Annotated in this window: 50 protein-coding genes (2 of these 50 running past the window's edge); 28 read left to right on the top strand and 22 right to left on the bottom strand. The window is 66.6% G+C overall.

Translation table 11 applies throughout. The annotated features are described in order from the left end of the window. The 4 genes from LRR16_RS18620 to purN all read right to left on the bottom strand — a co-directional run. A protein-coding gene (locus LRR16_RS18620; protein ID WP_006575665.1) for an acyl-CoA desaturase crosses the window boundary here: on the bottom strand, positions 1-149 show its start. The gene continues 1042 nt to the left of window position 1, outside the view; 149 of the gene's 1191 nt are visible here — the first part of the coding sequence; its start codon is at positions 147-149; the stop codon falls past the left edge of the window. Between the two features lie 353 nt (positions 150-502). After that, positions 503-1876: a mechanosensitive ion channel family protein gene (locus LRR16_RS18615; protein ID WP_064576503.1), complete on the bottom strand. Its 1374-nt coding sequence runs from the start codon at positions 1874-1876 to the stop codon at positions 503-505. 136 nt (positions 1877-2012) lie between these two features. Then, positions 2013-3416: an RsmB/NOP family class I SAM-dependent RNA methyltransferase gene (locus tag LRR16_RS18610; protein ID WP_232206787.1), complete on the bottom strand. Its 1404-nt coding sequence runs from the start codon at positions 3414-3416 to the stop codon at positions 2013-2015. Next, the gene (purN, locus tag LRR16_RS18605) at positions 3413-4117 is read right to left on the bottom strand and encodes a phosphoribosylglycinamide formyltransferase (protein WP_006575668.1); all 705 of its coding nucleotides are present in this window, start codon (positions 4115-4117) and stop codon (positions 3413-3415) included. Before purN ends, LRR16_RS18610 begins: the two co-directional genes overlap by 4 nt. A gap of 197 nt (positions 4118-4314) precedes the next feature. Between purN and LRR16_RS18600 the strand changes: the two genes are divergently transcribed. Then, positions 4315-4974: a response regulator transcription factor gene (locus tag LRR16_RS18600; RefSeq protein ID WP_006575669.1), complete on the top strand. Its 660-nt coding sequence runs from the start codon at positions 4315-4317 to the stop codon at positions 4972-4974. A 78-nt stretch (positions 4975-5052) separates the two neighbouring features. Here the strand turns inward: LRR16_RS18600 and LRR16_RS18595 are convergent, their stop codons facing one another. Beyond that, positions 5053-6900 (bottom strand): hybrid sensor histidine kinase/response regulator, encoded by a 1848-nt coding sequence (locus LRR16_RS18595; RefSeq protein ID WP_232206786.1) that lies wholly within the window; start codon positions 6898-6900, stop codon positions 5053-5055. Between the two features lie 168 nt (positions 6901-7068). On the opposite strand from LRR16_RS18595, the gene LRR16_RS18590 reads away from it, so the two are divergent. The 5 genes from LRR16_RS18590 (at position 7069) to dut (ending at position 13665) form a co-directional block, all read left to right on the top strand. Then, positions 7069-8085, top strand: a complete 1017-nt coding sequence (locus LRR16_RS18590; protein ID WP_023263376.1) for a bifunctional riboflavin kinase/FAD synthetase — start codon at positions 7069-7071, stop codon at positions 8083-8085. Positions 8086-8202: 117 nt separating this feature from the next. Next, on the top strand, positions 8203-11121 hold the full coding sequence (ileS, locus tag LRR16_RS18585; protein ID WP_023263377.1) for an isoleucine--tRNA ligase: 2919 nt from the start codon (positions 8203-8205) through the stop codon (positions 11119-11121). Further along, complete coding sequence (gene lspA / locus LRR16_RS18580; protein ID WP_006578057.1) at positions 11121-11645, top strand: signal peptidase II; 525 nt, start codon at positions 11121-11123, stop codon at positions 11643-11645. Before ileS ends, lspA begins: the two co-directional genes overlap by 1 nt. A gap of 94 nt (positions 11646-11739) precedes the next feature. Beyond that, on the top strand, positions 11740-12939 hold the full coding sequence (gene coaBC / locus LRR16_RS18575; RefSeq protein WP_064576506.1) for a bifunctional phosphopantothenoylcysteine decarboxylase/phosphopantothenate--cysteine ligase CoaBC: 1200 nt from the start codon (positions 11740-11742) through the stop codon (positions 12937-12939). A gap of 225 nt (positions 12940-13164) precedes the next feature. Then, entirely contained in the window at positions 13165-13665 is a 501-nt protein-coding gene (dut, locus tag LRR16_RS18570) for a dUTP diphosphatase (RefSeq protein ID WP_232206785.1), read from the top strand. A 25-nt stretch (positions 13666-13690) separates the two neighbouring features. On the opposite strand, the gene LRR16_RS18565 is transcribed toward dut, so the two are convergent. The 4 genes from LRR16_RS18565 to clpS form a co-directional block, all read right to left on the bottom strand. Continuing rightward, positions 13691-14545 carry a VOC family protein gene (locus LRR16_RS18565; protein ID WP_006578054.1) on the bottom strand — a complete coding sequence of 285 codons (855 nt, stop codon included), beginning with the start codon at positions 14543-14545 and terminating at the stop codon, positions 13691-13693. A 64-nt stretch (positions 14546-14609) separates the two neighbouring features. Beyond that, entirely contained in the window at positions 14610-15602 is a 993-nt protein-coding gene (locus LRR16_RS18560; protein WP_232206784.1) for a tripartite tricarboxylate transporter substrate binding protein, read from the bottom strand. Positions 15603-15755: 153 nt separating this feature from the next. Continuing rightward, a complete protein-coding gene (gene clpA, locus LRR16_RS18555; protein WP_006578052.1) occupies positions 15756-18053 on the bottom strand; it encodes an ATP-dependent Clp protease ATP-binding subunit ClpA in 2298 nt (765 codons plus the stop codon). Beyond that, entirely contained in the window at positions 18050-18376 is a 327-nt protein-coding gene (gene clpS / locus LRR16_RS18550; protein ID WP_006578051.1) for an ATP-dependent Clp protease adapter ClpS, read from the bottom strand. Before clpS ends, clpA begins: the two co-directional genes overlap by 4 nt. Before the next feature lie 469 nt (positions 18377-18845). On the opposite strand from clpS, the gene LRR16_RS18545 reads away from it, so the two are divergent. Further along, the gene (locus tag LRR16_RS18545; protein WP_006578050.1) at positions 18846-19052 is read left to right on the top strand and encodes a cold-shock protein; all 207 of its coding nucleotides are present in this window, start codon (positions 18846-18848) and stop codon (positions 19050-19052) included. Positions 19053-19348: 296 nt separating this feature from the next. On the opposite strand, the gene icd is transcribed toward LRR16_RS18545, so the two are convergent. Further along, positions 19349-20599, bottom strand: a complete 1251-nt coding sequence (gene icd / locus LRR16_RS18540; protein ID WP_232206783.1) for an NADP-dependent isocitrate dehydrogenase — start codon at positions 20597-20599, stop codon at positions 19349-19351. 265 nt (positions 20600-20864) lie between these two features. Here icd and LRR16_RS18535 point away from each other — a divergent pair, with 265 nt between their 5' ends. Both LRR16_RS18535 and LRR16_RS18530 read left to right on the top strand, forming a co-directional pair. Beyond that, a complete protein-coding gene (locus LRR16_RS18535) occupies positions 20865-21557 on the top strand; it encodes a pseudouridine synthase (protein WP_232206782.1) in 693 nt (230 codons plus the stop codon). 111 nt (positions 21558-21668) lie between these two features. Continuing rightward, a complete protein-coding gene (locus LRR16_RS18530; protein ID WP_370646851.1) occupies positions 21669-22166 on the top strand; it encodes a DUF192 domain-containing protein in 498 nt (165 codons plus the stop codon). Between the two features lie 81 nt (positions 22167-22247). Here the strand turns inward: LRR16_RS18530 and LRR16_RS18525 are convergent, their stop codons facing one another. Further along, positions 22248-22733 (bottom strand): YajQ family cyclic di-GMP-binding protein, encoded by a 486-nt coding sequence (locus LRR16_RS18525; RefSeq protein WP_006579066.1) that lies wholly within the window; start codon positions 22731-22733, stop codon positions 22248-22250. 168 nt (positions 22734-22901) lie between these two features. On the opposite strand from LRR16_RS18525, the gene murB reads away from it, so the two are divergent. Then, positions 22902-23912, top strand: coding sequence for a UDP-N-acetylmuramate dehydrogenase (murB, locus tag LRR16_RS18520; protein WP_232206780.1), 1011 nt, complete (start codon positions 22902-22904; stop codon positions 23910-23912). A 106-nt stretch (positions 23913-24018) separates the two neighbouring features. On the opposite strand, the gene LRR16_RS18515 is transcribed toward murB, so the two are convergent. From LRR16_RS18515 to argF, 4 genes are all read right to left on the bottom strand, one after another. After that, positions 24019-25059, bottom strand: a complete 1041-nt coding sequence (locus tag LRR16_RS18515; protein ID WP_232206779.1) for a patatin-like phospholipase family protein — start codon at positions 25057-25059, stop codon at positions 24019-24021. Positions 25060-25135: 76 nt separating this feature from the next. Then, entirely contained in the window at positions 25136-25447 is a 312-nt protein-coding gene (locus LRR16_RS18510) for a pyrimidine/purine nucleoside phosphorylase (RefSeq protein ID WP_006579063.1), read from the bottom strand. A gap of 148 nt (positions 25448-25595) precedes the next feature. Beyond that, complete coding sequence (locus LRR16_RS18505; protein WP_144829900.1) at positions 25596-26825, bottom strand: argininosuccinate synthase; 1230 nt, start codon at positions 26823-26825, stop codon at positions 25596-25598. Between the two features lie 170 nt (positions 26826-26995). After that, the gene (gene argF / locus LRR16_RS18500; protein WP_053822457.1) at positions 26996-27919 is read right to left on the bottom strand and encodes an ornithine carbamoyltransferase; all 924 of its coding nucleotides are present in this window, start codon (positions 27917-27919) and stop codon (positions 26996-26998) included. A 404-nt stretch (positions 27920-28323) separates the two neighbouring features. On the opposite strand from argF, the gene LRR16_RS18495 reads away from it, so the two are divergent. Then, a complete protein-coding gene (locus tag LRR16_RS18495) occupies positions 28324-28623 on the top strand; it encodes a DUF3579 domain-containing protein (RefSeq protein WP_006579060.1) in 300 nt (99 codons plus the stop codon). Between the two features lie 106 nt (positions 28624-28729). On the opposite strand, the gene rpsT is transcribed toward LRR16_RS18495, so the two are convergent. Further along, positions 28730-28996 carry a 30S ribosomal protein S20 gene (gene rpsT, locus LRR16_RS18490; RefSeq protein ID WP_006579059.1) on the bottom strand — a complete coding sequence of 89 codons (267 nt, stop codon included), beginning with the start codon at positions 28994-28996 and terminating at the stop codon, positions 28730-28732. A 329-nt stretch (positions 28997-29325) separates the two neighbouring features. Between rpsT and murJ the strand changes: the two genes are divergently transcribed. Further along, positions 29326-30876 carry a murein biosynthesis integral membrane protein MurJ gene (gene murJ / locus LRR16_RS18485; protein ID WP_006579058.1) on the top strand — a complete coding sequence of 517 codons (1551 nt, stop codon included), beginning with the start codon at positions 29326-29328 and terminating at the stop codon, positions 30874-30876. 33 nt (positions 30877-30909) lie between these two features. Then, positions 30910-31758 (top strand): SirB1 family protein, encoded by an 849-nt coding sequence (locus tag LRR16_RS18480; RefSeq protein ID WP_023263957.1) that lies wholly within the window; start codon positions 30910-30912, stop codon positions 31756-31758. Positions 31759-31827: 69 nt separating this feature from the next. Here the strand turns inward: LRR16_RS18480 and LRR16_RS18475 are convergent, their stop codons facing one another. Then, the gene (locus LRR16_RS18475) at positions 31828-32475 is read right to left on the bottom strand and encodes a VTT domain-containing protein (RefSeq protein ID WP_157071949.1); all 648 of its coding nucleotides are present in this window, start codon (positions 32473-32475) and stop codon (positions 31828-31830) included. A gap of 173 nt (positions 32476-32648) precedes the next feature. On the opposite strand from LRR16_RS18475, the gene mutL reads away from it, so the two are divergent. From mutL to LRR16_RS18460, 3 genes are all read left to right on the top strand, one after another. Then, the gene (gene mutL, locus LRR16_RS18470) at positions 32649-34646 is read left to right on the top strand and encodes a DNA mismatch repair endonuclease MutL (protein ID WP_232206778.1); all 1998 of its coding nucleotides are present in this window, start codon (positions 32649-32651) and stop codon (positions 34644-34646) included. Positions 34647-34680: 34 nt separating this feature from the next. Beyond that, positions 34681-35634 (top strand): tRNA (adenosine(37)-N6)-dimethylallyltransferase MiaA, encoded by a 954-nt coding sequence (miaA, locus tag LRR16_RS18465; protein WP_232206777.1) that lies wholly within the window; start codon positions 34681-34683, stop codon positions 35632-35634. A gap of 71 nt (positions 35635-35705) precedes the next feature. Further along, positions 35706-36212, top strand: a complete 507-nt coding sequence (locus LRR16_RS18460) for a GNAT family N-acetyltransferase (RefSeq protein ID WP_232206776.1) — start codon at positions 35706-35708, stop codon at positions 36210-36212. Between the two features lie 85 nt (positions 36213-36297). Here LRR16_RS18460 and purM read toward each other — a convergent pair whose 3' ends face one another. Beyond that, the gene (gene purM / locus LRR16_RS18455) at positions 36298-37350 is read right to left on the bottom strand and encodes a phosphoribosylformylglycinamidine cyclo-ligase (protein WP_232206775.1); all 1053 of its coding nucleotides are present in this window, start codon (positions 37348-37350) and stop codon (positions 36298-36300) included. A gap of 280 nt (positions 37351-37630) precedes the next feature. Here purM and LRR16_RS18450 point away from each other — a divergent pair, with 280 nt between their 5' ends. From LRR16_RS18450 to LRR16_RS18410, 9 genes are all read left to right on the top strand, one after another. Next, positions 37631-38701 (top strand): AI-2E family transporter, encoded by a 1071-nt coding sequence (locus tag LRR16_RS18450; RefSeq protein WP_006578917.1) that lies wholly within the window; start codon positions 37631-37633, stop codon positions 38699-38701. A gap of 10 nt (positions 38702-38711) precedes the next feature. Beyond that, positions 38712-39419 carry a DnaA regulatory inactivator Hda gene (gene hda / locus LRR16_RS18445; protein ID WP_064576515.1) on the top strand — a complete coding sequence of 236 codons (708 nt, stop codon included), beginning with the start codon at positions 38712-38714 and terminating at the stop codon, positions 39417-39419. 113 nt (positions 39420-39532) lie between these two features. Beyond that, positions 39533-40207 (top strand): HAD family phosphatase, encoded by a 675-nt coding sequence (locus LRR16_RS18440; protein ID WP_006578919.1) that lies wholly within the window; start codon positions 39533-39535, stop codon positions 40205-40207. 1 nt (position 40208) lies between these two features. Then, entirely contained in the window at positions 40209-41714 is a 1506-nt protein-coding gene (gene pcnB / locus LRR16_RS18435; RefSeq protein WP_064576516.1) for a polynucleotide adenylyltransferase PcnB, read from the top strand. Next, a complete protein-coding gene (folK, locus tag LRR16_RS18430) occupies positions 41711-42229 on the top strand; it encodes a 2-amino-4-hydroxy-6-hydroxymethyldihydropteridine diphosphokinase (RefSeq protein ID WP_006578921.1) in 519 nt (172 codons plus the stop codon). The genes pcnB and folK overlap by 4 nt, the downstream gene beginning before the upstream one ends. Then, complete coding sequence (locus tag LRR16_RS18425; RefSeq protein WP_006578922.1) at positions 42193-42555, top strand: DMT family protein; 363 nt, start codon at positions 42193-42195, stop codon at positions 42553-42555. Before folK ends, LRR16_RS18425 begins: the two co-directional genes overlap by 37 nt. Before the next feature lie 49 nt (positions 42556-42604). Further along, positions 42605-43426 (top strand): 3-methyl-2-oxobutanoate hydroxymethyltransferase, encoded by an 822-nt coding sequence (gene panB, locus LRR16_RS18420; RefSeq protein WP_232206774.1) that lies wholly within the window; start codon positions 42605-42607, stop codon positions 43424-43426. A gap of 9 nt (positions 43427-43435) precedes the next feature. Beyond that, positions 43436-44134, top strand: coding sequence for an ABC transporter permease (locus LRR16_RS18415; RefSeq protein WP_023263954.1), 699 nt, complete (start codon positions 43436-43438; stop codon positions 44132-44134). Then, positions 44131-44853, top strand: coding sequence for an energy-coupling factor ABC transporter ATP-binding protein (locus LRR16_RS18410; protein WP_232206773.1), 723 nt, complete (start codon positions 44131-44133; stop codon positions 44851-44853). Before LRR16_RS18415 ends, LRR16_RS18410 begins: the two co-directional genes overlap by 4 nt. A gap of 7 nt (positions 44854-44860) precedes the next feature. On the opposite strand, the gene pabB is transcribed toward LRR16_RS18410, so the two are convergent. Further along, the gene (pabB, locus tag LRR16_RS18405) at positions 44861-46762 is read right to left on the bottom strand and encodes an aminodeoxychorismate synthase component I (protein WP_370646850.1); all 1902 of its coding nucleotides are present in this window, start codon (positions 46760-46762) and stop codon (positions 44861-44863) included. A 313-nt stretch (positions 46763-47075) separates the two neighbouring features. On the opposite strand from pabB, the gene LRR16_RS18400 reads away from it, so the two are divergent. Both LRR16_RS18400 and LRR16_RS18395 read left to right on the top strand, forming a co-directional pair. Next, complete coding sequence (locus tag LRR16_RS18400; RefSeq protein WP_232206772.1) at positions 47076-51032, top strand: hypothetical protein; 3957 nt, start codon at positions 47076-47078, stop codon at positions 51030-51032. Positions 51033-51141: 109 nt separating this feature from the next. Then, the gene (locus tag LRR16_RS18395) at positions 51142-52215 is read left to right on the top strand and encodes a hypothetical protein (protein WP_232206771.1); all 1074 of its coding nucleotides are present in this window, start codon (positions 51142-51144) and stop codon (positions 52213-52215) included. 115 nt (positions 52216-52330) lie between these two features. Here the strand turns inward: LRR16_RS18395 and dnaJ are convergent, their stop codons facing one another. From dnaJ to LRR16_RS18380, 3 genes are all read right to left on the bottom strand, one after another. After that, on the bottom strand, positions 52331-53464 hold the full coding sequence (gene dnaJ, locus LRR16_RS18390; RefSeq protein WP_006575623.1) for a molecular chaperone DnaJ: 1134 nt from the start codon (positions 53462-53464) through the stop codon (positions 52331-52333). Positions 53465-53649: 185 nt separating this feature from the next. After that, entirely contained in the window at positions 53650-55605 is a 1956-nt protein-coding gene (dnaK, locus tag LRR16_RS18385) for a molecular chaperone DnaK (RefSeq protein WP_006575624.1), read from the bottom strand. Between the two features lie 185 nt (positions 55606-55790). Beyond that, positions 55791-56342, bottom strand: a complete 552-nt coding sequence (locus LRR16_RS18380; RefSeq protein ID WP_232206770.1) for a cob(I)yrinic acid a,c-diamide adenosyltransferase — start codon at positions 56340-56342, stop codon at positions 55791-55793. Positions 56343-56543: 201 nt separating this feature from the next. Here LRR16_RS18380 and LRR16_RS18375 point away from each other — a divergent pair, with 201 nt between their 5' ends. Beyond that, positions 56544-56574, top strand: partial view of an FAD-binding oxidoreductase gene (locus LRR16_RS18375; RefSeq protein ID WP_232206769.1) — the 5' end (the start) only. 1388 nt of this gene lie beyond the right edge of the window; the window shows 31 of its 1419 coding nt (coding positions 1-31); it begins with the start codon at positions 56544-56546; its stop codon lies beyond the right edge, outside the window.

Here is a 56574-nt window from a genome sequence, read left to right as displayed (position 1 = left end):
TCGAGCGAGCGGTGGGCCATGCACCGGTGCAGGAAAATCGTGACGCCGGCGATGGTGATGTGGGTCATGACTAGGGTGAAGATCACGATCTTCCACCAGGACCAGTCGAGAAGGCCGTTGGCGGCCCACTGAAGAATTGTGTCGAACAAACTGTTCTCCGTGCTAGATAGAGGCTGGCCGCGACCGGTCAGGGTGTCGCAGCAACGCGCAGAAAAATGACTGCAAATCCAGTGATTGCGTCTTGTGGCGTCAGCCAAGGCGCCTTGCGCCTTCGCGGGACCCCGGCACGCGCCGCTGCAATCTGGCGGCTGGCCCTCGGGCACGGATCGGTAGTCCGGCCGGGGGAATCCCCGGGACGACCCGCGATTTTACCGGAACGCCAGCGTCCCGGCATCCGCTTTTACCCGTGCGTTTGCTTTTCGTTTGCGGTGTTGGACGCCGAAAACGATACTTCGTTCCTTCAATGGCAAAGGCGTCACATACACGCCGGATCGCGAGGTACTTATGCCGATTCCGCCGCATTGGCTGCCACCCGCGACACCGGCGTCGACGCCAGCGCCCCGTCTGCGGGCAGCACACGCAACTCGCGCTGCGGGTAGGGAATCGAAATGCCGCTGGCCCGGAACGCCTTCCAGATCGCGCGGTTCATTTCCGATTGCACCCCGAGCTTGCCGTTCTGCGGATCGGCGATAAAGCCGGCCACCTCGTATTCGACACCGCTGTCCGCGAATGCCACCAGGAAGGCCGACGGCGCCGGGTCTGCCAGCAGCCGCGGCACGCCGCGCACCGCCTCGGCCAGCAGCGTCAGCACCATTTCGGGGTCGGCGTCGTAGTCCGCCTGCACCCGCGTCGCCACCCGCACATTGGTGTTCGAAAAGGAATGGTTCTGCACCGATTGGGCGACCAGCTGCTCGTTCGGCACCAGGGTCTCGCCGTCGCCGTTGCGCACCACGGTGTAGCGGGTGCGGATCTGCGCGACGATGCCGGTGTACTTGTCGACGGTGATCTGGTCGCCGAGCTTGACCGAGCGGTCCAGAAGAATGATGAAGCCGGACACGTAGTTGCTCGCGATCTTCTGCAGCCCCAGACCCAGGCCGACGCCCAGCGCGCCGCCGAACACCGACAGCACGGTCAGGTCGATGCCGACCAGCGACAGGCTGAACAGCAGCGACACCAGCAGCAGCAGCGCCTTGGACAGCCGCGTCAGCACCACCCGCAGGCTGGTGTCGATCGTCGCCGAGCGCATCAGCCGCTCCTCCAGCCACGACCCGAACCACAGCGCGGCCAGCACCGTCAGCAGGATCCACACGCAGGCCATCAGCAGGTCGGCCACGCTGATGCGCTGCTGCCCGAGCGCGAACTGGATCGAGTCGAGCCACTGCACCGCCTCGGACAGCATGCCCAGCACGTATAGCGCCATGCCGGCCCAGACCAGCGTGGTCAGCACCTTCTCCACCAGCGTCAGCATGCCGTGCAGCTGGCCGTTGCCGGACAGCACCCGGCGCAGCACGTAGAACGCGAAATAGAGGAAGGTGATGCCGAACAGCGGCACCAGCGCCAGCCGCAGCATGCTGATTGGAATCAGCGGCGCCAGCGCGAAGCGAGACGCCAGCACCAGCAGCCAGCCGAACAGCGGGAACATCGCCCGCTCCAGGCTCGCGGCGGCAAAGCGCAGCGCGAAGCTCGAACCCGCGTAGCGGGCCTCGAGCCGCGCCGCGACATGGCGCGCCAGCGGCCAGGCCAGCAGCACACAGCCCGCGAGCACGGCCAGTTGCCAAAGGAAGCCCGGGTCGCCGGCGTCTTGCATCAGGTCGCCGAGCATCTTGCCGAACACGGCGTGGGATTGCGACAGATCGGTCAGGGAATTGGAGGCCATCGATCGACGAGTTCAACCAGTGGAGATAGTGGAGACAGTGGAGACGGTGGAGACAGTAGAAGCAGCGAAGAACAAAAAAATACCGGGCCATTGGTGCCCGGTATCCGTGAAACGACAGGGGCCGAAGCCCCCATGCTCAAGGACGAGTCCGCTCCAGCACCGCCGCGAAGAAGCCATCGGTCTGGTGCAGATGGGGATAGAGCGCCAGCGTCTGCGCGTCCTCCGGCAGGTCGGCGATCGCGATCTTCTGCTCGGCCAGCACCTGCGCGACCGGCACCAGCTGGAAGTCCGCATGGCGGCTCAGGAAATCGCGGACGATCGCCTCGTTCTCGGCCTCCAGCACACTGCAGGTGGCATAGACCACGCGACCGCCCGGCTTGACCAGCCGCGCCGCCGATTCGAGGATCGCGGTCTGCTTGGCGGTCAGTTCCAGCACCGTCTGCGGGGTCTGGCGCCATTTGAGGTCCGGATTGCGCCGCAGCGTACCGAGGCCGCTGCACGGCGCGTCGACCAGCACGCGATCGATCTTGCCGGCCAGGCGCTTGACCTTGGCGTCCTGCTCGGAGTCAATCAGCACCGGATGGACGTTCGACAGGCCGCTGCGCGCCAGCCGCGGCTTCAGGTTCGCCAGGCGCTTGTCGGACACGTCGAAGGCATAGAGCCGTCCGGTCGAGCGCATCAGCGCGCCGAGCGCCAGCGTCTTGCCGCCGGCGCCGGCGCAGAAATCGACCACCATCTCGCCGCGCCGCGGCGCCACCAGATGGCACAGCAGCTGGCTGCCCTCGTCCTGCACCTCGACCAGTCCGTTGACGAAGATCGGCAGCTGATTCAGCGCCGGCTTGCCGGCCAGCCGGATGCCGGTGGGCGCGATCGGCGTCGGCTCGGCCGCCAGTTCGGCCTCTTCCAGCTCCGCCAGCACGGCTTCCCGGGAGGTCTTGATCAGATTGGCGCGCAGATCCAGGGGCGCGGGCCGCAGCCAGGCATCGCCGAGCGCCGCGGTGAAGGCTTCGCCGTGCCGGGCGACCAACTGCTCGTACAGCCATTCGGGCAGGTTGGCGCGCACGCACGGTGCCAGGCTGGCGCGCTCGATCGTCATCAGCCGGTCCAGCCACTGCGCCTCGTCGGGATACAGGAACGGCGTCAGCGCGTCGCGGCCCAGCGTCGCCGCCAGGCCCAGCAGCGCCAGCCGGCGCGGGGCGGCGCCCGAGCCGGACTCGGCGAACTGGGCAAATTCCACGCGCCGGCGCAGCACGGCAAACACCGCCTCGGCGATGATGCCGCGCTCGCGATGACCCAGCTTCGGGTTCTCGCGGAAGTAGTAGCTGACGACCGCGTCGGCGGGCCGGGCGAACAGCATCACCTTGCCGAGCAGCCGGTCGATATGCTGGATATGCGTGGCATGCAGGGCGCCGTGCGGACGAACCTGGCCGTCGTTGGCGGGCTCGCGCGGCGCGCCTGCCTTGCGCCGCGGGGTGGGCTTGCGCTTGGTGCGCGTGGACGGACGCGCGCCGCCGCGCGGTGCCTGGGCGGGACGGGTCATTGATGGGCTCCGGTGGTATCGACAGGGGTGGCGGAGTCCGAGGGGGAGTCCGTGGGGGCATCCGAGGCTGCCAGCGCGATCAGCAATTGCGGCTCAGGCGGATCGACATGGACCACGCCGTCCTTGACGCGCAGCCGTCCTTCGACGAACCAGCGCACCGCGCGCGGATAGATCTGGTGCTCGCAGGGCAGCAGCCGTGCCGCCAGCGTTTCGGGGGTGTCCTCGGGCCCGATCTCGATGGCCGCCTGCAGAACGATGGGACCGTGGTCCAGCGCCGCGGTGACGAAATGCACGCTGGCGCCGTGCACCTTGACGCCGGCCTCCAGCGCCTGCTGGTGGGTATGCAGGCCGGGGAAGCTGGGCAACAGCGACGGATGGATGTTCATCATCCGGCCGGCATAGTGCTCGACGAACTCGGGCGTCAGGATCCGCATGAAGCCGGCCAGCACCACCAGGTCGGGCACGTGGGCGTCGATCGCGTTGGCCAGCGCCTTGTCGAAGCTGGCCCGGTCGGGATAGTGGCGATGATCGACCACGCCGACCGGAATGCCTTGCGCTGCGGCGAACTTGAGGCCGGGCGCGTCGGGACGGCTGGACAGCACGGCGGCGATCCGTGCCGGCCAGGCCTGCTCGCTGCAGGCCCGGACGATCGCTTCCATGTTGGAACCGCGTCCCGAGATAAGGATGACGATATTTTTCATCGCGCAATTCTACCAAGGCGGCGCCCCGCCACAGCGCGCTGGAGACCCCGGCGGCGCAAAGTCGCCGGCCGTTGCTTCCCCCGATTGCGGATTGTGACGCCCCGCTCGCTCTGCTAGAGTCGCCCTATCGCCAATCCGCCCGCTCGACGGGACGGGACCATACAACAAGGGCGAAGCTGTTTTAGACGGGAAATCGCATGTCGAATGTTGCACCGACCTTGCTGGTGGTCGACGACCACCCCATGGCGCTGTCCGGCACTACCCTGTTTCTGGCGCAGGTAATGCCCGATGTTGCAGTCCATGCCGCCGGGAGCGCCTCCGAGGCGCTGAACACCCTCCAACGCGGGCTGCGGCCCGATATCGTGCTGCTCGACATCTGGCTGAACGACGGCACCGGCTTCGACGCCATGCAGACGCTCAAGTCGATCGTGCCGGCCGCGCGCTTCATCTTCATGTCGGCCGAGGCCACGCCCGAGATCGTCGAGCGCGCCCGCGCGCTGTCAGCCTTCGGCTTCGTCGGCAAGCATCTCGATGCGCCCGCCTTCGCCGCGGTGGTGCGCCGCGTGCTGGCCGGCGACACCGCCTTTCCGTCCGACGAGGCCTTGAACGGCCAGCCGCGCGCGTTCGGCCCGACGCACAGCATTCCGGTCACGCCGGCCGAGCTCGGCCTGACGCCGCGCCAGGGCTCGGTGCTGGCGCTGGTGCTCGAGGGCCTGCCGAACAAGGTGATCGCGCGCGAGCTCGGGCTGACGGAGAACACCGTCAAGGAGCATGTGTCGGCGATCCTGCAGCGGCTGGGCGTGCGCACGCGGATGCAGGTAATGTCCCGGATGGAGCGGTTCCGGCTGCGGCAGTAGGGACCGCAGTAGGGACCGCAGTAGGCGCCGCAGTAGGGGTCCGGGCGCTTGTGGCGCGCGGCCGCTGGCCGCGCAGGTTCAGACCGTCCGCAGCCAGCGCCGCAGCAGCATCCGGAGCGCGCCCGGGTCGACCGGCTTGGGCAGCACGAAATAGCCGGCCTCCTCGGCCTCGGCCAGCCCGGCCGACTTCAGGTCGCCGGTCAGCAGCGCGCTGCGCGCCTGCGGCTGGGTCTGCTGCCACCGTTCCAGCAATGCCAGGCCGTTCTCCTTTCCGGGCAGGCGAAGGTCGCAGAAGATGATGTCGGGCCGCAGGCCGCCGGCAAACATCCGCTCGGCCTCGGCGCCATCGGCGGCGCACGACACCCGCACGCCCCAGGCCTCCATCAGCGCGATCCAGGCGTTGCGCACGTGGCTGTCGTCGTCGACCACCAGCACCTCGCCGTGCAGCCGATCCGGCATCGCGTGCTGCGCCACCGCGTCGCTGCGCATCGCGCGGATCGTCGCCACCGACTCGGCCGGGGCCGGATTCAGCGTGAACCAGAACATCGAGCCCTTGCCCGGCACCGAGCGCACGCCGTAGGTCCCGCGCATCAGCCGCACACATTCCTTGAAGATCGCCAGGCCCAGGCCGAGGCCGTGGGAGCGGTCGCGCTGCGGGTTGTGGACCTGGAAGTACGGGCCAAAGATCTCCGGCAGGTGCTCGGCCGGAATGCCGGCCCCGGTGTCCCAGACCTCGATGCGAACCTGCGCGCCGCGCATGCGCGCGGCGACCAGCACCCTGCCCTGGCGCGTGTAGCGCAGCGCGTTTTGCACCAGGTTGAACAGCGCGCGGCGCAGCAGCACCGGCTCGGCCATCGCGTGCAGCTCGCCGGCCACGCGTGGCGACAGCCGCAGTCCGGCCGCCCGCGCGTCGCCGGCGAACTGGTCGCAGACCTCGCGCACCAGCTGGCCGGCGTCGCAGGGCTCCAGTGTCGGCAGCACCTTGCGCCCCTCGAGCTTGGACAGGTCCAGCAGCGAGCGGAACAGCAGATCGATCGTCTGCGTGCCGGCCGCGACCTGCTCGACCAGCGGCCGCAGCGCCGGCGAATCGTTGCGCGCGCGCAGCGCCTCGACCAGCATCACCAGCGCATGCACCGGCTGGCGCAGATCGTGGCTGGCGGCGGCCAGGAAGCGGGATTTCTCCTCGCTGGCATGTAGCGCGCGCTCCTTCTCCTGCTGGAACTGCCGGGCCAGCCGCCGGCTTTCTCCCTCCAGCCGGATCGCCCGCACCAGCGAGCCGTGCAGGTTCAGCGCGTGGCGCGCCAGCATCAGCGCGTAGATCAGCAGCAGCAGCCGGATATAGCCGCCGTGGCCGGGGAACGCGTAGCCGGCCAGCAACAGATTGGGCACCAGGATCGGAATGCCGACATAGAGCAGGTTGACCGGCGCCGGCGCCTGCGAGCTCGCGCCGCCGGCCAGCGCGCCGAGCGTCAGCACCAGCAGCACGCCGGAAAACACGGCGGACGACGACACCAGGTGCAGCAGCGCGGCGCTGCCCCAGCTCAGGCCGGCCAGCACCGCCACGGCGCGCATCGGGTCGCGCCACTTGCGGGTATGGGCCGAGCGGCTCAGGTGCGGGATATCGCGCAGGTATCCGAGGTAGAACCAGGCGCAGCCGGCCGCCTGCAGCAGCATCGCCGCGCACCAGGCCAGCAGCGCGCCGCGGCTGGCCTCGTGCCAGAACGCGGCGGTGGTCAGCCCGGGCAGCAGCAGCGCCGCCACGATGCCGCTGGGGACCACCCGATGCACCGCGGCCAGCAGCTTGGCCTCGGTATCGGCGTCCAGCGGCGGCGCGGGCGGCGGAAGGATGCGCTTGAGCAGCGCGATCAGGTTGGCTGGCGGCACCGGAGGTCGGCGTGCGTGACGGCGAGAATGTGGACGCGGCATATCATGCCGACTTTCGCCGCGGCGCGCCACCGGGCGGCGCGGGCCGTCGGGCGGGGCCACGCCGCGCCCGTCCCGCGCGCGCCGCACGGTCTTGTGCCGCAACGCGGGGCAAAGCGCCCGTTCCCTTTATAATCCAGCCTTTATTCCTAACCGTTTGTCGCCGTCCTCGTGAAAGTCTTCCGCGGCCTGCCCAATGCCGAGAGCCGGGCACCCTGCGCACTCACCATCGGCAATTTCGACGGGGTGCACCGGGGCCATCAGTCCCTGCTCGCGCGCGCGCGCGCGGCGGCCGACGCGCGCGGGCTGCCGCTGTGCGTGATGACCTTCGAGCCGCACCCGCGCGAATTCTTCACGCCGGACCGCGCCCCGACCCGCATCGCGCTGCTGCGCGACAAGCTCGAAAGCCTGCGCCGCAACGGCGTCGACCGCGTGGTGGTCGAGCACTTCAACGCCCATTTCGCCGCCCAGTCCCCCGAGGCCTTCGTCGAAAACGTGCTGTGGCACGGGCTGCATGCGCGCTGGGTGCTGGTCGGCGACGACTTCCGCTTCGGCGCCAGGCGCGCCGGCGACTTTGCCTATCTGCAGCAGGCCGGCAAGCGCTACGGCTTCGATGTCGAGCAGATGGGCTCGGTCTCGGAGGGCGGGGTACGGATTTCGAGCTCGGCGGTCCGCGAGGCGCTGGCCGCCGGCGACCTCGAGCATGCCCGCCGGCTGCTGGGCCACGGCTATGCGATCAGCGGGCATGTGGTCCACGGCCGCAAGCTGGGCCGCGATCTCGGCTTTCCGACGCTGAACCTGCGCATTCCGCACAAGCGCCCGGCCGTCAACGGGATCTTCGTGGTACAGGTGCACGGCCTCGCCGACGGCCCGCTGCCGGGCGTCGCCAGCATCGGCGTGCGCCCGACCGTCGAGGACGCCGGACGGGTACTGCTGGAAGTGCATCTGTTCGATTTCGACCGCAGCGTCTACGGCAAGCTGGTGCGGGTCGAATTCATCAAGAAGCTGCGCGACGAAGCGCGTTTCGACTCGCTGGAAGCGCTGACCGCGGCGATCGCCAAGGATTGCGCCGACGCCCGCGCCTTCTTCGGCCTGACCGAGCCCGACGCGCAAGGCGCGGCGGGCGCCGCGGGTACTGCCGGCACGCCCGCGGTGCGCACCACCTCGGCCACGGACCGAATTAGCTAGCGGCCGGCTTTCGCCGCGCATGCGCGCGCAGCCGGGTCACCGCCGACCCTGCCTCATTTATTGCGCCAGCCCGCACCGTCCGGCCTGCGCGCTCACCGAATCGCCCTGAGAATCGTCATGTCCGACACCAAGCAAGCCAAGGCCGGCGCCAAGCCGGAGAACAAGAACGCCGAGAAGAACAAATACCCGGTCAACCTGCTCGACACCCCGTTCCCGATGCGGGGCGACCTGCCCAAGCGCGAGCCGCTGTGGGTCAAGCAGTGGCAGGAAAAGAAGATCTACCAGGCAATCCGCGCGGCGCGCCGCGGCGCGAAGAAATTCGTGCTGCACGACGGCCCCCCGTACGCCAACGGCGACATCCACATCGGCCACGCCGTCAACAAGGTCCTGAAGGACATGATCATCAAGGCCCGCGGCCTGAGCGGGCTCGACGCCGTCTACGTGCCGGGCTGGGACTGCCACGGCATGCCGATCGAGATCCAGATCGAGAAGCAGTACGGCAAGGGCCTGCCGGTGCAGGAGGTCCAGGCCAAGGCGCGCGCCTACGCGACCGAGCAGATCGCCCGCCAGCGCAAGGACTTCGAACGGCTGGGCGTGCTGGGCGACTGGGACGACCCCTACCTGACGATGAACTTCAGCAACGAGGCCGACGAGATCCGGGCGCTGGGCAAGATCCTGGAGAAAGGCTACGTCTTCCGGGGCCTGAAGCCGGTCAACTGGTGCTTCGACTGCGGTTCGGCGCTGGCCGAGGCCGAGGTCGAGTACAAGGACAAGACCGACCTGTCGATCGATGTCGGCTTCCCGTTCGCGGAGACCGACAAGGTCGCGCGCGCCTTCCACGTGCCACTGGAAACGCTGTCGTCCAGGCCCGGCTGGATCGTCATCTGGACCACCACGCCGTGGACGATCCCGTCGAACCAGGCGCTGAACCTGCATCCGGAGGTCGAATACGCGCTGGTCGACACACCGCGCGGCTTCCTGATCCTGGCCACCGAGCGCGTCGAGGAACAGCTCAAGACCTATGAGCTCGAAGGCAAGGTCGTCGCGACCTGCTCCGGCGCGGCGCTGACCGAGGTCCGCTTCCACCATCCGCTGGCCAAGATGGACCCGGGCTACGAGCGCACCTCGCCGGTCTACCTCGGCGACTATGTGACCACCGATACCGGCACCGGCATCGTCCATTCGGCGCCGGCCTACGGCATCGAGGACTTCCAGTCCTGCAAGGCGCACGGCATGCGCGACGAGGACATCCTGAGCCCGGTGATGGGCGACGGCGTCTATGCCAGCTGGCTGCCGCTGTTCGGCGGCCTGTCGATCTGGGACGCGAATCCGCGCATCGTCGAGACGCTGAAGGCCTCGGGCAACCTGTTCAACTCGCACCGCTACGAGCACAGCTACATGCACTGCTGGCGGCACAAGACGCCGATCATCTACCGCGCGACCTCGCAATGGTTCGCCGGCATGGATGTGGTGCCCGCCGACAACGGTCCGACGCTGCGCGAGACCGCGCTGGCCGGCATCGAGGCGACCGCGTTCTACCCGTCCTGGGGCAAGCAGCGGCTGCACAACATGATCGCCAACCGGCCGGACTGGACGCTGTCGCGCCAGCGCCAGTGGGGCGTGCCGATGGCCTTCTTCGTCCACAAGGAAACCGGCGCGCTCCACCCGCGCACGCCGCAGCTGCTCGAGGCCGTGGCCCGGAAGGTCGAGCAGCACGGCATCGAGGCCTGGCAGACGCTGGACGCCACCGCCTTCCTGACCGAGCTGGGCGAAGCCGACGCCGCGATGTACGAAAAGAACCGCGACACGCTGGACGTCTGGTTCGACTCGGGCACCACGCACTGGACGGTGATCCGCGGCTCGCACCGCGAGGACCTGTACGATGCGGCCGCCGATACGCCGGACGGGCGCCTGGCCGACCTCTATCTGGAAGGCTCGGACCAGCACCGCGGCTGGTTCCACTCGTCGCTGCTGACCGCTTCGATGCTGTACGGCAAGCCGCCCTACAAGGCGCTGCTGACGCACGGCTTCACCGTCGACGGCGAAGGCCGCAAGATGTCGAAGTCGGTCGGCAACACGGTGTCGCCGCAGGACGTCGCCAACAAGATGGGCGCCGAGATCATCCGGCTGTGGGTGGCGTCGACCGATTATTCCGGCGAGCTGTCGATCTCCGACGAGATCCTGAAGCGCGTGGTCGAGGGCTACCGCCGCATCCGCAATACGCTGCGCTTCCTGCTGGCCAACCTGACCGACTACGACCACGCGCGCGACGCGCTGCCGCCGTCGGAATGGCTGGAGATCGACCGCTACGCCGTCGCGCTGACCGCGCAGCTGCAGAAGGAAGTGCTGTCGCACTACGACGTCTACGAGTTCCACCCGGTGGTGGCCAAGCTGCAGACCTTCTGCTCGGAGGACCTGGGCGGCTTCTACCTGGACGTGCTGAAGGACCGGCTCTATACCACCGCGCCGGACTCGAAGGCGCGCCGCGCCGCGCAGAACGCGCTGTTCCACATCACGCAGGCGATGCTGCACTGGATGGCGCCGTTCCTGTCGTTCACCGCCGAGGAAGCGTGGCAAGTGTTCGCCCACGGTACCGAACACGCCGACACGATCTTCACCAGCACCTACTACACGGTGCCGGAGATCGACCAGGCCGACGACCTGCTGCAGAAATGGCACACGGTGCGCGCGGTGCGGGCCGAGGTCACCCGGCAGCTGGAGGCGGTGCGGACCGAGGGAAGCATCGGCTCGTCGCTGCAGGCGGAGGTCTCGATCCAGGCCGGCGGTCCGGCGCTGGAGGCGCTGGCCAGCCTCGGCGACGACCTGCGCTTCGTGCTGCTGACCTCGGCCGCGACGGTGTCGCCGGCGCCCGAGGCCGGCGACCTGCTGGTGACCGTGCATCCGTCCGGCCACGCCAAGTGCGAGCGCTGCTGGCACTATCGCGAGGACGTCGGCCACGACGCCGCGCATCCGACCCTGTGCGGCCGCTGCACCAGCAATCTGTTCGGTGCCGGCGAACCGAGGAGCCACGCCTGATGGCCGCGACCACCCGTACCGCCCGCGGCCGCGCCGCCAGCAACAAGAGCCGCAGCGGCACGCCGCTGCTGTGGCTGGCCTTCGCCGCGCTGGTCGTGGTGCTGGACCAGTTCTTCAAGATCGTGATCGTGCGCAGCTTCGACTATGGAGAATCGCGCCCGGTCACCGGCTTCTTCAACCTGGTGCTGGTCTACAACAAGGGCGCCGCGTTCAGCTTCCTGGCCGACGCCGGCGGCTGGCAGCGCTGGTTCTTCACCGGATTGGGGCTCGCGGTCGGCGCCTTCATCGTCTGGCTGCTGTTCCGCCATGCCGGCCAGCGGTTGTTCAGCCTGGCGGTGTCGCTGGTGCTCGGCGGCGCGATCGGCAACGTGATCGACCGCATCGTCTACGGCCATGTGGTCGACTTCCTCGACTTCCATCTGCGCGGCTACCACTGGCCGGCGTTCAATGTCGCCGACTGCGCGATCACGGTCGGCGCGGTGCTGCTGATCGTCGACGAATTCCGGCGGGTGCGCCGGCACTGAGCCGGATCCGGAGGACGCGCCGACAGGCAAGCCGGCGCGTCCTCCGGCACGCCGGTATCATCGACTCCCCTCCCCTCGCATCGAAGGCCCTTCCATGGATCTGCGCGGCAAACATCTCGTACTCGGGCTGACCGGCGGCATCGCCTGCTACAAGTCGGCCGAGCTGGTCCGGCTGCTGACCAAGGCCGGCGCCACCGTCCAGGTGGTGATGACGGACGCGGCAACGCAGTTCATCACGCCGGTCACGATGCAGGCGCTGTCGGGGCGGCCGGTGTTCACCTCGCAGTGGGACGGCCGGATCGCCAACAACATGGCGCATATCGACCTGTCGCGTGAGGCCGATGCGATCGTGATCGCGCCGGCGTCGACCGATTTTCTCGCGCGGCTGGCCAATGGCCTGTGCGACGACCTGCTGTCGACGCTGTGCATCGCGCGCGATTGCCCGCTGCTGGTGGCGCCGGCGATGAACCGGCAGATGTGGATGGCGCCCGCGACCCAGCGCAATATCGCGCAGCTGCGCGCCGACGGCGTCGCGGTGCTCGGCCCGGGCAGCGGCGACCAGGCCTGCGGCGAGGTCGGCGATGGCCGCATGCTCGAGCCCGAGGAGCTGCTGGACGATATCGTCGCCCACTTCCAGCCCAAGGTGCTGGCCGGCCGCCGGATGCTGATCACCGCCGGGCCGACCTTCGAGGCGATCGACCCCGTGCGCGGCATCACCAATCGCTCGTCCGGCAAGATGGGCTTCGCGCTGGCGCGCGCGGCGCGCGAGGCCGGCGCCGACGTGCTGCTGGTGGCCGGCCCGACCGGCCTGCCCACGCCGCGCGGCGTCGCCCGCATCGACGTGCAGAGCGCGCAGCAGATGCATGACGCGGTGCTGTCGCAGCTGCGCGGCACCGACGTGTTCGTCGCGGTGGCCGCGGTGGCCGACTGGCGCCCGGCCGAGGTGTCCGAGCAGAAGCTGAAGAAGGCCAACGACACCGACACGCCGACGCTGCGCTTCGTGCAGAACCCCGACATCCTGGCCACCGTGGCCGCGCGGGCCGATGCGCCCTATTGCGTGGGGTTCGCCGCCGAGAGCGAGAACCTGGAGCAGTACGGCGAGCAGAAGCGCCGCCGCAAGGGCGTGCCCCTGCTGGTCGGCAATATCGGCCACCATACCTTCGGCCTGGACGAGAACGAGATCGTGCTGTTCGACGAGCGCGGCGCGACGCGCCTGCCGCGCGCGGACAAGCTGTCGCTGGCGCGGCAGCTGGTGACGGCGATCGCCGAGCGGCTGCCCGCCGAGCGGCCTTGATCAGGCCTGACCGGCTTGGAGCTTCGATCTGGCTTGATTGCCTTCGTCAGCCTCGCGAACCTCGCCGAATCCCCCCGTTTTCTCCCCTCTCCCGCTTGCGGGAGAGGGGCTTGGGGGAGAGGGAAACCGCGGTGACATTGCCGCTGTGGTTTGGAACCCCCTCTCCCCAACCCTCTCCCCCTGAGGGGAGAGGGAGAACACAATCTCCTTTCCGACCCGACTCCGATGACCCCTTCCCCGAACCCGACCGTCGAAATCAAGATCCTTGACTCGCGCCTGCACCAGTGGGGCCTGCCCAGCTATCAGAGCGACATGGCCGCCGCGATCGATCTGCACGCCTGCCTGGACGCCCCGCTGACGATCGAGCCCGGCACGCCGGCGCAACTGGTGCCGGCCGGCATCGCGGTGCATATGGGCAACCCGTATATGGCCGCGACGATCGCGCCGCGCTCGGGGCTGGGACACAAGAAGGGCCTGGTGCTGGGCAATTCGATCGGCGTGATCGACGCCGACTACCAGGGCCCGATCATGGTCAGCGTCTGGAACCGCAACGCGCCGGGCACCGAGCCGATCGTGATCCAGCCGGGCGAGCGCATCGCGCAGATGATGTTCGTGCCGGTGCTGCGCCCGGTCTTCACCACGGTGGAAGCGTTCTCGAGCGAATCGGCGCGCGGCGCCGGCGGTTTCGGCTCGACCGGCGTCCATCACGGCGGCGCGGCGGCCTGACGGCCGCCTACGCAGCCCTGCCGCCTCAGCGCTGCTCGAACAGCAGCGCGACGCCCGCGGCGGCGTGGGCCGGAATCAGCGTCTCGGTCGCGCTCAGGTCGAGGCTGGGAACGCCCGCCTCCCGCCACAGCGCGCGCGCCTGCTCCAGCGAGGTGGTACGCAGCCGGATCGCGGCATAGCCAGGCACCGCCTGGCGGATATGGCCGGTGCCGGTCGCCGCGGCAAGGGCCTGCGGGGTGGACAGCACCAGCGTCGCATCGCCGACGGCCAGGCTGCAGACGTGCTCGCTCAGCTGGGTCAGCTCGGCACCCATCAGTTCCGCATAGGCCCGCGCGGCGGCGTCGACCAGCGATGGCGCCACCACCAGGAACATCGTCCCGATTGCCTGCGCGCCATTGGCGTGCGTCATCCATTCCGGCCGCCACAGCAGCTCCGGCGTGCGGTGCTCGCACAGGAAGAAGCGCGCGCCCGGCGCATCGTCCATCGCCGTGACACGGAAGATCGCCGGGTGTTCGGAGCCATCGTCCAGCCGCACCGGACGCGAGAATTCCACCGGCTCGGCGGTATGCCAGCCGCCACCGCGCAGCGCCGCGGCATCGGCCACCGCATCGTCGCTGCGGCACGACAGCGCCGCGCAGCCGCCGCCGTGCTGCTGGCTGTGCCAGTAGTACTGCAGCGCCTCGCCGGGGCCGTCGACATGCATCAGCTCGAGATAGTCGCGAGCCAGCATCACGCAATGGTTCTGCGAGCCCAGCGTATGAAAGCCGCGCGGCGTCAGCGTGAAGCCGAGCCGCTGCCAGGTCTGCGCGGCGGCGTCGAGGTCGGGGCAGATCACGACGGCATGGTCGAACTGGCGCTGGGCTGCGAGGGTCGCTGTCATTGCCACTGTCCTTGCGTCACGTTGGGTCGATTGTCGGATCGAACTCGGATCGATCGCGGATCGATCATTCGAACTGGAGATTGGCATGGCGGGCCACCGCCTGCCACCTGTCGTGCTCGCGCCGGACCAACTGGCCCAGCGCTTCCGGTGTGCCGGCCACGGGCTCGAGTCCATGCGCGGCCAACGCCGAGGCGACCCGCGGCGCGCGGATCGCGTTCGACAAGGCACCATGCAGGCGGCCGACCACGGCCGGCGGCAGTCCGGCCGGACCGAACACGCCGATCCAGCCATAGGCCTCGAAGCCCGCCAGGCCCTGTTCCGCGACCGTGGGCACCTGCGGCAACTGCGCCAGCCGGCGCTCGCCGGTCACGGCCAGCGCCTTCAGCGTGCGCGTCTGCAGATGGGCCTGCACGGCCGCGTAGCTCGCCAGCACCAGGTCCGCCTGGTCCGACAGCACGGCCTGCACCGCCGGTCCGGTGCCCTTGAACGCGACGTGCCGCCACGACGCCCCGCCCTCGCTCGCCAGCGCCTGCGCGGCCAGCTGATTGAGGCTGCCGGGGCCGGGCGACGCCACCCGGATCGCTTCGTCGCGCTGCCGCCCGAGGCCGATCAGCGCACGAATATTGTCGACGGGCAACGAGGGATGGACCGCCACCACCAGCGGATGGCGCGCCAGCTGGGAAATCGGCGTGAAGTCGCGGAAGGTGTCGTACGGCAGCTGCTTGTAGGCGATCGGCTGCAACGCGAGGCTGTCGAACGCCATCAGCAGCGTCTGCCCATCGGGCCTGGCTCGGGCCACCGTCGCCGCGGCCTGCAGGCCGGCCGCGCCGGGACGGTGATCGACCACCACCGGCTGGCCGAGCGCCTGCTTCAGCCCCGGCTGCAATTGGCGCGCGACCACGTCGCCGCTGCCGCCCGGCGGGATCGGCAGCACCATCGCCACGTGACCGCCGTAGGTGCTCGCGGACTCGCCCGGCAAAGCGTGGGCGATCAACGGGATCGGGGACGTCGCGGCCAGCGGCAGCGACTTCAGCATCAGACGACGCAGGCGAAACATCGGTGGCTCGTTCAGCTTGCCGGCCGGCATCGGCGCCGTGCGCGGCCAAATGAATAGGGGCGGCATCGCTGCCGCCCCGTACTATTTTGCCGAAGGATAGCATGGAACTCGCGTGGCGGGCCCGTCCGGCCCGCCACCCGCCCCGTGCCTGGATCAGGCCTCCGCGCGTTGCTCGCTTTCCGGCGCCTCTGGCGGCTCGGTATCGATCTCGGCGAACTCCAGCTTGATCTGGTCCTTGTCGTCCAGATCGACCACGACCTTGCCGCCCGACGCCAGCTGGCCGAACAGCAGTTCGTCGGCCAGCGCCTTGCGGATCATGTCCTGGATCAGCCGTTGCATCGGACGCGCGCCCATCAGCGGATCGAAGCCCTTGCGCGCCAGGAACTTGCGCAGCTTCTCGGTGAAGCTGGCCTCGACCTTCTTCTCGTGCAGTTGCTCTTCCAGCTGCATCAGGAACTTGTCGACCACGCGCAGGATGATTTCCTCGTCCAGCGAGCGGAAGCTGATGATCGCGTCGAGCCGGTTGCGGAATTCGGGCGTGAACATCCGCTTGATGTCGGCCATCTCGTCGCCTTGCTCGCGCGACGACGTGAAGCCGATCGTCGCCCGGTTCATCGTCTCGGCACCGGCGTTGGTCGTCATGATGATGATCACGTTGCGGAAGTCCGCGCGCCGGCCGTTGTTGTCCGTCAGCGAGCCGTGGTCCATCACCTGCAGCAAGATGTTGAAGATGTCCGGATGCGCCTTCTCGATCTCATCGAGCAGCAGCACACAATGCGGCTTCTTCGTCACCGCCTCGGTCAGCAGCCCGCCCTGGTCGAAGCCGACATAGCCCGGGGGCGCCCCGATCAGACGGCTGACCGCGTGGCGCTCCATGTACTCGGACATGTCGAAGCGGATCAACTCGATGCCCATGATGAAGGCCAGCTGCTTCGCCACCTCGGTCTTGCCGACACCGGTCGGGCCGGAGAACAGGAACGAGCCGATCGGCTTGTCGGTCTTGCCCAGGCCGGCGCGCGACATCTTGATCGCGGAAGCCAGCGCCTCGATCGCCGGGTCCTGGCCGAACACCACCGACTTCAGGTCGCGGTCCAGCGTCTGCAGCTTGCTGCGGTCGTCCTGGTTGACGCTCTGCGGCGGGATCCGCGCGATGCGCGAGACGATGTCCTCGATCTCGCCCTTGCCGATGGTCTTCTTCTGCTTGGACTTCGGCAGGATCCGCTGCGCGGCGCCAGCCTCATCGATCACATCGATCGCCTTGTCGGGCAGATGCCGGTCGGTAATGAAGCGCGCCGACAGCTCGGCCGCCGCGGTCAGCGCCGCCGACGCGTACTTGACGCCGTGGTGCTCCTCGAAGCGCGACTTCAGGCCGCGCAGGATCTGCACGGTCTGGTCGACCGACGGCTCGACCACGTCGATCTTCTGGAAGCGCCGCGAAAGCGCTGCATCTTTCTCGAAGATGCCGCGATATTCGGTGAACGTCGTCGCGCCGATGCACTTGAGCTGGCCCGACGACAGCGCCGGCTTCAGCAGGTTGCTGGCGTCGAGCGTGCCGCCCGACGCGGCGCCCGCGCCGATCAGCGTGTGGATCTCGTCGATGAACAGGATCGCGTTCGGGTTGTCCTTCAGCGATTTGAGCACGCCCTTGAGCCGCTGCTCGAAGTCGCCGCGATACTTGGTGCCGGCCAGCAGCGCACCCATGTCCAGCGAGTAGACGACCGCCTTCTCGAGGATGTCGGGCACCTCGTTCTTGGTGATGCGCCACGCCAGGCCTTCGGCGATCGCGGTCTTGCCGACGCCGGCCTCGCCAACCAGCAGCGGATTGTTCTTGCGCCGGCGGCACAGGACCTGCACCACGCGCTCGACTTCGCTCTCGCGGCCGATCAGCGGATCGATCTTGCCGGCCTTGGCCAGCGCGTTCATGTTCTGGGTGTACTGCTCCAGCGGGCTTTCCTTGCCGTCGCCGCCTTCGCCCTCGGCCGTACCGTCGCCATGCTTGGCCGGCTCGGACTGATCCTTGCGGATGCCGTGGCTGATGAAGTTGACGACGTCGAGCCGCGTCACGCCCTGCTGCTGCAGGTAATAGACCGCGTGCGAATCCTTCTCGCCGAAGATGGCCACCAGCACGTTGGCGCCTGTGACTTCCTTCTTGCCGTTGGAGGTCGACTGGACATGCATGATCGCGCGCTGAATCACGCGCTGGAAGCCGAGGGTCGGCTGCGTGTCCACCTCGTCGGTACCAGGCACGACGGGGGTGTTGTCGACGATGAAATTCTTCAGGCTGGTGCGCAGGTCCTCGATATTGGCCGCGCAGGCGCGCAGAACTTCCGCTGCGGTCGGGTTGTCCAGCAACGCCAACAGCAGGTGCTCCACGGTGATGAATTCGTGGCGTGCCTGCCTGGCCTCGACGAAGGCCATATGCAGGCTGACTTCCAGTTCTTGCGCAATCATGCTTCCTCCATCACGCACTGCAGTGGATGACCTGCCTGCCGCGCGTGCGTTGACACCAGCTCGACCTTCGTCGCGGCGATATCCCTGGTATAGATACCGCAGACTCCCTTGCCTTCCCGATGCACGGTCAGCATGATTTGCGTCGCCGTTTCTCGGTCCCTGCTGAAATACTGTTGCAGGATCATGACGACAAACTCCATCGGAGTGTAGTCGTCGTTCAGCAGGACGACCTTGTACATGGCCGGCGGTTTGAGCGCCTGCTCTTTCCGCTCCAGTACGGTGCCTGCATCGCGTTGTGGGACATTCGCCAGCCGTGTAGCCATGGCTTTATTCTAACCCCTCCGCTCAAGTCTGCAATTTGGGCAAAAGCTGTCGGTTTCAAGGGCAAGCTTCCAATTCCGGACCATTCCTCGACCCTCGAACCACGCCGCCCGGCGCAGCGGCCAACGGCGTGCCCGAGGGCGTGCCCTGGAGCGTTCCGGGACGCTGCGCGAGCCGTCACAGTAGCACGGTTGCGAGCCGTCCCATTCCTGCCACATTGGCGTCAGGGTGGGGAATGTGCCGTCTTGACAGTCTGATTGTTTGCCAGAAGAATCGTTCGGACATTCAGGTCCGGTCCCGCGAGCCAAAGCAACAGACCGGACCTCGAGTGCTCCGTGAGCAGGGAGGCCTACGGAGCCAGCAGCGGCGCCTCGACAGAGGCGCTGCAGTGTTTGGTGCAACCCCTCGTTGCAGCTGCCGCTGGCCTGAGCGCCCCCCTGTTTGAAATCTGTTTTTTCGTTGGGGGAGTTTATGGCAAGCGGTACGGTCAAATGGTTCAATGATGCCAAGGGCTTCGGGTTTATCACCCCGGACGACGGTAACGAAGAACTGTTTGCGCACTTTTCGGCTATCCAGATGAATGGCTTCAAGACCCTGAAAGAGGGCCAGCGCGTTTCGTTCGAAATCGTGCAAGGTCCGAAGGGCAAGCAAGCCACGAACATCCAGAGCGCCGCCTGAGCGCGACATCGCGACCGCACCCGCCGGCAGAGCGCGCGGCGGTCGCTACAGGCTTCGACGACAGGCGTCCGGCGGGGGCAATCGAATCATCGATTGCCGAGGCGCAAGTCATTGAATCCTGGGGAAAGGGCCCGGCAACGCCGGGCCTTTTCCATTCCATTGCCGTCCATTCCATTCCCGCGGCTTTAAAGCCGGCTTGAAAAAACAAACCCCCGCTACCTGACGGCAACGGGGGTTTTTCGTCAACGCGGTGCGTCGCGCAAACAGGGGCAGCGCGACGCCAGCGAAGCCGGCGATTACATATTGTCGATCATCACCTGACCGAAGTCCGAGCACGAGACCTGCGTCGCGCCTTCGAGCAGGCGGGCGAAGTCGTACGTGACCTTCTTCGACAGGATCGACTTCTCCATCGACGAAATGATCAGGTCCGCGGCCTCGGTCCAGCCCATATGGCGCAGCATCATTTCGGCCGACAGGATTTCCGAACCCGGGTTCACGTAGTCCTTGCCGGCGTACTTCGGCGCGGTACCGTGGGTGGCTTCGAACATCGCCACCGAGTCCGACAGGTTGGCGCCCGGCGCGATGCCGATGCCGCCGACCTGCGCGGCCAGCGCGTCGGAAACGTAGTCGCCGTTCAGGTTCAGCGTCGCGATTACCGAGTACTCGGCCGGACGCAGCAGGATCTGCTGCAGGAACGCGTCAGCGATCGCGTCCTTGACGATGATGTCCTTGCCGGTCTTCGGGTTCTTGAACTTGCACCACGGGCCGCCGTCGATCAGTTCGGCACCGAATTCCTTCTGCGCGAGCTCGTAGCCCCAGTCGCGGAAGCCGCCTTCGGTGAACTTCATGATGTTGCCCTTGTGGACCAGGGTCACCGAGGGCTTGTCGTTGTCGATCGCGTACTGGATCGCCTTGCGGACCAGGCGCTGGGTGCCCTGCTTCGACACGGGCTTGACGCCGATACCCGAGGTTTCCGGGAAGCGGATCTTCTTGACGCCCATTTCGTTCTGCAGGAAGGCGATGACCTTCTTGGCCTGCTCGCTTTCGGCTTCCCATTCGATACCGGCGTAGATGTCTTCCGAGTTCTCACGGAAGATCACCATGTCGGTCTTCTCGGGCTCGCGCACCGGCGAAGGCACGCCCTTGAAATAGCGCACCGGGCGCAGGCAGACGTACAGGTCCAGCTGCTGGCGCAGCGCGACGTTCAGCGAGCGGATGCCGCCGCCGACCGGCGTGGTCAGTGGGCCCTTGATCGAGACCACGTATTCGCGGAGCACGTCCAGGGTTTCGTCGGGCAGCCACACATCCGGGCCATAGACCTTGGTCGACTTCTCGCCGGCGTAGATCTCCATCCACGAGATCTTGCGCTTGCCGGCGTAGGCCTTGGCCACGGCCGCGTCCACCACCTTGATCATCACCGGCGTGATATCGAAGCCGGTACCGTCGCCTTCGATATAAGGGATGATCGGATTGTCCGGAACATTCAGCGAGAGATCCTGGTTGACCGTGATCTTCTCACCGGCCGGGACCTTGATGTGTTGGTACATGACGTCTCCAGTACGGAACGGGGGTTTTGGAACGGCCGGCGGGTTCGTGACCAGACGGCGAAATGCGGGCCTAGCGGGAGGCATTGTAACGGCCCTCGCGACACCGGCACTGCTGCATCGCGAGACTGCGTCCTATTTGAGTCTTATATAAGACACAAGACCGGTTTCGTATTATGCAGCAATTTTTCATCATCCGCCATCCCGGACTGGCGCTTGCGCCGTGCGCGCTGCGGCATACTGGCGCCTTTCCCGCACCGGTTGCCCCATGACCCTGATCGCCCTGAACAAGCCGTTCGGCACCATGAGCCAGTTCTCGCCCCATCCGAGCCGGCAGACGCTCGCCGACTGGATTGCGATGCCGGACGTCTACCCGGCTGGCCGGCTCGACGCCGACAGCGAAGGGCTGCTGCTGCTGACCGACGACGGCGTGCTGCAGGCGCGCATCGCCGATCCGCGCCAGAAGCTGGCCAAGACCTATCTGGCGCAGGTCGAAGGCGTGCCGGACGAGGCCGCGCTGGCCCGGCTGCGCGCCGGCCTGGATCTGGGCGACTTCCACACGCTGCCGGCACAGGCCACGTTGATCGACGAGCCCGCTTTCCTGTGGCCGCGCACGCCGCCGATCCGCTATCGCGCGGCGATCCCGACCCAGTGGATCGAGATCGAGATCCACGAGGGCAAGAACCGGCAGGTGCGGCGGATGACCGCGGCGGTCGGCCACCCGACGCTGCGGCTGGTCCGGGTCGGCATCGGTGCGCTGGATCTGCGCCAGCTCGGTCTGGCGCCGGGGCAATGGCAGGAAGTCGCGCCGCAAAGCCTCGGCATGACCGGGCCCGCCCGCGGTGCGGCGGCCGTGCGGCCCCGGCCCAATCCGGGCCGCTCCGGTGGACGCCGCGCGAACACGGACCGCACGGAGACGGCCCGCACTGCCGGCAACGCCAACCGTCGCCGGCCGGCCTAGCCGTGCTGCGCTATGCTAGCGGCTGGCGTTCCGCCGCGTATTCCTGACCTCGCCGTCATGACTGCCGCCATTCGCGCAATTCGCGCCTTTCGCTCGTTTCCCGCCATGCCTCTGCACCGTCCGTCGCCTGCCGCCCCACTCGATCGCGCTTCGCTTCGTTGGCCCCGCCGCCCGCTGGCGCGCCGGCTCGCCGCCCTCGCCTGCGGCGCGGCGCTGCTGGCCCCGCTCGCGCACGCGCAGCAGCGGCTGCCGGTCGTCTCGCTGAGCGCCGGCATGTACGTGATCCGCGCCGAGGTCGCCGCCGACCAGCAGTCCCGCCAGCAAGGCCTGATGTATCGCAAGTCGATGCCCGCCAACGCCGGCATGCTGTTCGTGTTCGAGCAGAAGGCCGGCCACTGCTTCTGGATGAAGAACACCGAGCTGCCGCTGTCGATCGCCTTCCTGGCCGACGACGGCACCATCGTCAATATCGAGGACATGCGGCCGCACAGCGAGGAAAACCATTGCCCGAAGGCGGCGATCCGCTATGCGCTGGAGATGAACCAGGGGTGGTTCGCGCAGAAGGGCATCAAGGCCGGCGCGAAGATTGGCGGCCTTCCGGCGCAATAGCGGGCCGTAGAACAACGGGCAGCAAAAAGAACGCGGCCCTGTGCAGGGCCGCGTCGTCATCGCCAATGCCTGGGTCCGGACTCAATCACGGAAGTTGTTGAAGTCCAGCGGCGCCTCAGGCACGTCCTTGCGCAGCATCGCGATCACGCTCTGCAGATCGTCGCGCTTGGCCCCCGACACGCGCACCGCATCGCCCTGGATGCTGGCCTGCACCTTGATCTTGCTGTCCTTGATCATGCGGACGATCTTCTTGGCCAGATCGCCGGTCACGCCCTTCTTGATCGTGATGACCTGCTTGACCTTGTCGCCGCTGATCTTCTCGGTCTTGCCGTAGTCGAGGAAGCGCACGTCGACATTGCGCTTGGCCATCTTGCTGAGCAGCACATCCTTGACCTGGCCGAGCTTGAAGTCGTCATCGGCGAACGCGGTCAGTTCGCCTTCCTTCTGCTCGACACGGGAATCGGAACCCTTGAAGTCGAAGCGGGTCGAGATTTCCTTGTTGGCCTGCTCGACCGCATTCTTGACCTCGACCATATTCGCTTCGCACACCACGTCAAACGACGGCATCGCCTACTCCTTCTGAATGTCCGGCACCTTCGTCCTCGGTACCGCTGTTCGATTGCTGAACCGGCCGGCCCGCGCCGGTGGTTCCGTATAATCCAGCCAACCCTGCAGTCCAGGCCGTTCCGCTTCCATCCCGCTGTTCGGGCATCCTCGTCCGGCAACTCTTTCCGCATGGCAGATTTCCACGAATTTTATCCGCTGCGCCAGCACAACACATTGGGTTTCGACGTACGCGCGCGCTTCGCGGTAGCGGTGCGCAGCGAAAGCGACCTCGTCGAGGCGCTGGCCGACCCTCGCGCCGCGCAGCGGCCGGTGGTCGTGCTGGGCGGCGGCAGCAACGTGGTGCTGACCGGCGATCTCGATGCGGTGGTGCTGCTGATGCAGATTCCGGGCTACACGGTCGCCGGCGACGACGACGCCTGGCTGGTGACGGTTGGCGCCGGGGAAAACTGGCACGCGACTGTCAATCGGACCATCGCCGACGGCATGCCCGGCCTCGAAAACCTGGCGCTGATCCCCGGCAGCGTGGGTGCCGCGCCGATCCAGAACATCGGCGCCTACGGCGTCGAACTGCGCGAGCGCTTCCACAGCCTGCGCGCATGGGACCGGCAAACCCGCCGCTTCGTCACGCTGAGCCTTGGTGATTGCGCGTTCGGCTATCGGGACAGCCTGTTCAAGCAGGCCGGCCGCGATCGCTACGTGATCACCGCGGTCACGCTGCGGCTGCCGCGCCGCTGGCAGCCGGCGCTCGGCTATGCCGAACTCGCCCGTGAGCTGCATGACCATCCGGCACCCGATGCGGCAGCGATCCGCGATGCGGTCATCGCGATCCGCCAGCGCAAGCTGCCCGACCCCGCGGTGCTGGGCAATGCCGGCAGCTTCTTCAAGAATCCGGTGGTCGGCGCCGCGCAGCGCGACGCGCTGGTGGCAGAACACCCGGACCTGGTCAGCCATCGGCAGCCCGATGGCAGCTACAAGCTGGCCGCTGGCTGGCTGATCGATCGCTGCGGGTTCAAGGGCCTGCGCGATGGCCCGGTCGGCGTGCACGAGCGGCAGGCGCTGGTGCTGGTACACCATGGCGGCGGCGATGGCCGCGCGCTGCTGGCGCTGGCGGGGCGCATCGCGGATACGGTGCGGCAGCGCTTTGGCGTGGAGATCGAACCCGAGCCGGTGGTGCTGTAGCGCCAGCGGTATTGCGAAGGCCCCTCCCTCTCCCCTGCCGTGCCTGCCCTCTCCCGCGAGCGGCAGAGGGCAAACACATCCGCGTCGATGGCCGTTCGTCGATCCCTTACAACGGCATGTCCTGCAGGAACTCCTTGCGGATATCGACGGTGCCGCGCTTGCCGACGGCGTCGTAGTGCTGATCCAACCAGCCCTGCGCGGCAGCGCGTCCGCGCTCGCGCAGCATCAGCAGGAAATTCCAGTCGGTCACCAGCTTGGTCGACGATGACAGGTCCGCCAGCGCCTCGTCGGCGCGGATCGAATGCAGCAGGATGTAGGCGAGCTTGTCGCGATATTCGGGCTTGAGCCACTCCTCGTCGAGCAGCTTCTGCACGAAGGCGATCGCGCGCATCTCGCGCAGCAGCGACGCGTTGAAGGTGATCTCGTTGAGCCGCTCCATCACTTCCTGCGGCTGCGTGGGGACGTCAGGGCGCGAGATCGGATTGATATGGACGACCAGAATGTCGCGCGATGCGGTCTGGTAGAAGAACGGGAACAGCACCGGATTGCCCATATAGCCGCCGTCCCAGTAGTACCGCTCGCCGATCTCGATCGCCGGGTACAGATAGGGCAGGCAGGCCGACCCGAGCACCGCGTCGACGGTCAGATCGGCGGTCTGAAACACGCGCACGTTGCCGCTGTTGACGTCGGTGGCGGCGATGAACAGCTTCGTTTCCGGACAGGCCCGCACGCGCTCGAAGTCGACCTGATCCTCGAGCAGCGAGCGCAGCGGGTTGAACGTGCTGCCCTGCGCGGTCGCGCTCCACCAGCCGGACCACATCCGCATCCAGTCCTGCAGCGGCCAGCTGTTGCCCGGTTGCCCGGACAGCCAGTCGACCGTCTGCTGCCCGATCGTCGAGAACGGCGAGCCGGCGCGCGACACGCCGAACCAGAAGTCGTGCAGCTTCTCTCTTGCACGCTCGGGGCCGCCTTCGAGCAGCCCATCGATCATCACCACCGCGTTCATCGAACCGGCGCTGGTGCCGCTGATGCCGTCGAAATGCAGGCGGCCATCCTCGAGCAGCGCGTCGAGCACGCCCCAGCCGAAGGCGCCGTGCGCGCCGCCGCCTTGCAGCGCCAGATTGATCGGCTTGTGTCGATTTGCCATGCCGGAACTCCGTGAAGCGTGACGATCGAGGGAGACGGCCGCGGCTTGCGCGCGGCCGCGGACAAGCGAGATGCGATCAGCCGAAATGGCAGACGTAGTCGAGCGTCTGCTGCACCTCGATATCGAAGCTGCTGTCGCCCGGAATGCTGAACTGCTGGCCGGCGCCGTAGGTCTTCCACTCGTCCGAGCCCGCCAGCCGCACGCGGCAGGTGCCGGCATTGATTTCCATGATCTCCGGCGCGCCGGTCTTGAAGGTCAGCGAGGCCGGGAAGATCACGCCCAGCGTCTTGCGGGTGCCGTCCGGAAACAGCACGGTGTGGCTGACGCATTTGCCGTCGAAATACAGATTGGCTTGCTTGACCACGGAAACATTGTCGAACTGGCTCATGGTGAGTCTCCTGATGAACGATGGAAGTTGGGTGCGGACCTGTGCGGACCTGTGCGGACTTGCGCCGACATCGACGGACATGAAAAGAGGGGCCGCCTGGGCCCCTCTTCTTCCTTGCCGATGCGCGTGACAGCCGCTCGCTGGCGACTTACTTGCCGCGCTGGCGGCGGGCGTTCTCGGCGATGCGCATGCGCAGCGCGTTCAGCTTGATGAAGCCGCCGGCGTCGGCCTGGTTGTACGCGCCGAAGTCGTCGTCGAAGGTCGCGATGGTCTTGTCGAACAGCGTGTCCTTCGAATCGCGGGCCAGCACGATGACGTTGCCCTTGTACAGCTTGACGCGGACCCAGCCGTTGACGTTCTGCTGCGTATGGTCGATCAGCACCTGCAGCGCGCGGCGCTCCGGGCTCCACCAGTAGCCGTTGTAGATCAGGCTCGCGTAACGCGGCATCAGGTCGTCCTTCAGGTGCGCGACTTCGCGGTCCAGCGTGATCGATTCGATCGCGCGGTGGGCGCGCAGCAGGATCGTGCCTCCCGGGGTTTCATAGCAGCCGCGGCTCTTCATGCCGACGTAGCGGTTCTCGACCAGGTCCAGACGGCCGATGCCATGCTTGCCGCCCAGGCGGTTCAGTTCGGTCAGCACTTCGGCCGGCGACATGCGCTTGCCGTTCAGCGCAACGATGTCGCCCTGCTCGAACTCGATGTCGAGGAACTCGGGCGCGTCCGGCGCCTGCTCCGGCGACACGGTCCAGCGCCACATGTCTTCCTCGGCCTCCGCCTTCGGGTCTTCCAGATGGCGGCCTTCGAACGAGATGTGCAGCAGGTTGGCGTCCATCGAGTACGGGGCGCCGCCCTTCTTGTGCTTCATGTCGATTTCGATGCCGGCCTTCTCGGCGTAGGCCAGCAGCTTCTCGCGCGACAGCAGGTCCCATTCGCGCCACGGGGCGATGACCTTGACGCCCGGCTCCAGGCCGTAATAGCCGAGCTCGAAGCGGACCTGGTCGTTGCCCTTGCCGGTGGCGCCGTGCGACACGGCATCGGCGCCGGTGCTGCGCAGGATCTCGATCTGGCGCTTGGCGATCAGCGGACGGGCGATCGAGGTGCCCAGCAGGTATTCGCCTTCGTAGACCGCATTGGCGCGGAACATCGGGAAGACGAAGTCGCGCACGAACTCTTCGCGCAGGTCGTCGATGAAGATGTTCTCGGGCTTGATGCCGAACTTGAGCGCCTTCTGGCGAGCCGGTTCCAGCTCCTCACCCTGGCCGATGTCGGCCGTGAAGGTGACCACCTCGCATTGGTAGGTGTCTTGCAGCCACTTCAGGATCACCGAAGTGTCCAGCCCGCCGGAGTAGGCGAGCACGACTTTCTTGATATCGCTCATGTTCGACTCGATGCGCAAAAGAGGCGCGGACCGCAGGTAAGACAGCCCGCGCATCGGATAAGGAAAAACGGAAAGCCGCTATTTTGACATGACCGCCCAGGCTTGGGCGCCACATCGCCGGACGGCGCGGCTCGGGCGCCAGACGATCGATCGGATCAATCGCTCAATACTCAATAGCGCCCGCACAGCAGGTACTCCATCAGCGCCTTCTGCACGTGCAGCCGGTTCTCGGCTTCGTCCCAGACCACGCTCTTCGGCCCATCGATCACGGCCGCCTCGACTTCCTCGCCGCGATGCGCCGGCAGGCAGTGCATGAACAGCGCGTCCGGATTGGCGCGGTCCATCATCGCGGTGGTCACCATCCAGTCCTGGAAGGCGCGCTTGCGGACCTCGTTCTCGGCCTCGAAGCCCATGCTGGTCCAGACGTCGGTGGTCACCAGATCGGCGCCCTGACACGCGGCCAGCGGATCGTCGAAGACCTTGACCAGGCTCGCGGCGCTGGCCGGCACCATCGCCGGATCGAGCTGATATCCCGGCGGGGCCGAGAAATGGAAGGTGAAGCCCAGCCGTTCGGCCGCCTGGATCCACGTATAGGCCATGTTGTTGGCATCGCCGATCCACGCCACCACCTTGCCGCGGATGCTGCCGCGGTGCTCGATATAGGTGAAGACGTCGGCCAGCACCTGGCACGGATGGTATTCGTTGGTCAGTCCGTTGATGACCGGCACGCGCGAATGGGCGGCGAACCGGTCGATGATCTCCTGCCCGAAGGTACGGATCATGATGATGTCGACCATGCGGGAAATCACCTGCGCCGCGTCCTCGATCGGCTCGCCGCGGCCCAGCTGCGAGTCGCGCGTGTTCAGGAACACCGCGTGGCCGCCGAGCTGGTGGATGCCGGCTTCGAACGACAGACGCGTGCGGGTCGAGTTCTTCTCGAAGATCATCGCCAGCGTACGGTCGTGCAGCGGATGCCAGGTCTCGTAGTTCTTGAACTTGGTCTTCAGAATCCGGGCGCGGTCGAGCAGGTACTCGTACTCCTTCGCATCGAGGTCGCTGAACTGGAGGTAGTGCTTGATCGGCGTTGGGCTCATAAAACAAAGAAGGCGGCTCGATGGGGACAGGCGAGCCCATGAACTGTCATGGAACCACGCTGCCGCGGAGCCGCCTTTCGCGTCGCTTGCGCAATGTGAGTTCAGGAATCATAAGGGATTATTCCTGCTTTGGCGAGCCTGGGCGGGCACCCGGCCATGCCGGCGAAGCCCGGTTCCGGGCCATGCGGCGGCTTATGCGGCAGTCTTATATAAGATATAATACTCGCTGATTCACGCGGGGCCCGGCATACCCTTGCCGCCGCCCGCCGCCGGCATCAAAAGTGCCCCCGCCACTACCGACGCCCCGCCTTCCGGCCAGATTCGCGCGAACCCATCGCCGCTCGCCGCGTCAAACGGGCGCCCGTTGCGGGTTTCCCGTCGAGTCACCAGCCTCACCGCAGTCCATGAATTCCACCGTTCGCCAGTACTTCATCCAGGGCATCACCAAGGAAGGCAAGACCTTCCGTCCGAGCGATTGGGCTGAACGGCTGTGCGGCGTGATGGCGCAATTCCGCCCGCCCGGCGATACCGGCGACCCCCGCCTGACCTACTCCCCTTACGTGCGCCCGGTGATGTCGGGCGGCGTCAAGTGCGTGGTGGTCGATGCAAGGCTGCGCGAGATCGAGCCCAAGGCGCTGGACTTCGTGCTGAACTTCGCGCGCGACAATCATCTGCAACTGGTCGAGGCCTGCTCGCTCGATTGAGCGGAAGGCCGCACCGAGCGGAAAGCCGAAATGCAAAAAGCCCGTCATCGGACGGGCTTTTTTACTGCGCCGACCGCGCGCCAGGCGCGGCCGGTGAACGCGGCAATCAGGCGGCCATGGCCTTGATCGCAGCCGACAGACGCGACTTGTGACGCGCTGCCTTGTTCTTGTGAACGATCTTCTTGTCGGCGATGCTGTCGATCACGGCTTGCGAGTTCTTGAAGATCTCGGCAGCAGCTGCCTTGTCGCCGGCATCGATCGCCTTGCGGACAGCCTTGACGGCCGTGCGCAGACGCGAGCGCAGGCTGGAGTTGTGCGCGTTCTGGGCGACGGCTTGACGCGCGCGCTTGCGAGCTTGTGCGGAATTTGCCATTTCGTTAAATATCCTGAATTCAGATGCGTGCGTGGATTGCACAAGAGCGACCCGGGATGCACTGACACACGAATCCGGAACGCAACTATCTTCTCGAATCGGCGATTATACACACAAGATCGAAGCCGCCGCAAGGAAGATCCCGCCCCTCGGCGAAGGCGGCGGGCCGCGCACTCCAATCCGTATAATTGGCGCCACAATTGGCGGGCCCCGGCTCGCCCGGTGTGGTGCGATTGCAACTTTCGGCGTCCGGATGCCGTCTGACTGCGGTCTGCCGCCCGGCGACGCGCCCCGAGGCGGCGCTCCAACCGTTTCCTGTCTCCCCGACCTTGAACCTGCTCAAATCGCTCGCCACCATCAGCGGCCTGACGATGCTGTCGCGCATCACCGGCCTGATCCGCGAGATCCTGATCGCCCGCGCGTTCGGCGCCTCGGACATGACCGACGCGTTCAATGTCGCCTTCCGCATTCCCAACATGCTGCGCCGGATCTTCGGCGAGGGCGCCTTCCAGCAGGCCTTCGTGCCGATCCTTGGCGAATACCACGGCAAGCGCGGCGACGAGCCGACCCGGTTGCTGGTCGACGCGGTCGCCACCGTCATGGCGTGGGCGCTGGCCGCGGTGTCGCTGATCGGCGTGCTGGCGGCGCCGGTGATCATGACGATCGTCGCAACCGGTTTTCGCGGCGACCACCAGACCTACGACGCGGCCGTCTTCATGACCCGCGTGATGTTCCCGTACATCGGCCTGATCTCGATGGTTGCGCTGGCCTCGGGCGTGCTGAACACCTGGCGCAACTTCGCGGTGCCGGCGTTCACGCCGGTGCTGCTGAACCTGTCGCTGATCGGCGCGGCGCTGTTCGTCGCGCCGCACCTGCAGCAGCCGATCTACGCGCAGGCCTGGGGCGTGCTGGTCGGCGGCGTGCTGCAACTGGCGATCCAGATCCCCGCGCTCAAGCGCATCGGCATGCTGCCGCGCATCGGCGTGAACCTGCGCGCCGCCTGGCGCGATCCCGGCGTGCGCCGCATCCTGCGGCAGATGGGCCCGGCGCTGCTGGGCGTATCGGTCGCGCAGATCAGCCTGATCATCAATACCAATATCGCCTCGCGGCTGGCCACCGGCAGCGTGTCGTTCCTGACCTATGCCGACCGCCTGATGGAGTTCCCCACCGCCCTGCTTGGCGTGGCGATCGGCACGATCCTGCTGCCCAGCCTGTCCAAGGCCAGCGCGCGCGAGGACGGCGTCGAATATTCGGCGCTGCTCGACTGGGGCCTGCGGCTGACCTTCCTGCTGGCGATCCCGAGCGCGATCGGCCTCTACGTGTTCGGCGGGCCGCTGACCGCGGTACTGTTCCACTACGGCAAGTTCGACGGCCATGCGGTCGAGATGACAAAGCTGGCGGTGATGGCCTACGGCGTCGGCCTGCTGGGCCAGATCCTGGTCAAGATTCTGGCTCCCGGCTTCTACGCCCGGCAGGACATCCGCACCCCGGTCAAGATCGCCATTGCGATGCTGGTGATGACGCAGCTCGCCAACCTGGCCTTCGTGCCGTGGCTCGGGCACGCCGGGCTGGCGCTGTCGATCAGCGTCAGCGCGACGCTGAACGCGCTGCTGCTGTTCATCGGCCTGCGCCGCGTCGGCGTCTACCGGCCAGCGCCCGGCTGGTGGCTGTTCTTCGCGCAGCTGTCGGCCGCGGCGACGTTGCTGGCGGGCGTGCTGCTGTGGTTCGCCCGCACCTTCGACTGGGTCGCCCTCGGTACCACGCCGCTGCTGCGGATCGCGCTGATGGCCTCGTGCCTGGTGCTTGCGGCGGTCGTCTACTTCGGTACACTGTGGCTCACGGGCCTGCGCTATGCTGCCTTCAAGCGCAAAGCTGTCTGAAGACCATGGCGCCGGCCGCAACCAGGAACCGCTATGACCTCGACCAAAGTCCTGGACTATTTTGCCGCGCTGGTGGCGGACGACAGCGGCATCCCGCTGACCGAAACGGCCCTGTCGATCGCACAGGACGCCTACCCTGACCTGGACCTGCAGGCCGAACTGGCCGCCATCGATGTGCTGGCGCTGCGGCTCAAACGCCGGATCGCCGACGGCACTCCCGCTATCCAACGGCTGCGCCTGCTGAACCATTTCTTCTATCGCGACCTGGGCTTCGGCCCCAACGCGAACGACTACTACGACCCTGACAACTCGTACCTGAACGTGGTGCTGCGGCAGCGGCGCGGCATTCCGATCTCGCTCGCGGTGCTGTACATGGAACTGGGCCAGCAGATCGGCCTGCCGCTCAAGGGCGTTTCCTTCCCCAACCACTTCCTGCTGCGGATGTCGATTCCGGCGGGCGAGGTCGTGCTCGATCCGCTGACCGGCGAGACGCTGTCCAAGGAGCAGCTGCAGGACATGCTGGACCCATACCTCGAGCGGGAGGGCATCGCCGATCCGAACGCGGTGCCGCTGGGCCTGTTCCTGCAGACCGCCAGCCACCGCGAGATCATCGCGCGGATGCTGCGCAATCTGAAGGCGATCTATCTGCAGGAGTCGCGCTGGCAGCGGTTGCTCGCGGTGCAGAACCGGCTGGTGATCCTGCTGCCCGATTCGATCGAGGAGGTGCGCGACCGGGGGCTGGCCTACGCGAATCTGGAATGCTTCCGCCCCGCGCTGGAAGACCTGGAAGCCTATGTCAGCGCACGGCCCGACGCGGCCGATTCGACCCAGATCCGCGACCGCATGCCGGCGTTGCGGATGATGAGCCGGTCGCTGAACTGAGACATCGAAGCCGCTGGGTCCCCGCCTGCGCGGGGACGACGGTTTTTGTCCGCGGCGCGCAGCCGCGTCTTATGACACGCGGCGACGCTTGTCGCCACGCCGCAGCAGGCGCCACAGCCCGCCAAGAATCAGCGGCACGATCGCCGCGCTGATGCCGACCAGCACGATCAGGTTCAGGTACTGCTTGATGAACGGCAGGTTGCCGAAGAAGTAGCCCGCGAACACCAGGCCCACTACCCAGGTGACGGCGCCGACCACATTGAACAGCTGGAAGCGCGCGAAGGTCATCTGCGACACGCCGGCCACGAACGGTGCGAAGGTCCGCACGATGGGCACGAAGCGTGCGATCACCAGCGTCTTGCCGCCGTGGCGCTCGTAGAAGTCGTGGGTCTTGCGCAGCGCCTGCTGGTCCAGGAAGCGCCATTGATGGTCGAACACCTTGGGTCCGATCCAGCTGCCGACCCAGTAGTTGACGGTATTGCCGCCGATCGCGGCGACCAGCAGCAGGCCGATCAGCACCCACTCGTTCATCGCCCCGGTCGCGCAGAACGCGCCGGCGATGAACAGCAGCGAATCGCCCGGCAGGAAAGGCGCCACCACCAGGCCGGTCTCGGCAAAGACGATCGCGAACAGAATGGCGTAGACCCAGGCGCCATATTGCTGAATCACGGTGCCGAGGTACTTGTCGACATGCAGCAGCATGTCAATCACCTGCAATACGATATCCAAGACGTTCCCCATCTTTTTCCAGCCCGACATCATACAAGACGAACGTGCCCGTCCTGGCGACGAAACGTCTGCCTGGGGATCCTGAGTGCGACCTCGCGCACGCAAGCCCGTAGCCAGGCCACGGCCGGGCCGCAACGAAGCCGGCACGTATAATCGCTGCCATGTCCGCGCCGCACTCCGCCCCCGCCTCCCAAGCCCCCGACGCCGCCTCGGCCGAACGCCCCCAGCGCCGCCTGGCGCCGGCCCGGCCAATCCGTCCGCTACCCGACCAGCTGGTCAGCCAGATCGCGGCCGGCGAGGTGGTCGAGCGCCCCGCCTCGGTGGTCAAGGAGTTGCTGGAGAACGCCCTCGACGCCGGCGCGACCCAGCTGTCGGTACGGCTCGAGGAAGGCGGCGTACGTCGCATCGTGATCACCGACAACGGCTGCGGCATCCCGGCCGACGAACTGGCGGTCGCGCTGATGCGCCATGCCACCAGCAAGATCGCCTCGCTCGATGAACTGGAATCGGTATTGACGCTGGGCTTTCGCGGCGAGGCGCTGGCCTCGATCGCGTCGGTCTCGCAACTGGTGCTGACCAGCCGCACGGCGAACTGCCCCCATGCCAGCCAGATCCACGCGGATACCGGGGCGCTGCAGCCCGCCTCGGGCGGGGTCGGCACCACCGTAGACGTGCAGCACCTGTACTTCAATACGCCGGCGCGCCGCAAATTCCTGAAGAGCGAACAGACCGAGCTCGGCCATTGCCTGGAGGTGATCCGGCGCATCGCGCTGGCGCGGCCCGACGTCACGCTGTCGGTCCATCACAACGGCAAGCCGATGGAGCACTGGAACGCCGGCGATGTCGCCACGCGTACCGCCCAGGTGCTCGGCAGCGAATTCGCACGGGCGCGGCTGCCGCTGGAGGAACAGGCCGGTGAACTGGCCCTGTACGGCTTCGCCGGGCTGCCGACCGCCTCGCGCGGCCGTCCCGATCAGCAGTTCTTCTTCGTCAATGGCCGCTTCGTCCGCGACAAGCTGCTGACGCACGCGGTGCGCAGCGCCTATCAGGACGTGCTGCATGGCGACCGTTTCCCTTCGTACGTGCTGTGCCTGGACCTGCCGCCCGAACTGGTCGACGTCAACGTGCACCCGTCCAAGATCGAGGTGCGCTTCCGCGAGTCGCGCGCGGTCCATCAGTTCGTCTACCACGCGGTGCAGCGCTGCCTGGCGCGCCAGGCCGGCGAGAATGGCGACAGCCTGCACACCGGCGACGACGGCGTCGGTCACGGCAGCCAGGCCCCGGCGCTGCGCGTCGCGGCCACCAGCCCCGCCCAGCCAGGCGGCCGCCCCTGGGTCGATTACACCGCCGTGGCACGCCAGACCGAACTGGGCATCGCCCAGCCGCGGCAGGCTTATCTGGGCATGGTGCGCGATGCGCTGTCGCCGGCCGGCCAGCGCTCCGCGCCGTCGAGCCAGCCGCCCGCATGGCTGGCCGATGCGCGTGCCGCGCGAGAAAACGAACCGCCGTCGCTGCTCGACGGCGCGCCGACGCAGGCGCCGCGCGCCACCGAGGGCCTGCAGGACGACGCCGACGACCATCCGCTCGGCTACGCCATCGCCCAACTGCACGGCATCTACGTGCTGGCGCAGAACGCGCGCGGGCTGGTGCTGGTCGACATGCACGCCGCGCACGAACGGATCCTGTACGAGCAGATCAAGACCGCGCTCGACGCGCGCCAGATGACGGTGCAGCCGCTGCTGATTCCGGTCACGCTGCCGGCCAGCCCGGTCGAGATCGGCGCAGCCGAGGAACATCAGGACACGCTGGCGCTGCTCGGTTTCGATATCGCACCGGTGTCGCCAACCACGCTGGCGGTGCGCGCCATTCCCGCGCTGCTCAAGCAGGCCGACGCCGAGGCGCTGGCGCGCGACGTGCTGCGCGATCTGCATGCCTACGGCGGTTCGCGCGTGCTGGCCGAGCGCCAGAACGAACTGCTGGCGACGCTGGCCTGCCACAGCGCCGTGCGCGCCAATCGCAAGCTGACCGTCGAGGAAATGAACGCGCTGCTGCGACAGATGGAGCAGACCGAGCGCGCCGACCAGTGCAACCATGGCCGGCCGACGTGGGTCCAGCTGACCGTGGCCGAGCTGGACCGGCTGTTCCTGCGCGGCCAGTAAGGCCGCACCCTCGCTGTCGCCGTCCGCTTCCTCCATGGCCGCCGCTTCGCCCGCTCCCATCGTCTGCCTGCTGGGCCCGACCGCCTCGGGCAAGACCGCGGCCGCCCTGGCGCTGGCCGCACGCGCGCCGATCGAGATCATCAGCATGGATTCGGCGCTGGTCTATCGCGAGATGGACATCGGCACCGCCAAGCCATCGGCCGCCGAGCTGGCCGCGGTGCCGCACCATCTGATCGACATCATCGATCCCGCCGACAGTTATTCCGCCGCGCAATTCGTCGCCGACACCAATGCGCTGGTCGAATCGATCCGCGCGCGCGGCCGCGAGCCGCTGATCGTCGGCGGCACCATGCTGTACTACAAGGCGCTGACCCAGGGCCTGAACGATCTGCCGCAGGCCGATCCGCAGGTGCGCGTCGAGCTCGACCGACTCGCCGAAGAGCGCGGCTGGCCCGCGCTGCATGCGATGCTGGCCGAGGTCGACCCTGTCACCGCGGCACGGCTGGCGCCCAACGATTCGCAGCGCATCCAGCGCGCGCTCGAGATTCACCGGCTGACCGGGCAGCCGATGTCGGCGCTGCTGGCCCGCGAGGCCGATGCGCGTACCTTCGATGGACAGGCGGGCTCGCGTTTCCGCGCGATCGCGCTGGAGCCGTCGGACCGCGCGGTGCTGCACGCGCGCATCGAGGCCCGCTTCGACACAATGCTGGGCGGCGGCCTGCTCGACGAGGTCGAGCGCCTGCGCTCGCGCGGCGACCTGCATCCGCGGCTGCCGTCGATCCGCTGCGTCGGCTACCGGCAGGTCTGGGAATATCTGGACGGCCTCTGCGATTTCGCCACGATGCGCGAGCGCGGCATCGCCGCGACGCGCCAGCTGTGCAAGCGGCAGCTGACCTGGCTGCGCTCGACGCCCGAGCGGCTGGTGGTCGATTGCCTGGCGCCCGACTATGTCGAGCAGGTCGCGCGGCTGGCGCAGTCGGGCTCGTAGCCAGGGACGCACGCAGCGCGCGATAATCGCGGCTTCGTCCTGTCCGGACTCCAACATTGAATTCCGCTGCCATGACCGCCACCGCCTTCACGCTGCGCCCCGCCACCACCGACGACTGCGACACGCTGCTGCGCCTGATCGCCGAGCTCGCCGAGTACGAGAAGCTGACCCATCTGGTCGAGGCCACGCCGGAGAAGCTGCGCCAGACGCTGTTCGGCGCACGTCCGTCGGCCGAGGCGGTGCTGGCCGAGGTGCCTACCGCCGAAGGCCCGCGCGCAATCGGCTTCGCGCTGTTCTTCCACAATTACTCGACCTTCCTGGCCAAGCCCGGTCTGTACCTGGAAGACCTGTATGTCGAACCGGCCTGGCGCGGCCACGGCATCGGCAAGGCCTTGCTGATCCATCTGGCCGGCCTGGCGGTGGAGCGCGGCTGCGGCCGTTTCGAATGGACGGTGCTGGACTGGAACACGCCGTCGATCGACTTCTATCGCGCGATGGGCGCCAGCGTGCTGCCGGACTGGCGCATCTGCCGGGTCACCGGCGAAGCGTTGACCGAGATGGCGGCCAAGCAGGACTGACCTCGACACGGGCAGCAGCACGCCCAAACAAAAACAGGCGGATGCCCGAGCATCCGCCTGTTTTTTTATCCCCACACCGGAAGAATCAGACCACCACGGTCGGCGCCTGCCCTTCCTCGCGCTCGCGGATCTCGCCGATCTGCCACACCGCCTCGCCAGCCGCCTGCAGATGCCGGATCGCGCGTTCGGCGTCTTCCCTGGCGACGATCACCACCATGCCGATGCCGCAGTTGAACACGCGGTGCATCTCGTCGTCGGCGACGCGGCCCTGGGCCTGCAGCCACTGGAACAGCGGCGGCAGCGTCCACGCATCGCGCTGCAGCACCGCGGTGACTTCCTTGGGCAGCACGCGCGGCACGTTTTCGGTCAGGCCGCCGCCGGTGATGTGGGCCATGCCCTTGACCGGCAGCGTCTCGATCAGCGACAGCAGCGGCTTCACGTAGATGCGGGTCGGCGCCATGATCGCGTCCTGCAGGCGCTGGCCGTGGAAATCGGCTTCGAGGTCGGGCTTCGCGACCTCGATGATCTTGCGCACCAGCGAGTAGCCGTTCGAATGCGCGCCCGACGAGGCCAGGCCCAGCACCACGTCGCCCGGCACGATGGTGGTACCGTCAATGATGCGGCTCTTCTCGACCGCGCCGACCGCGAAGCCGGCCAGATCGTATTCGCCGTCCGGGTACATGCTGGGCATTTCGGCGGTTTCGCCGCCGATCAGCGCGCAGCCGGCCAGTTCGCAGCCATGGGCGATGCCCTGGATCACGGTGGCGGCGGTATCGACGTCCAGCTTGCCGCAGGCGAAATAGTCGAGGAAGAACAGCGGCTCGGCGCCCTGCACCAGGATGTCGTTGACGCTCATCGCGACCAGGTCCTGGCCCACGGTATCGTGGCGGTTCAGCTGGAAGGCCAGCTTCAGCTTGGTGCCGACGCCGTCCGTGCCGGACACCAGCACCGGCTCCTTGAACTTGCGCGACAGCTCGAACAGCGCGCCGAAGCCCCCGATGCCGGCCATCACGCCCTCGCGCATCGTGCGCTTGGCAAAGGGCTTGATACGGTCGACGAGCGCGTCGCCCGCATCGATGTCAACGCCGGCATCGCGGTACGAAAGGCCTGCCTGGCCGGAAGTGGGGGCTGCGCTCATGGAATTCTGCGGGTCCTGGATGGTGGAAATGACGACACTCGGGCGAGTCGGATCAAGCGTCGGACCACGCACAAGTGAGGAATGCGGCCCTCGCGGCGCCGGTTGGCGGGTCGCGAGTCCAGTAGAATCGCGATTTTAACGGATACAGGGTGTCGGCTTCCAGTTGCATCGGCTCGCGCCATGCAAATCCGCCGCCGCCGGGCGAGGACGCGCGCTTGCCGCCCGTCCTCGCCTGTCTTTTTGCTGGTTTCTTTTTGCCGGTTTTTCCCCCACTGCCCCGATGAACGCCCCCCTGCTGTCCCACGAGGCCAAGCGCATTCTGCTCTGGGTCGCGCTCGGCGTCGCGCTGTTCGCCACGCTGCTGGCGCTGGCTCCCGTGCTGTCGCCCTTTCTGTTCGCGTTCATCTTCGCCTATATCCTGAACCCCGGCGTCGATTGGCTGCAGCGGCACAAGGTACCGCGGACGATCGCGGTTTCGCTGATGATCCTGCTGCTGATCGTCGTCGTGGTGCTGCTGGTGCTGCTGGTCATTGCCGTGCTCCAGCGCGAGATTCCGCAACTGCGCGAGCAATTGCCCGAACTGCTGAAGAAGTTGAACTCGGTGGTCGCCCCGCGGCTGTCCGAACTCGGTGTGCGCGTGCGCTTCGACTTCCCCGGCCTGCGCCGCATGATGTCCGAGCGCTTTGCCGCCAGCCCGGAGGACCTGCTGGCGGTGCTGCTGACCTATGTGCGCGTGTCGGGCACGGCGCTGGTGACCTACGGCGGGCTGGCGCTGCTGGTGCCGATCGTGATGTTCTACCTGCTGATGGACTGGCACATGGTGATGCGCCGGATCGAGGGCATGGTGCCGCGCCGCTGGGTGCCCAAGGTGCGCGAGCTGACCGCCGAGACCGACGCGCTGCTGTCGCAGTATCTGCGCGGGCAGATCCTGGTGATGCTGATCCTCGCCGCGCTGTATTCGATCGGCCTGACCATCGCCGGTTTCGAGATCGCGATCCCGATCGGCGTGTTCACCGGCCTCGCGGTCTTCATCCCCTATATCGGCTTCGGTTTCGGGCTGGCGCTGGCCATCGTCGCGGCGCTGCTGCAGTTCGGCAATCTGTACGGGCTGGGCGCGGTCGCCGTGGTCTACGGCATCGGCCAGTTCGTCGAGAGCTTCTATCTGACGCCGCGCCTGGTCGGCGACCGGATCGGGCTGCATCCGCTGGTGGTGATCTTCGCGCTGCTCGCCTTCGGGCAGCTGTTCGGCTTCTTCGGCGTGCTGCTGGCGCTGCCCACCTGCGCCGTACTGCTGGTCGGCGCGCGCCAGCTGCGGCGGCTGTATGTGACAAGCGACCTCTACCGCAAGTAATCGATACGCCATGTCTCCGCGCCCCAAGCAACTGTCGCTCGAACTGGGCAGCCCGCCGCCGTCGACCTTCGAGAACTTCTTCGTGTCGGCCAATCGCGAGCCGGTGCAGCGGCTGCGCGAGTTGCCGGGCGCGGTGGCGCAGGAGCGCGCCGCCGACCGGCTGATCTACCTGTGGGGCGAGACCGGCTCGGGCCGCACCCACCTGCTGCACGCGCTGTGCGACGCCGGCGCCCATGCGGGCCTGCGCTGCCGCTATCTGAGCCCGCACCACGCGCTGGCGGACTTCATCTTCGACCCCAGCTGCCAGCTATACACGGTCGACGACGTCGACCTGCTCGACGAGGCGCGCCAGATCGCGGTGTTTTCGCTGTATAACGAGGTCCGCGCGCACGTGCGCACCGCGCTCGTGGTGGCCGGCAGCCTGGCCCCGGTCACCATGCCGGTGCGCGAGGACCTGCGCACGCGGCTCGGCTGGGGCCTGGTCTACCAGCTGGCGCCGCTGTCGGACGACGACAAGATGGCCGCGCTGGTGCAGGCCGCGCGCGAACGCGGGCTGCAGCTGTCCCCCGAAATCCCGCACTGGCTGGTGACGCGGCACTATCGCGACATGCCCAGCCTGATGGCGCTGCTGGACGCGCTCGACACCTATTCGCTCGAACGCAAGCGGGCAGTGACGCTGCCGCTGTTGCGCGAAATGTTCGCCGAGCTCCGTGAATAGCGCGCGGGCCGGCCAAAAGCCCTCGCCAGGTCCGCACCGGCCCGCGCCCTGGCACGCTCCCTGCAATCGGCCGCCGAGCCGGCCGTCATCCCCTTAAGGTAAAATCGCCGCCCATGAATCTGGCATTGTTCGACCTCGACCACACCCTGATCCCGACCGACAGCGACCACGAATGGGGCCGCTTTCTGGTCCGTCTCGGCGTGGTCGACGAGGAAACCTACCGTCGCAAGAACGACGAGTTCTACGGCCACTACAAGGCCGGCACCCTCGATATCCAGGCCTTCCTGAAGTTCGCGCTGGCCCCGCTGGCGGCCCATCCGCGCGAGCGCCTGAACGCCTGGCGCCAGCAATTCATGCATGAAGTGATCGAGCCGGCCATCACGCCGCAGGCTCGTGCGCTGGTCTACAAGCATCTGGATGCCGGCGACCTGTGCGCGATCGTCACGGCGACCAACAGCTTCGTCACCGCGCCGATCGCCGCCGCCTTCGGCATCAAGCACCTGATCGCCACCGAGCCGGCGACCGCCGACGGCCTGGCGGAGAGCGCCTATACCGGCGAAGTGTTCGGCATCCCGAGCTTTCGCGAAGGCAAGATCGCGCGCGTCGAAGCCTGGCTGAAGGAACAGGGCGCGCGCTGGCAGGACTTCGCCACCACCACCTTCTATAGCGACTCGATGAACGACCTGCCGCTGTTGGCCAAGGTCACCGAACCGATCGCCACCAACCCGGACGAGCGCCTCCGCCATCATGCCGCCGCGGCCGGCTGGCGCATCATGGACCTGTTCTGACGTGATCAAGAAGCTTATCAATCGGCTGCTGGGCAAGCCCGGGCCCAAGCAGCGACGCCTCGGCCGCGCCCACACGCCGCGCATCATCACCGCCGACGAGCACCAGATCGATCCCACGCTGCTGTCGCGCAACGCGGTCAAGGTCACCAGCACGCTGCAGCAGGCCGGCTACCAGGCCTTCATCGTCGGCGGCGCCGTGCGCGACCTGCTGCTCGGCATCAAGCCCAAGGACTTCGACGTGGCGACCAACGCCACGCCCGAGCAGGTGCAGGCGCTGTTCCGCCGCTCGCGCATCATCGGCCGGCGCTTCCAGATCGTGCACGTGACCTTCTACGGCGGACGCGAGCAGGAAATCATCGAGGTGTCGACCTTCCGCGCGCTGGTCGACGCGGTGGCTAGCGAAACGCTGCCCGAGGGCCGCCGGCTCAAGCGCGCCGAACTGGACAACAAGACCCATGCGATCGACGCATCCGGCCGGGTGCTGCGCGACAACGTCTGGGGCTCGCAGGCGGAGGACGCCGAACGGCGCGACTTCACCATCAATGCGATGTACTACGACCCAGCCGAGCAGACCGTGCACGACTACCACCACGGCATGGAGGACATGCGGGCGCGCACGCTGCGGATGATCGGCGACCCGGTCACCCGCTACCGCGAGGACCCGGTGCGGATGCTGCGCGTGGTGCGGTTCGCCGCCAAGACCGGCTTCGACATCGACGAGGCCACGCGCCAGCCGATCGCCGACCTCGCCTCGCTGATCCACAACGTGCCGAGCGCGCGCCTGTTCGACGAGATGCTCAAGCTGCTGATGTCCGGCCATGCCTGGGCCTCGCTGCAGGAGCTGCGCAAGGCCGGCCTGCACAAGGGCCTGCTGCCGCTGCTCGATGTCGCGATCGAGCAGCCGCTGGGCCAGCGCTTCGTGCAGCTGGCGCTGGACAATACCGACCGCCGCGTGCAGGCCGGCAAGCCGGTCTCCCCCGGCTTCCTGTTCGCCGCGCTGCTGTGGCACCACGTGCTGCAGCGCTGGAAGTCGCTGCGCGAGGGCGGCGAGCACCCGATCGCGGCGCTCAATGCGGCGATGGATGATGTGCTCGAGCGCCAGACCGGCCAGCTGGCGATCCAGCGCCGCTTCGTCACCGACATGCGCGACATCTGGGGCATGCAGCCGCGTTTCGAGAAGCGCGTCGGCCGCATGCCGTTCCGGCTGCTGGAGTCGCCGCGCTTTCGCGCCGGCTTCGACTTCCTGCAGCTGCGCTGCGAGGCCGGCGAAATGCCGGCCGAACTGGCCACTTGGTGGCAGGACTTCCAGAACGCCGATTCGGAAGGCCGCGAGAATCTGATCGAAGCGGCACGCGCCTCCGGCACCGCCGGCAGCGAAGGTCCCGCGCGCAAGAAGCGCCGTCGGCGGCCGGCACGGAAATCGGATAAAGTTTCCCCCCGGGATGAGATGGACGCGGCAGCCGAGCAGCAAGGCGGCAGGCGCGGCCAGCCGGAGGAAACCGAATGACACTGGCCTTCATCGGCATCGGCGCCAACCTGGGCGACGCAAAACAAGCCGTCAAGGACGCCATCGTCTGCCTGGCGCAGCAGGTCGGCATCCGCATCGTGGCGCGATCCTCGCTGTACCGCAGCGCGCCGGTCGATGCCGGCGGCGACGATTACTACAACGCGGTGGTCAAGCTGGAGACCAGCTTCACCGCCGCCCAGCTGCTGGTCATCTGCCACCATATCGAGGACCAGTTCGGCCGCGAGCGGCCCTTCCGCAATGCACCGCGCACGCTGGACCTGGACCTGCTGGTGTTCGGCGACGAAATGCATGATGGCGCGCAGCTGACCGTGCCGCATCCGCGCGTGGCGGCGCGCGCGTTCACGCTGGTGCCGCTGCTCGAACTCGAACCCGACCTGGTGATTCCGGGCCTGGGCCGCGCCGCCGACCATCTGCCCGCGGTCGCGGGCCAGCGCATCGACAAGGTCTCCTTCTGCCAATGTACGCGCCAAGCGGAATCTCTCCGTTCCTCCTGACCACGGGCCTGCTGACGCTGTCCAATGTGTTCATGACCTTCGCGTGGTACGGCCACCTGAAGGATTTGAGCAGCCGCCCCTGGTATATCGCGGCCATCGTCAGCTGGGGTATCGCGCTGTTCGAGTACATGCTGCAGGTGCCGGCCAACCGGATCGGCTTCCAGCACGGCATCTCGCTGGCGCAACTGAAGATCCTGCAGGAAGCGATCACGCTGACGGTGTTCGTGCCGTTCTCGCTGCTGTACATGCAGCAGAGCTTCAAGTGGGACTACGTGTGGGCGGCGCTGTGCATGGTCGGTGCCGTCTATTTCATCTTCCGCAGCTGAACGCGCCGCCCGTCGCGGGCGCCGGCAAGCGGACCTCCGAGGCACATCGATGAGCTATCTCCTGGAACCCTCCCGCAAGTCCATCACCATCCCCAAGCTGCAGGCGATGCGCGCCGCCGGCGAAAAGATCGTGATGCTGACCGCCTACGACTCGAGCTTCGCCGCGCTGCTCGACCACTGCGGCGTCGAGGTGATCCTGATCGGCGATTCGCTGGGCAACGTGATGCAGGGCCAGCAGACCACGCTGCCCGTCACGCTCGAACAGATGGCGTACCACACCGAATGCGTGGCGCGCGGCAACCAGACCGCGCTGGTGGTCAGCGACCTGCCGTTCGGCACCTACGGCACGCCCGAGCAGGCCTTCGCCAGCGCCGCGACGCTGATGCGCGCCGGCGCGCAGATGGTCAAGCTCGAAGGCGGCGAGTGGCTGGCGCCGACCGTTCGCTTCCTGGTCGAGCGCAGCATTCCGGTGTGCGCGCATATCGGGCTGACGCCGCAGTCCGTGCATGCCTTCGGCGGCTTCAAGGTACAGGGCAAGACCGACGCCAGCGCGGCCCAGCTGCGCCGCGACGCCGAGGCCTTGCAGAGCGCGGGCGCCCAGCTGATCGTGATGGAAGCGGTGCCGGCCGCGCTGGCCGCCACCGTGACCAGCCAGCTGGAGATCCCGACCATCGGCATCGGCGCCGGCGTGGACTGCTCGGGCCAGGTGCTGGTGCTGCAGGACATGCTGAACATCTATCCGGGCCGCAAGGCCAAGTTCGTGCGCAACTTCATGGAAGGCCAGACCTCGATCGAGGCCGCGATCCGCGCCTATATCGCGGCGGTCAAGGACGGCAGCTTCCCTGCGCCCGAACACACCTTCACGGCCTGACGCCGCCCGATGGAGATCGGCGCGGCCACCGCGACCGCCTTTGCCCTGCTGGCCGGCGGCGATCCCGCGCTGTGGGAGATCGTCTGGACATCGCTGAAGATCGCCCTCGCCGGGCTGGCGATCGCCACCGTGCCCGCGGTCGGTGCCGCCTACCTGATCGCCACCCATGACTTTCCCGGCCGGCGGCTGGTAGTGGTGCTGGCGCAGGCCTTCCTGTCGTTTCCGACCGTGCTGGTTGGCCTGATTCTCTATCTGCTGCTGACGCGCCAGGGGCCGCTCGGCAGCCTCGGGCTGCTGTTCACGCCGACCGGCATGGTGATCGGCCAGGCCGTGATCGGCTTTCCGGTGGTGCTGGCGTTCGCGCTGTCGACGCTGCAAGGCGCCGACGCGCGGCTGCGCGAAACCGCCTGGGTGCTGGGCGCTGGCGCCTGGCGTACCTTCTTTACGGTGCTGCGCGAGCTGCGCTTCGGCCTGATGGCGGCCGTGGTCGCCGGCTTCGGCCGCGTGATCGCCGAGGTCGGCTCGGCGCTGATGATCGGTGGCAATATCGAAGGCTCGACCCGCACCATCACCACCGCGATCGCCCTGGAAACGAGCAAGGGGGAGTTCGCCCAAGGCATCGCGCTGGGCATCGTGCTGGTGGCGCTGGCCCTGCTGGTCAACGTGCTGCTGGCGTGGCTGCAGGGCGCCGGAGGATTTCGCCGATGAATGCACCGGAACCGGAACTGAACCGCCCCGCTACGGATGCGCTGGCACCGCCGCTGCTGGTGGTGCGCGGGCTGCGCCGCCGCATCGGAGCGCGGGCGCTGTTCGATATCGACGCGCTGGCCTTTCCGCGCGCAACCGCGGTGGTGCTGACCGGCGTCAACGGTGCAGGCAAGACCACGCTGCTGCGGATGATCGCCGGCCTCGAACGGGCGCCGGGCGCCACCGTCGACTGGACCGGCGCGGACGGCAAGCCGTGCAGCGCCGCGCTGGACCCGCTGCCGCCGGCGCTGCGCCAGCGCATCGCCTACATGCATCAGCATCCGTACCTGTTCCGCACCTCGGTGCGCGAGAACATCGCCTACGGACTGCATGCCCGCGGACTGCCGGCCGACGAAGTCGCCCGGCGTGTCGGCGCCGCGCTCGGCTGGGCCGGCATCACGCATGTCCAGGACACCGCGCCGGAGCGCCTGTCCGGCGGCGAGATCCAGCGGGTCGCACTGGCCCGCGCCAAGGTGCTGGAGCCCGACCTGCTGCTGCTCGACGAGCCGACCTCCAACCTGGATGGCCACGCGCGCGAACAGGTGATCGCGCTGGTGCGCGAACTCGCCGCCGAGGGCCGCACCGTGGTGATGATCTGCCACGACCGCGACCTGATCAATCTGCCCGGCGTGGTGCGCTGGAAACTGACCGACGGGCGGCTGGACACCCACCACCGCTAGGACATCGTCAGGGCATCAGCGTGGCGAGCAGTACGCCGCGCAACGAATTGGCGATCGCGAGGTCGTCGGCATCCAGCAACATCTCGCGGGTGATCGGGCTCTCCTTGACCGGGCCGCCCAGATAGGCCTCGCCATCGCGCAACACCGCGTCCCGCATTACGCCCGGCAGGATGTCCGCCGCCAGCGGCGGCGTCAGCCAGCGGCCGTCGACGCGAACGAATACCGAGCTGCGTCCTCCTTCCAGCAGTTCGCCGCGCGTGTTGAAGAACAGGCTGTCGAAGGCGCCGACGCGCTCCGCCTCGCGCCAGCCGGCATCGAACGTTTCGCGCGCGCTGGTCTTGTGCCGGCGCAAGGGGTCGGCGACCGGCAAGGCGGTGCCGGCGACGATCAGGCCGACCGGCCCTGGCTGCAGCGGGACCAGCGCGCCGCTTGTCATTTGCAACGTTCCGGCCTTGTCCAGCGTGACTCGCAGACGTGCGGGGCCTTGTGCCAGGGCCGCCGCCGCTTTCGTCATCGCATCGCGCGCCTCTTCCTCGTCGAAGTGAAAACCAAGACACGCCGCAGAGGCCCGTAACCGGGCAACGTGCGCATCGAGCCGCAGGCAACGGCCCTGCTCGACCCGCATCGTCTCGATCAGCGTGAAGCCGGGATCGTGACCCGTCAGAAAGCGCGCCTTCCAGCCGCACTCCGCGTATTCGTCGGCGGCGACGCTGTCGTGCACGATGCCGCTGCCCACGCCCATTTCGCCGGCGCGCAAGCCGTCGTCGCGGCGTGGACCGAGCACCAGCGTGCGGATCGCCACGGACAAGGCCGCCCGTCCCAGCGTCTCGCCCGGCTCCGGCGCATCGAGCCAGCCGATCGACCCGGTATAGAGTCCGCGCGGCGCACGCTCCAGCTCGGCGATGATTTCCATGGTCCGGCGCTTCGGCGCACCGGTGATCGAGCCGCAAGGAAACAGCGCGTCTAGCAGACCGTCAAGCGTCGTTCCGGCGCGCGCGGTGGCGGTGACGGTCGAGGTCATTTGCAACACTTGCCCGAATGGCTGCACGGCGAAGCGCTCCGGTACTTGCACCGTGCCCGGCTGAGCGATCCTGCCGAGATCGTTGCGCAGCAGGTCCACGATCATCACGTTTTCGGCCCGGTTCTTGGCGTCGGCCGCCAGTGCGGCAGCGGCTTCGGCATCGCGCTTCGCATCGCCGCTCCGCAAGGCGGTGCCCTTCATCGGCCGGGTCATCAGACGGCCGCCACCGTCGTGACGGAAGAACAGCTCAGGCGATAGCGACAGCACCCAGTGATCGCCGGGCAGCCGAGCCAGCGCGCCGTAGGGCACCGGCTGCGCGCGCCGCAGGTCCCGATAGAAGGCGATCGGATCGCCAAACACCTCGAAGCGCAGGCGCTGCGTGAAATTGACCTGGTAAGTGTCGCCGGCCTCGATCCATTCATGGATGCGCGCGATGGCCGCGTGAAATTCTTCGCCATCGATGTCCGAGCGGATCTGCATCGCACCGGCGAGCCTGCCAGGGCCGGATTGCGCTTCCAGCCAGCGTTGCACGGCCGCCGCCTCGCGCACCGTTTTCGAGGCAAACCACACGACGCGCATCGCGCCGTCGGCGAACGGATTGTCGGCACTGGGCTTTGCGAGTGTCGGCACTCGAACCAGCGGCGCGCCGAATTCGTACGGCGCAAACAGGCAGGCATGCCATCCCAACTTCCATCCCTCTCGGAGCCTTGGCTCCAGCTCTTGCAGTGCACCCGCCGGCACGACATCCATCCGCATGAAGTCGGTATAGAGCCGGCACATCGCCATCGGGTCAGTGGCGTCGTCGAGCAGTACGAAGGGGCCTCCTTCGTCGACCCGAGGCAAGGCGGAGGAAACGGAAGAGCCTGGGCTAGGAGACAACGGCAACATCGGGCAGCAGGGGCAGAGAGAACACCACGGGCGCGGTGACGGGGCAGACCTTGGGGAGAGCCGACATTATCGCCCGCGACCCGATCTTCGCGCCAATTCCTTGCAAAAAGCACCGCGCGGCACCGCGTCGGCTTGCCTTTGCGCACGGCGGTTCCCTTCGTCGTTACCGGCAAAAACAAGTCTCCACCGTTTTTTATAGCGGCCTCCCTGCAATGCGCGGATCGTTGCCGCCATGCCATCCGCAGAGATGACGCAAAAAACGGGACCGCCACCCGTGCATGCCGCACGGGACTGAAACCGCTACGAGGGAGAAATGGGAGACAGCACCTCATTCATCCAGTGTGGGCGCCTCGAGGACCTGGCCACCATCCCAAGGTCGAAGAAGGAACGGATACTCCGGGTTCGCGAAGGCGATATCGGCTGCCTCAATGTACAGGTCGAGGGTCACGAATACCTGGTAATCAGGACTCATCAGTTCGGCATTCAGGTCTGCCGTCTCGATATCGAAGACCTGACGCCCGCGGCGCGATTCATTCAGGCCATCAAGGAGTTTTTCACTCACCGCGTTGCGGATTTTTTTCAGCTCCGCGGCGTAGGAAGCCGGTCCTACCGGATCGGTAAAACCGTTGAAAGCTGGTTGCGGTTTCCGGATGGGCAGGAGAATGCGAAAGGACCGCCCTTGATGGCTACGCCGTCCATCACGATCGATGTCCCTGGCCACCGGACCACGGAAAGCGAATCTGACTATGTGCACGACCATCTCGCGAATCATTGCCCGCGGCGAGCACGTGAAATTGCAGTTCCCACAGCCTCCAGACCGCTGAGCGATCGTGATCGCGTGTGGCGCGACAACGCTGCTTGCCGACTCGTTCCCCAAGCAGCACAGGGCAGTCACGATGCCGCGCCGCCCCGGCCCCTTGATGATGCGGCATGCGAAGCGGAGTTGATGGCCGCATTCGACCACGCCGACGCAGACCCGACTGCCTTCGCCAGCCTGTTCGCCGCGTTGGAAGCAACCGCACGTCGATCTTCCAGCGCGTCAATCCCTGCCGATAGCTCGCCCCTGGTGCGCCGAGCAATACTACTGCTGCTCGGCAACGCCATTTCGACCGACATCTCCGACGACTTGCAGCCTCTGCGGCGTTCGCCCCAGCAAGCAATCGCCCTGCTCGACATGTTGCGCACACCGTGGCATCAGCTGAATAGTGGCGGAGAGCCGGTCGTCCAATGCTGGCAGGCAGCGCGCCGGCTGGCGAGATGCGAACTGGGCTTCCAGGTATTGTGCGGCCTCATCGGGTCGCCGCCTGACTTGCCAGCGGAAGCCGTGCACCAGTGGCATGCCGCGCTGAGAATCTATTTTCAATCGTGCGATCACCTGATTGCCGCCAGCGAGAACCAGTTCGAAGCAGCGGATTCGCCCAAAAGGGGCGCGATCATTGGAAGCGTGGTGGATGCGCGAAATGCACTGCGTGCCCTGACCGGCCATCCACTCAGGGCCGCCGAATATGCGGCCGCCATGCTTATGCAAGCCAATCACCCCCGCGCCAATCGGCTCGCCTATCGCGCGCTATTGGCGGCCGTCAAATTGTTGACGGTCCGCGAGCACGCGGATTCGGCCTGGCTGAAGGCGCAACGCCAGGCAGCAAGGCATCGGGTCGAGACCGGCTCGTTGCTGGCGCTACCGCTGGACAAGGACGAAGCGATGGCGCTGGCGTTATGGCGGAATGGCTTCCGTGATGATTTGGACGACGGCCTGCTCGCACAGTTTCAGCGGCTTCTCAACAAGTTGATCGTGGAGTGGCTTCCCCACGACGACGTGGCCCCTGATACCGGCTTGGTCGGTCGTCTCATACCCGACGAATCCCCGCTTGCGTTTGTCCTAGGCCACCCGTTGACACGAGGTGCAACGCGCAGGACCGTGACACAGCAAAGCGAGGATCATCAGGCGGCGTTCGGCCGCATGACTCGACTGTTAGTGCTGCACATGAAAATGGTTGCAGGCGTGCCATTGCGGAGACATGAGGCGCTATTGCGAGATGCCCTGCTCTTGCGAGATGAGATCAGGAGGCTTGGTCTAGCGCGAGAGTCTGAAGCGGAAGTCGACGCGCAGTTCGAAAACGTCATAAGCCGACTGGATAATGCCGCGCGCATAATCGATATCGATGGGGGCATTCAGCCTTTTTCTGCTACTGATTTTGAGCGACTTTCCCGCGAATTGGGTGTCCCCAGCAGCAGAATGGCACTGCGGGAAGTCGCAGATCAGGTTGAAGAGATTCAATCCCGATATCCCGAAATCGAGCTCGATCGCCTTCGTCCCGCATGGCCCGGCCGCATGGAAGAAGACACCGGTCATACCAAGCGAGGACTCGTCAACCTCGTGCGTGCCAACCTCCTGACTCAATGGGTATCCTGTACTGAGCTAGGTATACGCATGCATGCCTATACGGTCACCAACGTGCTCCGAGAAGCGGTGATCGCTGATCTAGTCGAGCTTCCCGGGCTGGAATCGCATCGCCCAGCATTTCAGGAGGAACTTGGCAGAATCACGCATATCGATCTCGAGTTGATTAAAGCGTGGGCGGTCGAAGCGGGCATAGTGCCTGCGGAGTCAACAGCGGCACGAGAGCCGGCGGGATCACCGGCAAATGCACAGCCTGCTGAGCTACGCGAGATAGGTCGTCGCTTTCAACAACATCGCGACGTCGTAGCAATGATCCGGTTGGGTCGGGACAAGGTCGATGCCAGTGTCTCACTGCCGGAATCGCCGCGAAGCCGTGAGGACTACCGGCGCATCGCCAGGCATCTCTTCGACGCCAATCTGGGCGCCGGCGCGTCGGGCAGCGTAACGCAAACCGCAGGTATGGGCGGCTCGATCGGGATCGACATGGGCCCGGCCATCGTGCTGACGGGACCAGCACCTTCGATCGGTTTGTCGATCTCGCACGAACACAGCGCAGCGCGCACACAGACCTTCGGCATCAGCGGCAGCTCGGTTGGCGGAGAGACAATGACGGTAAGCGAAGCTCAGAGCGAAATTGGCCAGGCGGGTGCGGGTATCTCCGTCAACACGCCGGTGGCACTGCGGATCGGCCTCGACGCGCACCACGCTAATGGCTATGCCTTCGAGTTCGGCATCGCCATTCGCACACCGCCCACACCAGACTCGCGCGATTGGGTAAAGACGGGCCAGCAAGCCATCGACGTCATCTTCGGCCAACGCTTGGCCCAAAAGTTGGCCAAGGCCAAGGTTCAGGCAGTCAATGCGGCCGCACAAATGCCTCAGCGCGCGCTACAGGAGTTGTGCTTGCAGTGCTTCCAGCCGTTGCTGCGCGGCGCACTTGCATTGAACGTGTTCGAGAATCGAACTGCAGATACTAGTGTGGCCGCCGGGATCTCGACCGGCGTCGGCGCCAGTCTGATTGGCGGCTCTGTCGAGATCGCTGTCAATGCACGCCTGGCCAAGGAAACGGATCGTCTGCACCATCAGAGCCGCACCGACCTCACAGGGTCCACACGGCTGGACGTGCAGGGTATCGGTACCGGATCTCGATACTCCGCCGCGATACGCCTTCTTGCGACGGTCTTGCCGGCAAAAATGACCCACCACCTGACCAGTGGATTGAGCACGGGCCCGATGGCAGGCGTGATCGCGACCTTTTGTGAGCGCGGCGTTCACCATTTCATGCGGCGGGAAACGCGGGACGGCATCACGCAGTCGTCGTTTGCCTGGGATATCGTCTTTCGGAATGTCGACGATCTAATCGCCCATCTGAATACCCCGGCTGTACGGCGGCACTGGGATCAATGCAACGCCCCACTTAAGCCGCTCGAACGTTGGTCACTCGATGAACGACTTCAATATCTACGCCTGCACGCGCGTCATTCGAATCAGAGCTATATGGTCCGTCGGCATTTGAAAGAGAGCAAGCTGGCGGAACTCAATGCACTCACAGCGCTATCGAAAGGGCTGGAAAGCACGAAAGGCCCCTATAGTCACGTGGGCAGTCGTTACGAGCTGGCACGGCAATGCTGGATCTTGCTCAGCACGGATGATCATTACGAACTCGGTGGGTTTGGCGTTTATGCCGGAGACCATCTCGATACGCAGAATGGCGTCCATGGCAGTGCACTGCTCACCACAGCACGATCGGTGTCGCTATCCTCAGAGCTCCTCTGGTTTAGCGCTCGCCTTGCTACGTCCACTCAGAGGAATCCGGAGGAGACAGACACATCGGGCAAGGAGCAGACCGGCACCGAATCCGTTTTCTGAGCCGCTCGATGACAAGCCCATGCGTCCGATCGTGTCGATGCATAAAGCGCACATTGCTCGCTTACGCTCGATCCGCATCGGGGTCCTAATCCCACCCAGGAACCGCACCATGACAAAGCTCAACCCCTCCAGTTCAGCCAATCGGTCGACACCCTTCACGGTCATTAATCCTGTAGAGCATGCACGCCGGGCATCGGCCTTCATTTCACGCGTTTGCACCGAGACACCGTCTTCCGATACGCCGCTATCCGACATGGCACCATTGCAGCAGTTCGCCATGTCCTTGCGCAGCCATTCGACGGCAGCGACGAACAGCGTAGACCAGGCGGCTAGCGCTTCAATGAGCGCGGTGACAATGGTGAAGGTACTGAAATCACACAAGCTATCGGTGCATGGCGCACACATTTACCATCTTGGTATCCCCGCCATCATGTTGCTTGCGTCGGCGTATGCCGCCGACAAGATCAGTCGGAAAACATTCTTCGATACACTGGATCTGTTCTTGCAACATATCCGTAGAGATTCCGATCATCCCAAAGGGATAAAGCCCCACCACCTGGTAGCGTTAGGCATTCCGGCAGCGAATGCTGAAAGGCTGCCTTTGACCAATTCCAGGCTGGATCTCGTGCTCGTCGCCGGGCTATTCAATGGTGTCATCGAGATAGAGGACTTCGATCTGTTATACGGTCCTGGTCCGAAAGGGCGCTTTCTGCAACGTCATTTTCCGGGCCTGCCAGTCGTGCCCCCCGCTCCGCCACTCGACGACCACTTCTACTGTGACGAGGGAGAACTATTGGCGAAGGGCGGTTGGTACCTTCGCGAACGCTTCAGCAAAAATATCCCGTTGATGTGCGCGAACCTGGAGAAGAGTCCTTTCCACTATCTATCGACAAATCACTACAAGCTGCGCCTCGTGGCGGCGGAAACACGCGGGATATCGCTGGGCAACCCGGAGCTGTTCGAAGACTATCAATTCGCGGAAGAAGCCTTCCATGACATCTTCCACGTCGTCGAACCGGGCTACGACCCGGCCGTCACCTGGCGGCACGATCTTGAGCGTTTCCACTTCGTAGAGCCGAAGCGGATCGACTGGATACCGCCAGAGCCCAAGAAAGCAGAAGCGGGAGGTAACCGGTCCAAGCCGAATCGCACTTGCGCCGAGCTCCTATGCAATGTCGTATGACTGCCCAGCACAGGTAGCTAGAACATAACGATTCACGTACAAGAAAAAAGCCGCGCCCAACAAAGGGCGCGGCTGACTTTTTTGCCGCTCCCCGCCGACCGCGGGGAAGCAAGCTTCAACTAAAAAAACTCTTGACCTTATCCAACCAAGACTGCTCCTGTGGACTATGCCGCGAGCCGCCTTCGTGGACCGAGCGGTCGAATTGGCGCAGCAGTTCCTTCTGGGCTTCGGTCAGCTTGACCGGCGTCTCGACGTTGACGTGCACGTAGAGGTCGCCCGGCGTGCCGGAGCGGACGCCCTTGATGCCCTTGCCGCGCAGGCGGAAGGTGCGGCCGGTCTGGGTGCCTTCAGGGACCGGGAAGCTGGCCTTGCCGTTCAGCGTCGGCACTTCGAGGTCGCCGCCCAGCGCGGCGGTGGCGTACGAGATCGGCATCTGGCAGTGCAGATCGTCGCCGTCGCGTTCGAACACCGGGTGCGGCTTGATATGGACCTCGACATAGAGGTCGCCCGGAGGGCCGCCGTTGATGCCGGGTTCGCCGTTGCCGGTCGAGCGGATCCGCATGCCTTCGTCGATGCCGGCCGGGATCTTGACCTCGAGGGTCTTCTGCGTCTTGATCTTGCCCTGGCCGTGGCATTTGACGCACGGCTTGGGGATGTACTTGCCGGTGCCGTGGCACTTCGGGCAAGTCTGCTGCATCGTGAAGAAGCCCTGCGACACGCGGACCTGGCCGATGCCTTTACAAGTGGGGCAGGTCTCGACGTGCGAGCCCGGCTCGGCGCCGTTGCCGTGGCAGTGATCGCAGTCGTCCCAGTGCGGTACGCGGATCTGCGCCTCGTGGCCGTGCGCGGCCTGCTCGAGCGTGATCTCCATGCTGTAGCGCAGGTCGGCGCCGCGATAGACCTGCGGACCGCCGCGTTGCCGGCCGCCGGCTGCCTGGCCAAAGATGTCGCCGAAGATATCGCCGAAGGCCTCGGCGAAGCCGCCGTAGCCCTGGGCACCGCCGAAGCCGCCCGCCATGTTCGGGTCCACGCCCGCGTGGCCGTACTGGTCGTAGGCCGCCTTCTTTTCGGGGTCGGAGAGCATCTCGTAGGCCTCCTTGGCCTCCTTGAATTTCTCCTCCGCATCCTTGCTGTCCGGATTGCGGTCCGGGTGGTACTTCATCGCGAGCTTGCGATACGCCTTCTTGATGTCGTCGTCGCTCGCGTTCTTGCCCACCCCGAGCACTTCGTAGTAGTCACGTTTTGCCATGGTGGCTCAAACCCTGATTGGCCGACCCGCGCGCACATGCGCGCCGGTCGACGAATAGCAAAAAGCCGAGCGGGGAAATCCGACGGCGCCGGCCCGCAGGTCCGCGCTTGGTCCGATATCCGCCGCCCGGCGTCGGGACTGGCATGGCGCCGGCGCAAGGCCCGCGCCATCCCATGTCCGTCGCATTACTTCTTGTCGTTGACTTCCTTGAACTCGGCATCCACGACGTTGTCGTCCTGCGGCTGCGCGTCGTGCGCACCGCCGGCCGCGCCAGCGCCGGCACCCGCACCGGCGGCGCCGGATTCGCCCGCCTTGGCCTGCATGTCGGCGTAGACCTTCTCGCCCAGCTTCTGGCTGACTTCGGACAGCGCCGCGACCTTGGCGTCGATCTCGGTCTTGTCGCCGCCGCGTGCGGCGTCTTCCAGTTCCTTGATCGCAGCCTCGATCTTTTCCTTCTCGCCCGACTCCAGCTTGTCGCCGTACTCGGTCAGCGCCTTGCGGGTCGAGTGCACCAGCGCATCGGCCTGGTTGCGCGCATCGGCCAGTTCGCGGGCCTTGCGGTCTTCCTCGGCATTGGCCTCGGCGTCCTTGACCATGCGCTGGATTTCTTCTTCCGACAGACCCGAGTTGGCCTTGATCGTGATCCGGTTTTCCTTGCCGGTCGCCTTGTCCTTGGCGCCGACGTGCAGGATGCCGTTGGCGTCGATGTCGAACGACACCTCGATCTGCGGCATGCCGCGCGGCGCCGGAGCGATGCCTTCCAGGTTGAACTCGCCCAGCAGCTTGTTGCCGCTGGCCATCTCGCGCTCACCCTGGTAGACCTTGATCGTCACCGCCGGCTGGTTGTCGTCGGCCGTCGAGAACACCTGCGCATGCTTGGTCGGGATCGTGGTGTTCTTGCTGATCATCTTGGTCATCACGCCGCCCAGCGTCTCGATGCCCAGCGACAGCGGGGTCACGTCGAGCAGCAGCACGTCTTTGCGATCGCCGGACAGCACCGAGCCCTGGATCGCCGCGCCAACCGCCACGGCTTCATCCGGGTTCACGTCCTTGCGCGCGTCGCGGCCGAAGAACTCGCGCACCTGCTCCTGCACCTTCGGCATGCGGGTCATGCCGCCGACCAGGATCACGTCGTCGATGTCGCTGACCTTGACGCCCGCGTCCTTGATCGCGATGCGGCACGGTTCGATGGTGCGGGTGATCAGTTCCTCGACCAGCGCTTCGAACTTGGCGCGGGTGATCTTCAGGTTCAAGTGCTTCGGGCCCGAGGCATCGGCCGTGATGTACGGCAGATTGATTTCGGTCTGCTGCGAGCTCGACAGTTCGATCTTGGCCTTTTCGGCGGCTTCCTTCAGGCGCTGCAGCGCGAGCACGTCCTTGGACAGGTCGACGCCCTGCTCCTTCTTGAACTCGCCGATGATGTAGTCGATCAGGCGCTGGTCGAAGTCCTCGCCACCGAGGAAGGTGTCGCCGTTGGTCGACAGCACTTCGAACTGCTTCTCGCCGTCGACGTCCGCGATCTCGATGATCGAGATGTCGAAGGTACCGCCGCCGAGGTCATACACCGCGATCTTGCGGTCGCCCTTCTCGTTCTTGTCCATGCCGAAGGCCAGCGCGGCCGCGGTCGGCTCGTTGATGATGCGCTTGACTTCCAGGCCGGCAATGCGGCCCGCGTCCTTGGTGGCCTGGCGCTGGGCGTCGTTGAAGTACGCCGGCACGGTGATGACCGCTTCGGTCACCGGCTCGCCGAGGTAGTCCTCGGCGGTCTTCTTCATCTTGCGCAGCACTTCGGCCGAGACTTGCGGCGGGGCCAGCTTCTGGTCGCGGACCGACACCCAGGCGTCGCCGTTGTCGGCCTTGACGATCGAGTACGGCATCAGCCCGATGTCCTTCTGGACTTCCTTCTCTTCGAACTTGCGGCCGATCAGCCGTTTGACGGCGTACAGGGTGTTGCGGGGATTGGTCACTGCCTGGCGCTTGGCGGGGGCGCCGACCAGGATCTCGCCGTCTTCCATGTAGGCGATGACCGAGGGGGTGGTACGCGCCCCTTCCGAGTTCTCGATCACCTTGGGGGTGTTGCCCTCCATGATCGAGACGCAGCTGTTGGTGGTACCGAGGTCGATACCGATGATCTTACCCATTTATTCTCTCCTCTTGAGCCATCGCTATCCGCGCGGCCTCAACTCAACCTGAGGCCGAAGTGTGGCCGGCCGGCACCTTTTCAAGGGCGGAGCCGGCAAATCCGAGTAATTTTGTTGGTTTTTAGGGCGCCCCGGCTCGGGCGCCGCCGGGGCGAGAATCCGCCCGAACCGTCACTTATGTCAAATCAATTCTTGCAGCCGCGTTGCCACTGCACGTCGGTCTGCCCGCCGGCCCGGTTGGCGACGCGCGCCAGCACGAACAGCAGGTCCGACAGCCGGTTCAGGTACTGGCGGGGCGCCTCGTTGACCGCTTCGACGGCGCCCAGCGCGACCAGCGCCCGTTCTGCGCGCCGGCAGACGGTGCGGCAGACATGGGCAAGCGCCGCGGCGCGGGTGCCGCCCGGCAGGATGAATTCGGCCAGCCGCGGCAGATCGGCGTTGTAGTGCGCGAGCCAGTCGTCGAGCTGGGCGACCTGCTCGGGCTTGACCAGCGTGTACCCGGGGATCGACAGCTCGCCGCCCAGATCGAACAGGTCGTGCTGGATATGCAGCAGCGCGGCGCGGATGTCGTCGGGCAGCGCCTCGGTCAGCAGCACCCCGAGCTGCGCGTTCAGTTCGTCCACCTCGCCGATCGCGGCGATGCGCAGGCTGTCCTTGCCGGTGCGGCTGCCGTCGCCCAGTCCGGTGGTGCCCGCGTCGCCTGTGCGGGTCGCGATCCGGCTCAATCGATTGCCCATGGAAGTTCTCCCTGTCGAAGCCGCATTATGGCGCGGCATGCACGCGGCGTAGAATAACGGGGTCCGCAACACCCGGCCGCCCCCGCGCGGCCGCATCCAGACAAAGGGCAGCGGCTCGGCGGTCGCCCAGAATGACGACCATTCATGGCCACCGCGGCCAGCCAAGGCAAAGCCGCCCGCCCAGCCTCGCCGGAGACCAGCATGAACCATCCCACGCCCCACGCCGCCCTGA

It is taken from the genome of Cupriavidus sp. UGS-1 (genome assembly GCF_021213615.1).
Taxonomy (GTDB): Bacteria; Pseudomonadota; Gammaproteobacteria; order Burkholderiales; family Burkholderiaceae; genus Cupriavidus.
This window is presented reverse-complemented; position numbering and strand designations above follow the sequence as displayed.

What these genes read in the sequence shown, in the direction of transcription:
- LRR16_RS18615 (WP_064576503.1), bottom strand. Translation starts at nt 1,876, where the DNA reads ATGGCCTCCAATTCCCTGACCGATCTGTCGCAATCCCACGCCGTGTTC.
- LRR16_RS18610 (WP_232206787.1), bottom strand. Translation starts at nt 3,416, where the DNA reads ATGACCCGTCCCGCCCAGGCACCGCGCGGCGGCGCGCGTCCGTCCACG.
- purN (WP_006575668.1), bottom strand. Translation starts at nt 4,117, where the DNA reads ATGAAAAATATCGTCATCCTTATCTCGGGACGCGGTTCCAACATGGAA.
- LRR16_RS18600 (WP_006575669.1), top strand. Translation starts at nt 4,315, where the DNA reads ATGTCGAATGTTGCACCGACCTTGCTGGTGGTCGACGACCACCCCATG.
- LRR16_RS18595 (WP_232206786.1), bottom strand. Translation starts at nt 6,900, where the DNA reads ATGCCGCGTCCACATTCTCGCCGTCACGCACGCCGACCTCCGGTGCCG.
- ileS (WP_023263377.1), top strand. Translation starts at nt 8,203, where the DNA reads ATGTCCGACACCAAGCAAGCCAAGGCCGGCGCCAAGCCGGAGAACAAG.
- lspA (WP_006578057.1), top strand. Translation starts at nt 11,121, where the DNA reads ATGGCCGCGACCACCCGTACCGCCCGCGGCCGCGCCGCCAGCAACAAG.
- coaBC (WP_064576506.1), top strand. Translation starts at nt 11,740, where the DNA reads ATGGATCTGCGCGGCAAACATCTCGTACTCGGGCTGACCGGCGGCATC.
- dut (WP_232206785.1), top strand. Translation starts at nt 13,165, where the DNA reads ATGACCCCTTCCCCGAACCCGACCGTCGAAATCAAGATCCTTGACTCG.
- LRR16_RS18565 (WP_006578054.1), bottom strand. Translation starts at nt 14,545, where the DNA reads ATGACAGCGACCCTCGCAGCCCAGCGCCAGTTCGACCATGCCGTCGTG.
- LRR16_RS18560 (WP_232206784.1), bottom strand. Translation starts at nt 15,602, where the DNA reads ATGTTTCGCCTGCGTCGTCTGATGCTGAAGTCGCTGCCGCTGGCCGCG.
- clpA (WP_006578052.1), bottom strand. Translation starts at nt 18,053, where the DNA reads ATGATTGCGCAAGAACTGGAAGTCAGCCTGCATATGGCCTTCGTCGAG.
- clpS (WP_006578051.1), bottom strand. Translation starts at nt 18,376, where the DNA reads ATGGCTACACGGCTGGCGAATGTCCCACAACGCGATGCAGGCACCGTA.
- LRR16_RS18545 (WP_006578050.1), top strand. Translation starts at nt 18,846, where the DNA reads ATGGCAAGCGGTACGGTCAAATGGTTCAATGATGCCAAGGGCTTCGGG.
- icd (WP_232206783.1), bottom strand. Translation starts at nt 20,599, where the DNA reads ATGTACCAACACATCAAGGTCCCGGCCGGTGAGAAGATCACGGTCAAC.
- LRR16_RS18535 (WP_232206782.1), top strand. Translation starts at nt 20,865, where the DNA reads ATGACCCTGATCGCCCTGAACAAGCCGTTCGGCACCATGAGCCAGTTC.
- LRR16_RS18525 (WP_006579066.1), bottom strand. Translation starts at nt 22,733, where the DNA reads ATGCCGTCGTTTGACGTGGTGTGCGAAGCGAATATGGTCGAGGTCAAG.
- murB (WP_232206780.1), top strand. Translation starts at nt 22,902, where the DNA reads ATGGCAGATTTCCACGAATTTTATCCGCTGCGCCAGCACAACACATTG.
- LRR16_RS18515 (WP_232206779.1), bottom strand. Translation starts at nt 25,059, where the DNA reads ATGGCAAATCGACACAAGCCGATCAATCTGGCGCTGCAAGGCGGCGGC.
- LRR16_RS18510 (WP_006579063.1), bottom strand. Translation starts at nt 25,447, where the DNA reads ATGAGCCAGTTCGACAATGTTTCCGTGGTCAAGCAAGCCAATCTGTAT.
- LRR16_RS18505 (WP_144829900.1), bottom strand. Translation starts at nt 26,825, where the DNA reads ATGAGCGATATCAAGAAAGTCGTGCTCGCCTACTCCGGCGGGCTGGAC.
- argF (WP_053822457.1), bottom strand. Translation starts at nt 27,919, where the DNA reads ATGAGCCCAACGCCGATCAAGCACTACCTCCAGTTCAGCGACCTCGAT.
- LRR16_RS18495 (WP_006579060.1), top strand. Translation starts at nt 28,324, where the DNA reads ATGAATTCCACCGTTCGCCAGTACTTCATCCAGGGCATCACCAAGGAA.
- rpsT (WP_006579059.1), bottom strand. Translation starts at nt 28,996, where the DNA reads ATGGCAAATTCCGCACAAGCTCGCAAGCGCGCGCGTCAAGCCGTCGCC.
- LRR16_RS18480 (WP_023263957.1), top strand. Translation starts at nt 30,910, where the DNA reads ATGACCTCGACCAAAGTCCTGGACTATTTTGCCGCGCTGGTGGCGGAC.
- mutL (WP_232206778.1), top strand. Translation starts at nt 32,649, where the DNA reads ATGTCCGCGCCGCACTCCGCCCCCGCCTCCCAAGCCCCCGACGCCGCC.
- miaA (WP_232206777.1), top strand. Translation starts at nt 34,681, where the DNA reads ATGGCCGCCGCTTCGCCCGCTCCCATCGTCTGCCTGCTGGGCCCGACC.
- LRR16_RS18460 (WP_232206776.1), top strand. Translation starts at nt 35,706, where the DNA reads ATGACCGCCACCGCCTTCACGCTGCGCCCCGCCACCACCGACGACTGC.
- purM (WP_232206775.1), bottom strand. Translation starts at nt 37,350, where the DNA reads ATGAGCGCAGCCCCCACTTCCGGCCAGGCAGGCCTTTCGTACCGCGAT.
- LRR16_RS18450 (WP_006578917.1), top strand. Translation starts at nt 37,631, where the DNA reads ATGAACGCCCCCCTGCTGTCCCACGAGGCCAAGCGCATTCTGCTCTGG.
- hda (WP_064576515.1), top strand. Translation starts at nt 38,712, where the DNA reads ATGTCTCCGCGCCCCAAGCAACTGTCGCTCGAACTGGGCAGCCCGCCG.
- LRR16_RS18440 (WP_006578919.1), top strand. Translation starts at nt 39,533, where the DNA reads ATGAATCTGGCATTGTTCGACCTCGACCACACCCTGATCCCGACCGAC.
- folK (WP_006578921.1), top strand. Translation starts at nt 41,711, where the DNA reads ATGACACTGGCCTTCATCGGCATCGGCGCCAACCTGGGCGACGCAAAA.
- LRR16_RS18425 (WP_006578922.1), top strand. Translation starts at nt 42,193, where the DNA reads ATGTACGCGCCAAGCGGAATCTCTCCGTTCCTCCTGACCACGGGCCTG.
- panB (WP_232206774.1), top strand. Translation starts at nt 42,605, where the DNA reads ATGAGCTATCTCCTGGAACCCTCCCGCAAGTCCATCACCATCCCCAAG.
- LRR16_RS18415 (WP_023263954.1), top strand. Translation starts at nt 43,436, where the DNA reads ATGGAGATCGGCGCGGCCACCGCGACCGCCTTTGCCCTGCTGGCCGGC.
- LRR16_RS18410 (WP_232206773.1), top strand. Translation starts at nt 44,131, where the DNA reads ATGAATGCACCGGAACCGGAACTGAACCGCCCCGCTACGGATGCGCTG.
- pabB (WP_370646850.1), bottom strand. Translation starts at nt 46,762, where the DNA reads ATGTTGCCGTTGTCTCCTAGCCCAGGCTCTTCCGTTTCCTCCGCCTTG.
- LRR16_RS18400 (WP_232206772.1), top strand. Translation starts at nt 47,076, where the DNA reads ATGGGAGACAGCACCTCATTCATCCAGTGTGGGCGCCTCGAGGACCTG.
- LRR16_RS18395 (WP_232206771.1), top strand. Translation starts at nt 51,142, where the DNA reads ATGACAAAGCTCAACCCCTCCAGTTCAGCCAATCGGTCGACACCCTTC.
- dnaJ (WP_006575623.1), bottom strand. Translation starts at nt 53,464, where the DNA reads ATGGCAAAACGTGACTACTACGAAGTGCTCGGGGTGGGCAAGAACGCG.
- dnaK (WP_006575624.1), bottom strand. Translation starts at nt 55,605, where the DNA reads ATGGGTAAGATCATCGGTATCGACCTCGGTACCACCAACAGCTGCGTC.
- LRR16_RS18380 (WP_232206770.1), bottom strand. Translation starts at nt 56,342, where the DNA reads ATGGGCAATCGATTGAGCCGGATCGCGACCCGCACAGGCGACGCGGGC.